We start from the raw sequence: 56,370 nt of genomic DNA, 5'->3' as shown, positions 1-56,370 counted from the left end.
ATTCGGCGCTTGAATTCAGCACAAAGCGGGGCCTGATCTCGCCGATCTGCTCTTTGCGCGCATTCAGTACCGGAGCATGAACATGTTCCGCAAGCTGTTCGAACTGCTCGGACGTTCCGATACCGAGCTGCTTCAGCACTTCCATCGCCGCAACGGAAGCCGCACGCTCGCTTCCGTCTTCGACTTTGACCACTATCCCGATCCCCAGATCGGCTACTCCGATACATTGGACGCCTTCCGCGCCGACTTTGGCGACCAGCCGGCCCGCGAACACGCGCATCAGATCGGTGTCGAAGCGGTTCTTGCCCGCCACCATCTCGGGGCGCGCCGTCATACCCGAACGAATACGGTTCAAAGCGTCCGCACGCTGCGCAGACACCGTCCCTTCCGGTTTCGCCAACCGGGCGAAACCGAGAGCCGCCCCGCGGAGCGGCAGCCGATGCACCGGCACGCCGCAGCCGTCTACGCCGATCCCGATTTCTTCGACGGGCACATCGCACACGTCGGCAATGACCGACAGAATGCGCTGCTGGTGGGGATGTCCGATCTCGCGATAGGTGTCCGTATCTTCATGCAGATGCGCCGCGGTCAGCAGCATCCCGGAATGTTTGCCGGAACAGTTGCTGAATACGGGAGTCAGCTCGCGGCCTGCACGAATCAGTTCGCGGTAACTTTCGCCGTCGCGCGGAACATGCGTGCCGCACTGCAGATCCTTTTCCGACAAATGCGCTCTCGAAAGTACATCCAGCACCGTTTCCCGATGAATCGGTTCGCCGCTGTGGGAAGCACAGCTGAGCGCGATCTCCGCATCGCCGTAACCGTAGGCATCGGCCGCACCGGATTCGATCAGCGGTACCGTCTGGAACGGCTTCATCGACGAACGGGGAAAGGTCAGGCGATCGGGATCGCCGACGCTGTACAGCAGTCGGCCGTTCCGATCCACAACCGCCGCATGAATCTTATGGCTGCTCTCGATATACTCGCCACGGGTAACTTCTACATCCTGCGACATCGGTTAATCTCTTCTTTCTGTATATAAGATAGTTATTTCGCAAGCTCGTAAATGGCACGCGCATAGATCGCGGTCGCTTTCAGCAGATCGTCGATCTCGATATACTCGTCCGCCTGATGCGCAGTCATTTCTTTGCCCGGGAAGCAGGCTCCAAAAGCGACTCCCTTCTCCATAAACCGGGCATACGTCGCTCCGCCGGTCGTCAGAAGCGTCGGTTCGTCGCCGGTCATCTCGGCGTAAGCGGTCTGCAGCGCCCGGATAATCGGTTCATCCTTGGACACGTAATGCGAACCGGATTCGCGCACCTCCGAGATCCGGAACCCGAATCCGTCGATCGTTTCTTCCAGCTGCGCTTTGATCCATCCGTAATCGGCCTGAACCGGACAGCGCGCCGTCAGCCCGATCTGCGTATCGCCTTCTTCCATCCCGAAGCGCAGTACACCCGGATTGACCGTCAGCGGACCCGTTACGTCGTCGCTGCACGCGATACCGATCCGCTCGCCGTGGAAATCTTCGTGCACGGCGTTCAGCAGGCCGATAAACGACTTGCCTTCCGGCTGCAGCGAAGCGTCCTGAAGGAACAGGGCCAGCGTCGTTCCGGCATTGACGCCCGCCGCAGGCTCCGAACCGTGCGCCGATACGCCGGTCACGGTAAACATGGCCTGTCCCGCATTGATCTCCGCTTCGCCTTTTACCCGGTGGGCCCGGCAGAAATCTTCGAAAGCTTCGACCAGCGGACGGACATCGCCGCTCAGGACAGCCTGTGCGCGTTCGGGTACCATATTGATCCGCAGGCCCGACTCGAACGTTTCGAGCTTGACGAGCGACTTGGTTTCTTTGGGCTGTTCCTTGGGCACGAGGGTCGGGTTAAACTGTCCTTTTTCCGCATAAATCATCGGGAACTCGGCATCCGGCGCGAACCCTTCGGTCGGCATCCGTTCGTTCGCCGCATAATGATGCATGCAGCTCATGCCGCTCTCTTCGTCGGTCCCGAAGATCAGGCGGACATTTTTGCTGAGCGGAAGACCCGATTCTTTGACGATTTTCAGTCCGTACAAAGCGGCGATCGTCGGGCCTTTGTCGTCGATGGCGCCGCGTGCATACAGCTTACCGCCGCGGATCGTCGGTTCGAACGGAGGGCTGGTCCATGTACCTGCGGCCGGGACTACATCCACATGACCCAATATGCCGATCGTCGTTTCCGGATCGAAGTTTCCGTACTGCGCATGCCCGGCATAGCCGTCCACGTTTTTAACATCCAAACCGAGGCTTTCCGTCAGCTTCAGCATGTAGTCCAGCGCTTCGCCGACTGCCGAGCCCATCGGGCGTTTTCTCGATGCGCTGCCGAGGTCTTTGATGCTTGGTATACGCAGAAGGCCGTCCAGGTCGCGCAGCAGGTCTTCTCTCCGGGATTCCGCTTCTTTTTGCCAATCGATCATCCGTCTGTCCTCCTCAAGGTGTCTATCCGTTTAACAAGCTTTACGATTCGCCTACTATCTTACCATTATTTTTCCCGGAATGCCGAACGCACTTCTCCGCTTCCGTGAGCAGTCCGGAGAGACGTTTGGCATTGACGGGTTTGTTCATGTACTCGTCCATTCCGGCTTCCAGACAGCGTTCCCGGTCTCCCCGAAGCGCGTTGGCCGTCACCGCGATAATGTACGGGCGTCCCTTTTCCGTCGACCGTTCCCGAATTTCCCTCGTCGCTTCGAATCCGTCCATTCCGGGCATGCGCACATCCATCAGGATCACATCGTACCCCGAACGTTCGAAAGCTTCGACCGCCTGGCGGCCGTCTTCGGCCAGATCCGCCCGGTAACCGAGTCTTCGGAGCAGCCGCTCCATCACGAGCTGGTTGATCTTGTTGTCTTCGGCAACCAGAATCCGCAGCGGAGCCAGTTCTTCGTCATCCGGCAGAACCGGAAGCGGAGCAGAATCTTCGGTCGATTCGGCGGCGCCGAAATCCGGCAGACCGACTTCGATCGTAAACCGGAATACGGAACCGACGCCAAGCTTCGAGCGGACGCCGATCTTTCCGTTCATCAGCTCGATCAGTCTCTTGGTAATCGCAAGACCCAATCCCGTCCCTTCGGACTTGCGCGTCATAAAGTTATCCAGCTGGTAAAAAGGATCAAAAAGATGTTCCGTCTGCTCTTCCGGAATTCCTATTCCCGTATCGCGAATCCGGAAAACAAGCCTCAGGCTTCCTTCCGGCGCGTCGTCTTCCTGATCCACGGAAACGAATACGCCGCCGGTCTCGGTATACTTGATGGCATTGCCGACCAGGTTGACGAGAATCTGACGCAGTTTGTTCGGATCGCCGACCACGATGTCGGGCAGCCGCGGAGCGACGGACAAACCCAGCTCCAGATTTTTCGCCCGCGAATCGGCCAGCAGAATATCGAACGAACGCGCCACATCTTCCCGGAGATTCATGGGCTCAAGCTGAAGCTCCGTCTTGCCTGCTTCGATCTTGGAGAAATCGAGAATATCGTTTACGATGTTGAGCAGCGAATCGCCGCTGCGCCGGATCACTTCCACGTATTCGCGCTGTTCGTCGCTCAGCCCTTCGGTCTCCAGCAGCAGCTCCGTAAGCGTGATGACCCCGTTCATCGGCGTGCGGATCTCATGGCTCATGACGGCGAGAAATTCGCTTTTGGCCCGGTTCATTTCTTCCGCCGCCTGTTTCTCGATCAGCAGCCGTTTCTGCTCCGTGATATCTTTGGCCAAAATATAACAGCCGACCCGTTCCCCGCCTACGATAATCGGAGCCGTCGAGGTCAGCACTTCCGACTCCCGGCCGTCCGTATGCCGGATCCGGACCGAAGCGAAGCCTCGTTCTTCGCCTGCCGGCGTTCCGCCCAGGATATCGTCAAGCGTGCCTTCGGATAGCCACTCGTCAAAACGTCTGCCGATCATTTCTTCAATCGTCAGTCCCGTCAAATGCTGGGCCGACGGATTCGTATTGATGACATGCCCTTGTCTGTCGATCGAAAATACGGCATCGTGATTGTGCTTCTTAAGCGACGTATACCGTTCGACCGATTCCTGCAGCAGACGCTCGGAACTGCGGAAACCGGTAATATCGCGATAGATCACCGCGTGACCGCCCGGGCGGCCGTCTTCGCCAAGCGTAAAAGCGGTCAGCAGCAGATCAAGCGACCCGCCGCCGCGGGTGCGGGCTGTCGCTTCGGTGCGTTTCGAAGGATCGATCGCCGCTTCCGGCCGGATGCCCGCTTCGGAAGAATGATGCTCTTCGGCTTTGCGCAGAATCCGCAGCCCGATCTTCTCCCGAAGCTCCGATTCGCCTGCTCCCGCAAATTCCGCGGCCGACCAGCCAAACACGCGCTCGAAAGCGGCGTTGACGTTGACCAGCTTGTTCTTTTCGTCAAAAAGAGCTACCGGATCGAGATTATTGGCAATAACATTCTCGAGCTGACGCGCGGTTTCTTCCAAGCGCCGGCGGGCATCCAGGTTGCGTTCGTCCATTTCGCGTTGGGCCGACAGGGAAGGGAATACCGCACCCGTGCTTTTACCCGACAGATCCGTACCGGTAAGCTCGCTATCGGTCATTACATAGTCGTGCCGGCGCAGCATTTTGATCTGAAGCGCCGCACTGATCGAACCGCTGCCGTAAGCGCAGACCGAGATCATGCGATGATCGTGCACGGTCCGGTCGGCCAGCCCTTCGAAATGTTCCAACTCGCTTTCGACGCCTTCTTCGTCTTTCCAGACGACATGGGCCCAGGTACGGATCGACGGAATCCGGTCCGTATAACTTCCCAGCAGCTCCTCGGAATGTTTCATGACTTTTTTATAATGGAAGCTGCCGTGAACGCCATAAAAATAGTCCGCGTCCACAAACACGACCCGCTTCTGTTCTTCTTCGCCAAGCGCAAGGAAGACGCGGCCGCGGATCTGCTCGATCCGTTCCGCTGTGTCGATCAAAATGGCCAGGTCTCCGCCCTGCGCTCCCGTGATCAAATAAGCGGACGCATTATCGACGTAAGCCTCCGCATCGTCGTATAGATATAAAATGTGTCCGCCCGCAGATACACTGACCATCCGATTCAATTCCATTATGCGCTCGCTCATTGTGCACCTCGTGACTTTGTATGAATTTTAACTTCTTTCATTATACGACAAAGGAGAAGGCGGAAGATGACGAATTTTACGCAGCGATACATAAAAAACCGTCCAAACTCGGAAAGGCGCAAAAAAAGGTCCGTATCCTCTGCCGAAGCATGGAATACGGACCTTTCTATTCGTGATGCGGTCGAGAGGACTCGAACCTCCACGGGGGTTAGCCCACACGGACCTGAACCGTGCGCGTCTGCCAATTCCGCCACGACCGCTCATTCAAATGCGCCTGTTACGGCGAAAAGTTAGATCATATCATGTTATTTCAAAAAAAGTCAATGTATAAAAAAACCACATTCGCTTGCAACCGTACATGTGTTCGGTTATAATAAAAACAGAACATAAGTTCCTACAAGGTGGTGAAGAGCATGACCGCTGCACAGACGACCCGAGACGAACTTTCACTGATCAAAAGTTATCTGCTGCTGACTCATATTTTGAAAGTATTCGACAATGATGCCAAGAAGCTGGAGTCCGATGCGCCGATGCAGGCTTCCCCTTTATATACCGAGATGATCCGGAGCGCTTCGAAATGTGCGGCCGTGCTGTTGTCGGGCATCCGGCGCGAATTCAAGAAGCGTCATATCCGCATCTGCGAAATCAAGCATACGGACGGCGGCGTTGACGCCGATTATCTCTGCCGCGGCCTTCACGGCGCGATGCATATCGACCGCGAGCCTTTCCGCAAGGAAGCCGATCTGCGGATGCGGGCTTATATGGGCCTCGAATCGGCCCCGATCGTAACCGATTCCGGCCGCCATTCCGCAGCTCCGACACGGGGCTATGCCCATTCTGCCGGTGCCGGAACCCATGCCGCCAAGAAACCTGCCCGCCCTTATTCGGCCGGAGCCTATGCCTAAATCCCCCCTCTCCGGTCTGTCGATCTGCTTCGCTCCCCCCAGCGTTCAGCCGACAGACAGGAATGATTCATAAACTCCCTTTTTCACCAGACAAAGCCCGCCCTGTACCGGATATTCCGGCACAAGGCGGGCTTTTGTCATTCGGTCCCTTTTTCTAGAAGATCCGACCTACCGGTCTCCGTCTGTTCGAATCGGTCTATTGATCGCTATTTTCTTCCTGCTTCGGATCTTCCGCCAGCAGGTCGATCCGCTCTTCCTTGGAAGGTTGAATCGCGTAGTTCCGATCCAGCTTCACCACGTTGCGGTTCGGTCGGCGAATCAACACGTGGGTATCGTCCCAGGCCACCACAATGCCCCGGATATCGTTTTCTTTTAATCCGTCGCGTACGACCCGAACTTTTTCTCCGGACACCCGGTAAGCATTCAACTGCTCGTCGCTGAGCATGGGGCATTCCTCCTTGGTATCGGCACTTTTTCGTTCAATCCAAAAAGCCCGTTCGCGCATCGGGCGCAAACGGGCCGTTCTACAAAACGTACCGCAATTTCAGCCCCGAACCCAAGGTCCGTCAGCGCTGGGCATGTTCTTTCGAATCCGTATTTTCAAACCAGAAGTCGAGCACTTTGGCCGACATCACGCGCTGTTCGACATATTCGACCTGCTGAGGCGTAAATTCTTCTCTCCATGGGAAAGACAGTTCTTCACACAGATCGGCAAGTGTAAGAAGTTCGGACCAGGCAACATATCGCTTGTACCAGAAAAATTGAGGATGTTCAATCATATAGGGATAAAGGTCATCAAATTCCGTATGCTTACAGTCGAGAGCTCGTTCGAAATGTACCTTGGCTTCATTGACTTTTTGGATGAAAAATTCGCTGTTTACCGTTTGATCGCTCATCTTCGTCTTCCTCCTCTCCCTACTTACAAGATATTATACGTAACATTATCGGAGGGGTAAAGCAGGAAATGTAGCTTTCGCTCCAAATTTCTTCAGTCCGCAAAAACGATCCCGTCTTCTCCAAGCGACTGGATACGCACCAGGGATTCCAAGCGAATTCCCTGATCGCGCAAACTTTGAGCCCCGGATTGGAAACACTTCTCCACTACAATACCTACACCCACCAGCGTCGCTTCCGACGAGCGGATAATTTTGACGAGTCCGCGTGCGGCATCGCCGTTGGCGATAATGTCATCGATAAGCAAAACCTTGTCTTCTGTGTTAATAAACCGTTTGGGCAGCATTAAATCGGTCACGATTCCTTTTGTAAAGGAAGGGACTCGCTCCACATAGGAATCGGGGTCCGCCAACAATGTTTTCTTGCGGCGGGCGAAGATCATCGGCACCCCGAGTTCAAGCGCCACGGCAAAAGCTACCGGAATACCGGAAGATTCGATCGTTACTACTTTGGTTACTCCTTCTGCCGCAAAGCGGGCGGCAAACGTCCGGCCCATTTCCATCGTCAGCGCGGGATCGACCTGATGATTCAGAATCGCATCCAGTTTCAGCACCTGCTGCGAGGCAATTACGCCTTCGCGCTTGATCCGTTCTTTTAACTCTTCCACAGCCTCAACCCTCCCGGTCCTGCATTTTCATATGTTTTCGTAAAAATAGCATTTTGTTTTGCTTTTTTCAAGGTGACACTGCATGTCCGGTCCGAAAATCCGTGTCTTTGCGCTTCACATCGGCTGACGGCTGCGTCCTTCGTAGCTCAAATACAGACGTTTGAGTTCGATCGCCACCCGGTTGAGCGAATAATGCGATTTGGCTTTTTCGCAGGCTGTACGGGCCAATTCATAGCGATAAGCCGGATCGCCGATGACCTGCTCGAGCGCATCGGCCAGCGCCTCCGGATCGTCCGACGGCACGAGCAAACCGTTGACGCCGTGTTCGATCTGCTCGGGCACGCCGCCGACGCTCGTTCCGACCAGCGCCAGACAGCAGAGCGCCGCTTCGGCAAATACCGAACCGAAAGCTTCCGCCCGTGACGGCAGTACAAAAATATCGAAAAAGGGCATGAACTCTTCCGGGTGCAGCGTATATCCGTAAAAAATCGTATCGTCATAAACGCCAAGGTCCTGGGCCAACTGCTCCAATTCCTGCCTGGAAGGACCGTCTCCGATCAGATGCAGCACATACGGACTGTTTCGCTCTTTGAGCAGCGCGCAGGCCCGAAGCAGCACATCCAGCCCTTTGGCCGGCACGAGGCGGCAGACAGCCATCAGCTGCGGCACTTCGTTCTCGTGCGGAACCGGCTTGAACCGGCGCTCGTCGTAACCGTTCGGCATGATCTTGATCCGCTCGGGGTGATCGATATACAGTCCCATATAACGCCGGAAAGCTTCCGATACGGTAATCAGCTGCTGCGTCTTGACCTCAAGTTCCCGGTAGATGGAGACCAAAAATTGATGTTCGATCCCGCCTTCTTCGATCTTGCCGTTCAGGATCAGCTCCCGCTCGTAGCTGGAGTGTGTCGTCTGCAGAACCGGAGTATCGGGAAATACCGTCTTCATGACAAGCGCGGCAATCGGATGATGCGCATGGATCAAATCGTAAGGCTTCTGCAGTCTGAGACGCGTCCACCACAAATAATCGCGGTACGTCTGCATATATTTCTGCACGATGGGACTGTCAGCGTACTGCTTCCAATCGAAGGTTTCGAATACGACCTCTTCCCGCCCTTTGCCCCGAATCCGCTTGGGCAGCGAAAAAATCTCCATTTCCCAGCGGGCCGAAGAAAACTTCTCCTGCAGATGCGGGATCATCGATGATACGCCCCCCGGCTGTTCGGGCGGAAAAAATAAAGCTTGAAGCAATCTCACAGCCAGTCTCCCCCTTCCGCGCGTCACGCGTTCCTTCTATTGATGATAGCCCACAAGGGAGCCAAAGGTAAAGGGTAAGCAGGCGTGAACCTGTTTCCCAAACGCTTATTCCCCGCGCAGGCTCGCAAGCTCTTCTTCGCTGAGTTCGCGGTACTCCCCCAGCTCAAGCTGCGGATCGAGTACGAGTGTACCCATCGAGATCCTTTTGAGGAAGACGACCTGTTTGCCTACGGCTTCGAACATCCGCTTCACCTGATGGAACTTGCCTTCCTTGATCGTCAGACGAATCTCGGCGTGGTCTGCGCCTTCCGATTCGTAGCGCCGCACGATTTCCAGTTCCGCCGGCATTGTCTGATAGCCGTCATCCAGCGTAACGCCAGCTCTGAACGCGTCCGCATCCGCTTCGTCGACCGCACCCAGCACGATCGCCTCATACGTCTTGGGCACGTGTTTGCGCGGGGACAGCAGCTCATGCGCCAGCTGGCCGTCATTGGTCAGCAGCAGCAGGCCTTCGGTGTCTTTGTCCAGCCGGCCGACGGGGAACAGTTCAAAAGCCAGATATTCGGGATCAAGCAGGTCGATAACGGTCCGATCCCATTTGTCTTCGGTAGCCGAGACCACATCCTGCGGTTTGTTGAGCAGCAGATAGACAAACTCCCGGTAGCGCACGGCCTGGCCGTCAAGCTCGATTGCCGCCGTTTCGGGATCGACCTGCAGTCCCGTGTCTTTGATCGGCTGGCCGTCGACTGTAATGCGTCCTTGTTTGGCCAGCTTCTTGCTTTCGCTGCGCGTAGCCAGACCCAGATGGGACAAGATTTTGTCGACACGCAGCTTTTTGCCGCTTTTTTTGTTGGTTTCTTTGTTCATCCGTTCCATCTCCATCCTGCCGGATATTCGTTTTTCAGTACGCCCGCGGCCCATTTCCCCCAACCGGCGGAACATCCGTCGATCGTTACAAGCACATAACCTTTGCTGTCCGCCTTGTCGGAGCGGTCGATCCGTTCTTCGCCAAAAGTCAGCGTCTCGCCTTTGAGGTACGAGACGGCTTCGGGAAGGGCGGAAGACAGATTTACCGAACGGACCGACTCGCCCGGTGTCAATGCGGCGGCCAAAGCGTTGGACGGCACGAACCGTCCGCCCGCATTGACCATGCCGAGCTGAAAACCGGAACGGCGCACTTTGAGCCCGCGCAGCCGCTCGGGCTCTACCGGACAGGCGTACGCATAGCCGCCGGAGATCAGCAGCGTGCCGCGCAGCGGCGCGGTCAACTGTGCCGCCAGGAAGTCGAGGCATACGCGGCGCACGCTTTCTTCGGACGCCTCCTCGCGGATATAGGCGTCCTTGCGTCGTCCGCGAGCCTGGCGCGCGGACTTGTCTTCGCGGCGCGGCGAAGCGGCGCGGCCGCTTGTGCGGCCCGGCGAAGCGGGGCCGCCGGTTCTGCGCAGGCCGGCCGGAGACTCGGCCGGCAGCGGTTCTCCGGCCCCGATCACCGGGCCGGGGGAAGCGGCGGCGCTGCCGGGCTGCGCCGCTTGTTCTCCCGTGTGCTCCAGCACGCACACGAAATGCCCTTCGCCTTCGGCGAGATGCGGCCAGATACGCGCCGCCCGCGCCGTCTGCGCGAGCGCTTCGGGCCGCGCAGAGAGCAGCGGCCCTCCGTTTTCGGCCGCCTCGTGCAGCAGCGGCGACAGCCCGCCGCCGCTCTCGATCAGGCCGGCCGTCCATTCCGGCCGCCCCGGCGCAAACAGCGGCGAGTGCGGCAGCTCGCCAACGGCAAAGTCCGGATGGCGCGCGAGAAACAGCGCGATCATGGCCTCGTTCTCTTCGGGCGAGAACGTGCACGTCGAATACACGATACGTCCGCCGGGCGCCAGCATCGAAGCGACCGTATCCAGAATATCGCGCTGCATCACGGTGCAGACTTCCACCGAATGCTTCTCCCATTGACGGACCGCGTCGGGGTCTTTGCGGAACATGCCTTCGCCCGAACACGGCGCATCGACCAGAATCTTGTCGAAATAGGCCGGGAACTTCTCCGCGATCCGCTCCGGTGTTTCGTTCAGCACAACCGCATTGCGTACCCCGCTCATTTCGATGTTTTTGGCCAGGGCTTTGGTGCGCTCCATACTGATATCGTTGGTAACCAGCACGCCTTTGCCGCGAAGCTTCGCGGCAATCTGCGTGGATTTGCCGCCCGGAGCGGCGCACAAATCCAGTACCCGGTCGCCCGGAGAGACGCGCAGGGCTTCGACCGGCTCCATGGCGCTAGGCTCCTGGATGTAATACAGTCCCGTATGATAATAAGGATGCTTGCCCGGACGTTCATTCTCGTCGATGTAGAACCCCGTCTCGCACCAGGGAATCGGTCTCAAAGCGAACGGACTGGATGCCCGAAATTCGTCCAGACCGATCTTCAGCGTATTGACGCGCAGTCCCACATAGCGGGAACGATCGTAGCTGGCGATAAATTCTTCATATTCGCCGCCGAGCCATTGCCGCATACGCGACTCGAACAGCGGCGGAAGCTGAATGCTCATACAATTGTCCTCCGTTCTTCTCTGCCCGGACTTGCGGGCGCAAAACGGCCCGCTCCGCCCCGCGGCTGTTCGCCGCGGCCCTGCGGAGCGGGCCTGTCGTTCAAGGAATCCTCAGCGGAGCCGAAACCGGCGATCCGATCGCGCAGGGCACGGCATCCGGCGCGGCGGGAACATCGCGTTCACTCCGCGCGGTGCGGCCTTTTTAGTCGGCATACGATCCGCCTTCGGCATCGTGATCGGCAGACGGCGCCGGTCCCGGTTTGGCTTTGGGACCGCGCGAATAACCGGTACGCTGCGGGATATGGGGCGCAAGGGTCTCGGCTGTAAGGCGGACACGCTCGGTCAAGGCGGGATCGGCAAGCTCGATCTGAAGCGGATAGAACCCGAACGGTTCCTCTTCGTACCGTTCCAAGCGATCCAGGTACAGCCGGGCATCCGACACCAGCTTATCCAGCCGGATCCCCAGCGTACCGGCGGGATACCCGGACAGCTTGCGTATCGCGGTCCGCAGCATTTTGCGCGCCCCTTCGATCTTGTCGTACGCCTGCGTGACGCCGCCGTTGCGGAAATGGTACAGCGCCACGGCGATCTGCAGCAGACCGGAATACAGCGGATCGCGTCCGCGTTCGAGCCACAGCTCTTCAAGCACCTCGTGACATTCGAAGTAGTCTTGATCCCGATTGAAATAGATCAGGAATTCGACGTACTTCGGCTCATAAAAAGTCATCTTCCGGATCTTCCTCATGCTTGGATGCGATAATGGTTTTGATTTCTTCGAGCATCGCTTTCATCCCGTCGTAATCGCGCCGCGCGAACAGTTCCCCGAACGAAGCCTGGTAAGCGATCGCTTCGCCGACCAGATGGTAGGAATACAGCCGGTGAATCATTTTGAGCAGCGTCGAAACGATATTCGCGTCGTCTTCGAACAGCTTCTGCGCGTCAAGAATCTCCTCGCGGATACTGGACATCTCGCTGTCGAGCACCGAAGCCGCCTGGGCGGACTTTTGCAGGCGCAGACGCATATCGCCCGGCAGCCCGCCGCGGTATTTATAATTGAGCGAATGCTCGATCGTGGCCCAAAAATTCATCGCAAGCGTGCGGATCTGGATTTCGGCCAGAACGATTTTCTGTTCGAGCGCGGTCTGCACCGGATAGCGGATAATCATATGGAAACTGCGGTAGCCGCTTTCCTTGTAATTGGTGATGTAGTCTTTTTCGTACAGGACGGTCAGATCTTTGCGGGCTCGGATGTACTCGGCTACGCGGCGGATATCCTCCACGAACTGGCACATAATACGGATTCCGGCAATATCCTCGATCCCTTCCTCCAGCCGGTCCATCGGCACATCCAGACGTTCGGCTTTTTCCAAAATGCTGGTAATCCGTTTGACTCGTCCGGTCACGAACTCGATCGGTGCGTATTCCTCGCGCTTTTTGAGTTCGGAGCGCATCGTTTTGAACTTGACTTTCAGCTCTTCGACCGTCTGTTCATATGGAAGCAAAAATGTTTCCCAGTTTCTACCGTCCATGCTATGTGCCTCCTTGTCTTCCTTCACCCTTTTAGCGGTGGTCGGCGCCTACCGCCTGGGAGATATGGGTGAACCCGTCTGTCTGCATCAGTCGCTTGAGACCCGTATGCAGCTGCCGATTGATTTCCGGTCCTTTGTAGATCAGAGCCGTGTAGATCTCGACCAGGCTGGCGCCGGCACGAATCTTGGCATAAGCGTCTTCAGGTGTAAAAATGCCTCCGCTGCCGATGATCGGCAGACTTCCCCGGGTCTGCGCATACACCTGCCGCACAATTTCGGTCGAACGGAAAGTCAGCGGCCGTCCGCTGAGTCCGCCGGCTTCGCTGCGGTTGTCATGCGCCAATCCTTCCCGGGACAACGTGGTATTGGTCGCAATCAGCCCCGAGACGCCGGCAGCCGCAATGGCTTCTACCGTCTGCCCGAGCTCTTCGTCGGTCAAGTCGGGCGCGATCTTGACAAATACCGGCTTAGGCTGGGCAGAACCCGCCTGATTGGCCAGTTCCGCCGTCACGGCGGAGAGCAGTCTGCGCAGTTCTTCGCCGTGCTGCAGACTGCGCAGATCCGGCGTATTCGGCGAACTGATATTGACGATGAAGAAGTCCGCATGCGGATACAGGACCCGGATACAGCGTTCGTAATCGAGATGGGCTTCCTCGTTGGGCGTGATCTTGTTTTTGCCGATATTTACGCCGATCGGGACCGGACGGCTCTGAAGAGCCGCCAAACGGACCGCCATCTCTTCCGCTCCCTTGTTGTTGAACCCCATACGGTTGACCAGCGCTTCGTCGGGCGGAAGACGGAACAGCCGCGGCTGTTCATTGCCGGGTTGACCGACCGGCGTGACCGTCCCGACTTCCATAAATCCGAAACCGATGGTCGAAAATCCCGGTACCGCTTCGGCATTTTTGTCCAGTCCCGCAGCCAATCCGATCGGAGACGGGAAAGACAGACCCGACAACTCCGTCGCAAGCGATTCGTCGCGCGGCACGCCGTACAGTCCTTTCAGCAAAGAAAGACCGCCGGGCGCAGCAGCTGCGCGGCGTATGCCGTCAATGACGAGATGGTGGGCCTTTTCGGGATCCATCCGGAAAAACAGCGGTTTGGCAAAACGTTCATACAGCAAGAGGCTCACTCCCATTCTTCTCTGCTAACATTATTGATTTTACCCGGAAGCCGGTTAAAAGGAAAGCATTCCGCAATGCAAAAACCCTCTTACAATTCGGCAAAAAGAGATTTACAATATGAGGATACCGATCATTCGAAAGGAGCAGATGACGATGGCTGTCAAACGCAAACCTCCCGCCCTAAAACAGAAAAAGGAAGAGATCAACCGCAAAGCCGCGCTCTGGATCGGCGGCAGCCTGGCTCTGTTCGTTCTTGTCGTCAGCGGCCTGATCGTCTGGGCCCAGCTCTGACGGTCATCGCTTCCCGTTTCGGTTCCTTCCGAAACCAAGCCCGGTTCCGACCTTTTGGCCGGCACGGGGCTTTTTTGCGGCTGATTCCGCAGTGATTACGACCGATTGCGCCGCAGGTGCACGATTCAGTTCAGCCATTTATAGACTTTTTGGTCGTTGGTCTGATCCTGCCGGTCTCCCGAGCGGAAGCGCTGTTTCGGAATCAGCAGTTCTTCCGGCAGCACATCGTCCGTCAGCGTCACTTTGGTGCCGGCCGGAACGAGATCGAACAACTCCTCGACATCGCTTTTGTTCATTCGAACACAGCCGTGCGACTCGTCGCCGCCGATGCTGCCGGGATCATTCGTGCCGTGAATGGCGTAATCGGTATCCGACAGCTGCATGCCCCGACTGCCGAATTCGCCGTTTGACCGGCCGTTCGGATTGACCACTTTGTCGCTGATGGCGTAGGTGCCCGTCGGGGTTTTGCTGCCGCCAAGACCCACTTCGTAACTGCGCAGCAGCACGTTGCCGCTGACGACGGCAAGCCGGTGCCGGCTTCGGTCGACGATAATCTCGAGCGGCTTCTCCAAATAGGGACTGCCGCCGAGCGTAGAAGCCGAGGCCGGGCTGCCGGAAGAAGACGAGAGCGGAAGTTCCGCCTGCCCGTAGGCTTCCCGTTTCATGGCGGCCGTCAACGCGGCAAACGAACGGCTCATGGCCGGCGTGGAGCCCGACAGTACATTGTCCGGGAACGGACGATTCAAATCTTTGAGATTTTTCGGAATCTTGCCTCCGCCCGAGCGGTAGCTGCCGATAGCGGAAGCCAGCGCCGCCAGACTTTCCTGTTCGGACATCCAGGCTTTGGCCGCTTTGCGCTGCGCCGGAGAAGTCGAGGCTTTGCAGTCGCAAACTTTGGGATCATAACTGCGCAGCACGCTTTCTCCCGCTTTTTCGCCCGGTTCCAATTCGGCCTCCACCGGCATCCCTTCCCGCCAGATCAGCCACTTCCCCTGACGCTCCATCCCGAGTACCGACGCGCGCACCTTGCGGCCGTCGCGCAGATAATCCGCCGCGGCCGTCCCGAGCGCCGCCGGTCTCCCTTGCTCCGCCGCCGTAAAGACGACAGAGGGAAGCGCGGCCGCAGCTCCCGCCAAAGCATCGGTCTGCGCCGCGAAACGGGGCGCGTCGATCCCCGGCGCTTCCGCATACCGAAAGCCGGCAAGCAAAAGCAGAACCGCCAGCAGCAGCCATTTCCGCCGCCTTGCGGTACGTTTCTCGCGCTTTTTTGCCGCTTCGTGCAGCTTCTGTTCGTATTCGACCAGAATATCTTCGGGCACATTCGCATGCTCGTAGGCTTCGTAGACTTCCTGTGCCTGGTTGAAACAATAATTCGCTTTGCCCGGCTGGCCGTCCGCTTCGTATTCTTTCCCGAGCAGATACCAGGCCATTTTGTTGTCCGGATGCTCGCGCACATACTTTTTCAAGTGGGGAAAACGCGTCACGGCTCCTCCGCTCCTTTGCCACAACCATACGCCCAATGCTCCGCTTCCGTAAAAAAGCGCCTCCCGCCTGTACGTTCAGGAGAGAGACGCTTCTCGGATCTGCCCTGTATTCGGCGCTTGCGAGTCGAATCAGCCTTCTTTGTTAAACGGTTCGTCCGCGATCATGATCGAATCGGTCGGACATCCGTCGCATGCGTCGATCATGTCTTCGTGCATGTCTTCCGGAATGACCTTGACTCCGTGGTTGCTGTCGCCGTCAAAAATAACTTCGGCCAGACCTTCATCGTCGTAATCGTAAATATCCGGAGCGGTCGCGCCGCATGCTCCGCATGCGATGCATGTATCTTTGTCGACCCAGGTGTATTTGCTCATCGTTGTTCCCTCCTATATGCGTTCTATCGGCTTCGCCGATTCTCTTGTCAAGAAGCTTATTCTTTTAAGAGCCTTTATCCCTCTAACTATAATATAAACGTTTTTTGATTTCAATCACTCTTACGTTTCATTTTCATTCGTTTTTCAACCCTTTTCCGGGCCCGAACCGCGCTCTCCGTGAAAAGAAATCCCGGGCGTACGTCCCGCTTTCATCCGTTTGGTCCCGTCTTCTTCAAGCATACCGGCCGTCATCAGCGCGTCTTCGCCGAATTTGTCGCGCAGTTGATCCATGATCTCGGTCAATTTTTCTTTCTTCGGCTGCTTTTCGTAATCGAACAAATCGAGCTGGATCACCGATTCGCTTTTGTCCGTCAGACTCTGTGCGGCTACGCCGAGCAGCCGAACCGGCTTTCCGTCGCCCCAATGTTTGAGATACAGCTCTTTGGCCTGACGATAAATCTCGTCCGCCGCTTCTGTCGGAGTGACAAGCGTCCGGGACCTCGTGATCGTTTTCATTTCCGGCGTACGGATCGTGATCTGCACGGTTCCCGCCAGCAGATGCTGCTTGCGCATGCGCCTTGCGACCTGATCGCTCAGGTTCAAGATGACCCGCAGCGCTTCGGCCGACTCGGTCACATCGTACGGCAGCGTTGTCGTGTGTCCGACCGATTTGCTCGGTTCGGGAACCGACTGCACTTCGGAAAAGTCCTGGCCGTTCGCCGCCCGCTTCATCCAGGCGCCAAATACCCCGAACGAGGCTTGAAGCCGTTTTTCGTCTGTCCGCGCCAGTTCTCCGATCGTCCGGATCCCGAGCCGGGCCAGCTTCTCCGCCGTTTTCTCGCCGACTCCGAACAGTTCTCCGCAAGGCCGGCTCCACAGGGTGTAAGCCAGATCGCGGATCCGCAGTACGGAGATGCCGCTCGGCTTTTTCATATCGGATGCCATCTTGGCCAGCAGCTTGTTCGGCGCCACTCCGATCGAGCAGGGCAGCGACAGCTCGCTCTGGATCCGCCGCTGAATCTCTTCCGCGATATCCAGAGGGGTACCGAACTGCTTGGAACCGGTAATATCCATATAACACTCGTCGATCGATGTCGCTTCGATCATCGGCGTATAACTGTAGAGAATTTCGCGAAAAGCTCTGGAGTAAGCGCGGTACAGCCTGAAATCCGGCTTGATCAGAATCAGCGACGGACACAGCTTCAGCGCCTGATTGACCGTCATCCCGGTGCGCACCCCCTGACTGCGGGCCGGGTAGGAGCTGGTGACGACAATGCCGCGCCGTTTCTCACTGTCGCCGGCAACCGCCGTCTTTTTGCCGCGGTACAGCTCCGGACTTTCCGCTTCATGTACCGAACAATAAAAAGCGTTCATATCGACATGCAAAATGACCCGCCCTTTGGCCGGGTAATAGCTCTGCACCTCTTCCGTCACCGTCTTCCCTCCTGTTCCCGCGCAAGCGCCAAACGTTTGTTTCCTTATTTTAACGCAAAATTGTTAACCTGCCCACTATACCGGTTTAACGCGTTCATGCTATAATCGACAATTAATACGGTCGGAAGGGAGCAGTTCCATGACACGGTCCATCACGATTTTCGATACGACACTGAGAGACGGCACACAGGGGGAAGGAATCAGCCTCTCGGCCGACGATAAGCTGAAGATCGCCGTCAGGCTGGACGAGCTGGGCGTGCATTATATCGAGGGGGGCAACCCCGGCAGCAACGGCAAAGACATCGAATTTTTCCGCCGCGTGCAGGAACTGGGGCTCAAAGCGAAGATCACCGCTTTCGGCAGTACCCGCCGCAAAGGCGGTTCTGCCGACGAGGACGAAAATTTGCAGCGAATCGCGGAATCCGGCGCCCAGGCGGCAACGCTTGTCGGGAAATCGTGGGACTTCCATGTTCATACCGCCCTGCAGACGACGCTCGAAGAAAATCTGGCGATGATCGAAGACTCGATCCGCTATCTGAAGCGCCGGGGACTCGAAGTCATTTTTGACGCGGAACATTTCTTCGACGGATTCAAGCACAATGCCGATTATGCCCGCTCGGTGCTGCGAACCGCCCATGAAGCGGGTGCGGATTGGCTGGTGCTGTGCGATACGAACGGCGGTACGATGCCAGACGAGATCCGCCGTACGATGGCCGCGCTGGTAGAAGCGATGCCGGAAGCGAAATTCGGAATCCATACGCACAACGACTGCGAATTGGCGGTAGCCAATGCGCTCAGCGCCGTATCGGCCGGTGCGCTGCAGGTTCAGGGCACCATCAACGGCTACGGCGAGCGCTGCGGCAATGCCAATCTGTGTTCCGTCATTCCGAATCTCCAGCTCAAACTGGGACTGCCTTGTCTTCCGGACGAAAAACTTGCCCAGCTCGTGCCTGCGGCGCGTTATGTAAGCGAAATTGCGAATGTCCATATGCCGGCCGGTCAACCTTACGTCGGTACCGCCGCATTTGCGCACAAAGGCGGGATTCATGTCTCCGCGATTCTACGCGATTCCCGCACCTACGAACATATCGCTCCGGAACTTGTCGGCAACAAACAACGGGTTCTGGTGTCGGAACTTGCCGGCCAAAGCAATCTGGTCTCCAAAGCACAGGAACTCGGGATCGAACTTGACCCCAAAAGCCCGCAGGCTGCGGAAACGATCGGCCGGATCAAAGATCTCGAGCACCGCGGCTACCAGTTCGAAGGCGCCGACGCTTCGCTCGAGCTGCTGCTGCGCGAAGCGGGCGGCGAGGTCCGGGAATTATTCGTGTTCGAATCGTTCAAGATGCTGGTGGAAAAATCCGCCGGGAAGCCCGTCGTTTCCGAAGCGTTCGTCAAGCTTCGGATCGGCGGAGAAAGCCTCTATACGGCGGGCGAAGGCAACGGACCGGTCAATGCGCTCGACAACGCGCTGCGCAAAGCCCTGCTCCATTATTATCCGCAGCTGACCGACATGCACTTGAGCGATTACAAGGTCCGCGTGCTCGACGACAAGGAGGCTACCGCTTCCAAAGTCCGGGTGCTGATCGAATCCCGCGACGCCGAAAATGCCTGGAGTACGGTCGGCGTATCCGGCAATGTGATCGAAGCCAGCTGGGAAGCCCTTGTCGACAGTATGCGTTATGCGCTGCTTGGACAAGAACCTGCCGCAGGCGCGGCAGCTTTGGAACCGCGTCCGGGACTGTTCAATCATTAACCGGTAAACGAACGACAAAAAAAGCGGCTTCCCGCCGCAGCGGAAAGCCCAGTATGAGAGGGGTAAACATGGGCAGCAGGCTTTGAGGGGGCGCACCGAAGTACACATCCGTTCTCGGCCTGCGGGTAACACGCAGCGGGCGGCATGCAGACCGGAAGGCAGCCCCGGTCTACCGCGTAGCGCCAGACCCGCCGCTTGCCCCTTGGGACATGCGTATCTTCCCTATCACCCTACATATAAAGCGGATCTCGTCCCCTCCTGCGGGGCGGGATCTTTTTTATTGGGGCGAATGCCTATTTAAAGACATTCGCGGCCAATCAAGCGTTGCTCAGCCGGGCATACAGATCCCCCAGCGTCGAAATTTGTTCTTCCCGTACCCGGTTCATATACCCGCCCCATAATTTCGCCGTCATCAGCGAATCTCCCAGGGCGTGATGGCGTTCCTTGATCTCGATTCCTTCTTCGTGCAGCAGTTCGTCGAGTCCGTAACCGCTTCTCGCCGGATTGAGCAGCCTGGCAATCATCATCGTATCGATCACCCGATGGGTCAGATGGGCTTTGGACGTTTTCCACAGCGCCGTATTGAGAAACGCTTTGTCGTGCGCGCTGGCATGGGCGACCAGTACCGAATGGCCGATAAAAGCCATAAAGTCATGCAGCGCTTCGATCAGCGAAGGAGCCTGTTCCACCATCTCCGGCGTGATGCCGGTCAGATCGGTAATATGCGGCGGAATCTCTATCCGCGGATTGACGAGCGTATAGAACGTTTCGCTCTCGAGCACTTGATCCCCCCACATCTTGACCGCCCCGAACGACAAAATCTCATCGCCTTTCTGGCAGTTGAACCCGGTCGTCTCCAGATCGAACACGACGGTCTCAAGCTCCGTCAGCGGAGTGATCAGCGCTTCCGGTCTGCGCTGTTCCCGGCTGAGCGAGCGGATGAACGCCATCTGATGGGCACTTTGTCCCCCGAATACCGAGGCTACCGCAGAAGGAACCCCTCCACTGCGCAGCATGTTCCAGAATCCGCTTCTCGACCCAGCCGGTTCCTTCATGCACGTCTCCTTTCCGCGAATCTGAGCTGACGCTGAAGTTCGCGATGCAGCTTGCGCACCCGAATCAGCCCACCCCGCAGTTCGTAAAACCGTTCTTTCTTCTTCAGCTCTTCCTGAGTCAAGTAGCCGCTGCTCTGCAGCAGTCCGCTCTCCTCCGTCGATTCCGTCATGCTGCGCAGCCGCAGCGCCGTGACAAACGATTCATAGACCGGCTCCAGCAGCGGCAGCGAAGCCGCCTCGAACTGGATAAGCTTCTGCAGTCTGCGCAGGGTCGACGATTCTTCCACATCGTGCTGGATCGCCAGAAACCGGGCGGCGTTGACAAGAGGAATATACATGCCGTATTTGACATCGAAATCTCCCGCATGGTCGCCGAAGCGTTCGGTCACGACCTGCCCAAGCACATTCAGCGTTTTCTTGTGCCTTACGGTGTTGCGCAAAATGGCGGCATGCAGCTCCGTATTTCCGCGAAGTCCGTCATAAAAATCGCGTTTCCAGTCTTCGGCCAGCCGTTCGTCGCCCGCGATCCAGCGAAAATCCGAAGCGATAATCAAATATCGGACCGGCTCCCAGCTGAGATCGCTTCTCCAGGCCCGGAGCTGCGCCGACCATTCCGAAGCGGTACGGCGCCATCTCGGCTCCGAACACATGACCTTCCCTTCGCATTTCTCATACCCGGCCGACTCCAGAATATCGGTCAACCGACGTCCGAATTCCGCAAAATACGTTTCTTTGTCTTCATGCTCGATATCCGACAGTACCAACCCATTGTCCTGATCGCTCCAAAGCGTCTGTTCCTGTCTGCCCGCGCTGCCAAAAACAACGAAAGCATAAGAGACGGGAGGCTGGCCGAAGCCCGCCTCCCCCATCTCCCGCTCGCATAATTGGACCGCATGCCGCATCAAAGCGTCGTGCATTTCATTGACCGAAGCGTTCCAGTCCAAAGGATCGGTGCCGGCCTGCGCTTCGATCAGCCTGCGCTGCAGGACAATCCGTTTCGCACGAAGCGCTTCGGGGGAACGGATCTGCGATAAATCTTCACGCTGTACGGATATCTGGTCCGTGTACGAGTCTCTCGGTTTCACCGGATTCCCCCTTTCATCGCCCGGCCGCTGCCGCGGTGCCGGTACGCTTTCATTTAGCGCCTGATTATTTTACCGACTTCAAGCGTTAGCCGGTGTACGCTTGCTGCCCGATTCCGGGTTTGTCGGACCGTTGAAAGTCGTTTCGCCCGCCATCTTCATTTGCTCCGGATATCCGTAGTTACCGTGTTCGCTGATATCCAGACCCATCATTTCTTCTTCTTCCGTCACGCGGATGCCCATCGTGATTTTCATGACATAGAAGATGATGAAGGTCACGGCACCTACGAAAGCCAGCGTGCCGACAACGCCCAGTGCTTGAACGCCCAGTTGGTGCAGACCGCCGCCGTAGAACAGACCGGCTTGACCCAAGCCTTTGTCCGTAGCCAATTCCGGAGTAGCGAAGAATCCTGTGCTCAAAGCGCCCCAGATCCCGGCAATCCCGTGTACCGAGAAAGCGAAGACCGGATCATCGACTCCCGCTTTTTCAAACCACTGCGCCGTGAAGAACGTCAGTACGCCGGCGACCAGACCGATTACGACCGCTGCCCAAGGCTCGACGAAAGCACACGAACCGGTGATCGCGACCAGAGCCGCCAATACGCCGTTAAGCATACTCGGGATGTCAGCTTTGCCGAACACCATCCAGGAAATCAGCAGAGCCGCTACGCCGCCCGCTGCCGCCGCGATATTCGTTGTCAGCGCCACGTAGGCGAAGAAGCCGTCCATAACCGACAGCGCACTGCCCGGATTGAAGCCGAACCAGCCCACCCACAAGATAATAACGCCCAGTACCGACAGAACCTGGTTGTGACCGAGGATGCTGTTCGGTTTGCCGTCTTTTCCGTATTTACCCAAACGGGGTTTGAGCATAATCGTCGCAACCAACGCCGCCGTAGCGCCCGTCAGATGGACAACCGTCGAGCCTGCGAAATCCTGCATGCCCATCGAACCGAGCCAGCCGCCGCCCCATACCCAGTGTGCGATAACCGGATAGATAATGATGGTGAACAAAGCGCCGAATACAATATATACGCTCAGTTTGGCGCGTTCCGCCAGACCGCCGCCGGCGATCGCAAGCGAGACGCCCGCAAAGGCGAGGTGGAAAAGGAACATCAGCGAAACCGGAAGACCGAAGCCGTTCACGGAATCGAAGGAAGAGGCTTGTCCTTCTCCGCCGAAGAAGAATCCTTCGAAGCCGAAGAAGCCGTTACCGTTGCCGAAACCGAAAGCAAAACCGAAAGCCCAGAAGGCAATGCTCGCGACGCCGAAGGAAAGAATCGTTTTGCCCGCTACGTGACCGGCATTCTTCATCCGGACCGACCCTGCTTCAAGCAGAGCGAAACCCGCCTGCATGAAGATAACCAGTACCGCCGCGATAAAGACGAAAGCCATGTTCACGCCGTTCGTTAACGCCTCGCCGTCTACCGCTTCCGCCGCATAGGCGCTAACCGGAAAAGCCGCTGCTGCCGTCAGTGCTCCAAACGCTGCCCACCACTTCTTTCTCAAATTCCCCACGCCCTCTTCATGTAATTTTATCTAACATTATGTGAAACTCTTGATGTCATTATAGACCGCGGCAAGAAAGCTGACAAGTGATTTCGCCAAAAAAATTTGAATTTATTTCAGACTTTTTTTCCCGATAAAGCTGTATGTGCGTTAACGCGGCAAAGTACGCGTTTTCATAAAAAGTATGACGTTTGACTGTACGCTTTAGATTGGATATAATTGAATTTGTCAATACTATCTTTTTATATTTACTTACTTTAATGAGGGACTTGGGAAAGGGTGAGACCGTGATGGGGATATGAAACTGTTCCGAATCGGCGAACTGGCCAAGGCCGCGGGTACCAGCGAGCGAACGATCGATTATTATACCAAGCTGGGCCTGATCTGCCCGCAGGACCGGTCGATGACCAACTATCGGCTGTACGGTCCCGAGACGCTTTTGCGGCTGAAACGTATTCACGAATTGAAAAATGAAAAGTTTACTCTGGACGAAATCCGCGAGCGGCTCGACAAATGGAGCGAAGCGACCGGGGACGATCGGGTATCGGAAAAGCTGACCCTGCTTGAAGGCCATCTGGCCCAGGTGGAAAAAGAATTGAAAGAACTGCAGCCGCTGCTTCAGGATCTCGATCCTGCGCAGGCCCGCAAAACCTTTTCCCAAATTGTCCCGCAGGGAGTCGCCTGTATGGAAGCAATCAAACTTCTGCTTGGACAAAACCCGATGATGTAATGTTCTTACACTTATATGGAGGGAAACGAATATGAGCTTCAATTTTTTGATGTATATGTTGATCATTCCCGCGTTCATCTTGACGATCTGGGCTCAGTTCCGGGTCAAAAGCACGTATAGAAAATGGCGCGAGGTCCCGGTACACAGCGGAATGACCGGTTATGAAGCCGCGCGCCACATGCTCGATACGAATGGCCTGCAGGAAGTCCAGATCGTGCCCGTGCCGGGCATGCTGTCCGACCATTACAATCCGGTCAACCGTACAGTCGCGCTGTCCGAAGACGTCTACTACGGCAGCAGCATCTCGTCCGTATCGGTCGCCTGCCACGAGATCGGCCACGCCATCCAGCACAAAGAAGCGTATCCGATGCTGTCACTGCGCCACCGGATCTTCCCGGTCGTCAACTTCGCGTCGGGCGTCGCTCCTTTCCTCATTCTGGGCGGCTTCCTGTTCGACTTCACGAACCTGATCGGATTCGGCATTTTGTTCTTCGCCGTTACGGTCGTGTTCCAACTGATCACGCTGCCGGTCGAATTCAACGCAAGCAGCCGGGCACGCGAAGTCATGGTATCGGAAGGCTACATTACGAACGAGGAAGAACGCGGAGTCGGAAAAGTCCTGAACGCCGCCGCACTCACTTACGTAGCCGCCGCACTGGTCTCGCTGCTGGAACTGCTGCGTCTGGTCGGATTGTTCAATAACCGCAGCTGATCAACAAACCTTATTTCCCCGACAGGCGATTGTGTTCATTTCTCGCGTCCAACCGGCAGCGGCAGTAACGCCGTGCCGGTTTTTTTTGCTGAAAAACGGCCTAAAAGCACTCTTTTTCGCGTAAAGCTTGGATCCTCCAGATAATTGCTGGCTAATTCTCTTCATTTTATGGTACTATACATCTACTTTAGCATTGCAGCCGACTGCCGCTTTCGCATACAAAAGGAGAAGGTTCGTGAGCCTATCAGTGTGGTATGATCTCTTCCTATTCGCTCTATTGTCCGCCTTGCTCGTCTACATTTTTTTTGCGGTACGTATCACCAATCTGCATAAATTCTACTTCGTTTTCCACTTTTTCATGATGCTGTGGCCGCTCTGCCAATTCGCCACCCATATCGTGCAATCCCCCCAAGGACAGCTCCTCTACGTTTCACTCTCTTTCGTCGCCACTCTTATGCTGGTCAGCGGCTGGCTGCTGTTTACCTTGTTTCTTACCGGCAACGATAAGCGGCTGAGTCCCAAATCCATCTCGTTTATCTTTTTGCCCGCGGTCGCCGCTTCAATTCTAACTGTCTCCAATCCGTTCCATTTGTTCACCCACCCGGCATCCGACAACTACGTAGAACGTTTCTACGGTCCTTTGTTCTGGCTGGTCATGGCTCTGGTCGCCGTTTATTTTGCCGCTTCGCTGTTTGTGCTGCTGCGCGCCCTGCGGTCGGCTTCTTCTTCCGCAAGTCTCAAAAAGCAAATCCGGATCGTGCTTTGGGGCATTTGCGCCCTCGCTTTTTTTGCGCTGCTCGATATTCTGCTCAATGTGGTGCTGCGTGAGGTTCTGCCTATTATTCCGGGTCTGACTTCGCTTGGCATTTTTATCGCGGATTTGTTTTTTGTGTTCGTCATCACCCGGTACAAAGTATTCGATCTGGTCTCGATTGCGCATGAAGACATCATCAATACGATTCCGCACGGCATTCTTGTTCTGGATGAACAGCAGGAGGTTGTCGAAGCCAACCGGGCTCTTCGTCTGTTTCTCGAGATCGAAGCGGGAGAGGTATTCGATGTCGAAGCGTTCCTGTCTTCCGTTCGGGTAATCGGCAACGCCGAGCACTTCCTCGAACACTATAAGAGAAAAGACAACGACGTGTTCCAGATCGAATGGTCGGCTCTGCGGGGAAACCATCTGCACTGCATCCTCCAGGCTTCACCGATTCTCGATACCTCGCGTCTGCCGATCGGCCATATTCTCACCTTTCAAGACGTCTCCCATGAACGGCGTCTGGTGCGGGAGCTGAATCTGCAGAACGACATCCTGCAGGAACGCAACCGCTCCCTGGACCGCACACGGCTCGAATTGTCGCAGGCCAACCGCCGCCTTGAAGAAATGGCGCTGACCGACAGCCTGACCCAGTGCTATAACCGCCATTACCTGACGCAGCGGCTGGAGCAGGAGATGATCGCCAACGTGCAGCAGCGTATTCCTTTTTCGTTCGTGCTGTTCGATATCGACTTTTTCAAATCGATCAACGACCGTTACGGCCATGTCGCCGGCGACGAGATGCTGTATCGTACCGCCCAGATCGTCAAGAAGCATATTCGCAGTACGGACATTCTGGCCCGGTACGGCGGCGAAGAGTTTATTTTGTACCTGCCCTGCACGGGCAGGGATACAGCCCGGCAGATCGCCGAACAGGTACGCGCCGCCGTGGAATCGAACTTTGTTTCTCTGGAACATGTTCCTGAACCGGTGAGCGTCACCGTCAGTCTGGGCGTTCTCTCGATCGAAGATTTCGAGCAGGAACGCCTTCCGGACAATTCGGAAGATTACCTGACACAGCTGTTTACCGAAGTCGACAAACCGCTCTACGAAGCCAAGAAAAACGGCCGGAACCGGATCGAGTTTGCCACGATTCGCCAAATTTCAGGATAAGGGAGCGATCTGTTCGATTTCTTTCGATCCCCCTGATCCTTTTGTAAGGTTTTCCGGCTTTGACCAAAAGCACAGCAGCCCTCAACCCCGGCTGCTGTGCTTTTTTGTGTATGCGCCGCAGGAACATCCTTGACAGTATCCGGCAAAGGCTATATGGTTAATTACATAACTAACTAACCAGAGGACGGCCGCCAACTTTCGGTCCGCCTTGAAAAGGAGTCCGTCCATGTTCTCACGTCTTAAATCCGGGTGTTCGATTCGGAGATTGGTTTCTGCCCTGCCGCTGCTGCTTCTGCTGCCTTTTCTGCTGCCCTATTCATCCTCAGCGGAAGAGGTCAGCCTCCCGGCAGCCGAAACGACGCCTTCGGGGATCCGCCTCGATGAATTGGAAGCGTACATCGATCATTTTGTCGAACCTTATATCAACAAGACGACAGCCGCCGCATCGATCGCCGTCGTCAAGAACGGACAGATCGTTCTGTCCAAAGGCTATGGCCTCGCCGATATCGAACAGAAGGTTCCCGCCGAGCCCGATACCGTCTTCGAATGGGGATCCATCAGCAAACTGTTTGTATGGACATCGGCGATGCAGCTCGCGGAAGAAGGCAAGCTGGACCTCGAAGCCGATATCCGCCGTTACCTGCCGGACGGATTCTTGAAGCGGCTGACCTATCCGGAAGCGATTACCTTTATGGATTTGATGAATCACACCGCAGGCTTCGAAGAGTATATGTTCGATATGGCCTATACTTCGCCCGACCAGGTCCGAACGCTCGAACAAGGTCTTCGCCTGGCCGAACCGAATCAAATCTACCGCCCCGGCGAAAATGTCGCGTATTCGAATTACGGCAATTCGCTGGCTGCCTATATCGTGGAGCGGATATCCGGCCAACCCTACAACGAATATGTGAACGAACATATTCTCAAGCGGCTGGATATGAATCAGACCGAGATCACATCCGTTCTGGACAGCCGCCTCGATCTGCAGGCGCGCAAAGCGATCGGGTACTTGCCTGGCGATCCCGGGAACTTTGTCAAAGGTTCCTGGAATTACATGTCCATGTATCCCAACGGAGGAGCAAACGGAACGGCGGAAGATCTGGCCCGGTTTGCCGCAGCCTTTATGCCGGAAAACGGTCAGGCGACCCCGCTGTTCGGCCAACCGGAGACTCTGTCGACCTTCCTGAGTCCTTCCCGTTCTTCGGATCGGTATATGCCCGGTATTGCCCACGGCCTCTGGGAATATCCGGGCGCTTCCCGAACGCTGGGGCATGGAGGAAATACGATGGCTTTCTCCAGTACACTGCAGTTTGTTCCCGATCAGCACTTTGCCGTTGTTATCCTGACGAATCAGTCCGGTGAAGCCAACTTGGTGCACGGGCTTGCCCAAGCCCTGCTCGGCAGTCCCGAGATTCCGGCTTCCGACTCGATTCTGCCCGACTCTTCCCGGATCTCCGGAAGTTTCATCGCGGCACGCCGAGCCGAACAGGGATTCATGGGGGTCTATCCCTATCTGTCCATGCTGCATCTCTCCTCTGAAGCGCTCAACCGTCTGAGCGTCAAGTTGGCGGGCTTCGAAGGCGAATACCGGCAGATCCGGCCGTACCTGTACGAACGAATCAGCGGGGATGCGGAGCTCGGTGCCTGGCCGTTCCTGCATATCGATATGGAAAATGACCGTATCCAGCGAATTTCGGTCTATACAACCGATTACCTGCCGCTGTCCGGGCTTTATTCCGTGCCGCTGTTGACAGCCCAAGCGGCCGCGGCCGGGATCGCCCTGCTGTTCTTCCTGATCGTACCGCCCGGTTCGCTTCTGGCCGCCCGGTTCAGCCGCCGTTCCCGCACCGGCACGCCCGGTCTTCGCAGGAAGACGCTGGCGCTTCAATGGAGCGGACTGCTGCTCGCCGTCAACAATCTGGTGCTGGCTTTCCGGATGCTGTCCCAGAACGAACGCCCGTACAGCGATGTTCAGCCGCAGCTCATTCTGAACAGCGTGCTGACCGCGGCGGGATTAATCGCTCTGCTGTTGATCGTTTTTGAACTCAAACGCCGCCCTGCCCTTCCCTTACGCTCCAAAATCAATCTGCTGCTCTCCATTTCGCTGTGGCTGATCCTGGCTTTGCTTCTGATTGTATGGCAGTTCTATCGCTGATCTTTTCTTCTGCACCCAAAAAGCCGCTCTCCCAACCGGGAAAGCGGCTTTTTGATATAGAGCGTTGACTGTAGGGTATCCTTCACTTCTGCAAAGAATCTGTATATGGCCGATTACTCTCCGATTTTTTTGCCGAGCGGAAGTCTTACCAGCAGTCCATACAAGAAGAATCCGGCAATCGCACCGCCGAAATGCGCCCAAATGTTCACGTTCGGTGTAGCAAAGCTGAGCAGCAGCCCCATGAACAGCAGGATGTATACGGTCTGACGGGAATTTTTGTCCATCTTCTGACGCTGGAACAGCGCCATGTACAAGAAGGCTCCGTACCCGCCGTAGATCGCGCCGGAAGCGCCGACGGAAATAAAGTATTCGCCGGCCCGGTTATATGCTCCCATACTGATCAGGTTGGCGATGATCCCGCTGGCCAGATACAAAAAGGCGTAGCGAACATGGCCAAGCAGACGCTCAAGCGGCGGCAGGAAGACAAGAATAGCAAAACAGTTAAACAACAAATGCTCGAAGCCGCCATGCAGAAAGACCGAAGACAGATACCGCCAGGGTGCATCGACCTCGGCTATTCCCGGAACGCCGACTACGTTCGAGAGTGCGCCGTATTGAAGCAGAATGGATCCGGAAGCGTCTCGGCTGTAAGCTCCGTTCACCGCAAGAACAATAAACATCACGACGTTGATCAAGACCATCAGCGCCGTAATCGGATAGAACTTCAGGTACTGGTTCCATTTTTCGTAACGTACAAAAATCATGATTTTCCTCTTTTCCGCTATGCTCTTTTTTGCAAACGATCTCTACCCAATATTATAATGAAACGGGACGGGAAAATCCAAATTCCCGCTGCTGTACGAGAATTCGAGGAGGTTATGTATCATGGCACAACAAAGAACCGGCGCAGCCACGTTCAAAGGAAACCCGATTACCCTGATCGGTCCCGAGCTGAAAGTCGGCGACACGGCTCCGGACTTCAAACTCAACCGCAACCTGCTGGAAGAAGCTTCTCTCCAAGATTTTTCCGGCAAAGTCAAACTGATCAGCGTCGTTCCTTCGCTCGATACGGGAACCTGCGATGCGCAAACGCGTCGTTTCAATACGGAAGCGGCCGACCTGGGCGAACATGTCGTCATCTTGACCGTCAGCGTCGATCTGCCTTTCGCTCAAGCCCGCTGGTGCGGTGCCGCAGGCGTCGATCAGGTCGTGACCCTGTCCGACTACAAGACCCGTTCGTTCGGCGAAGCCTACGGCGTTCTGATCGAAGAACTTCAGCTGGATATGCGCGCGATCTTCGTGCTCGACGAGAACGACCGTATCGCTTACGTGGAATATCTCGGCGAAATGAGCAGTCCTCCGAATTACGAGCAGGCGATTGCGGCGGTCAAAGCGCTGCTGTAACGGCAGTCTTTTAACACATACACGAAAAAACGCACCCGCACGCGGAATTCCGCGTAGCGGGTGCGCTTACATAAAGCCGAAAATCGGCTTTAGCTTGTTGTTTTGTAAGCGGCCAATTTTTTGTCGAGAATGGTGAACAAGCTTATAATGGTCCGATAGTTGGCGCCAAGATCGCCCAGCGATCCGCGGGATGCCGAATAAATATCGACTGCGCTCTTGACCGGACTCACCGCAAGAACGGAAACGGTAATATCCATCGTCCGCCCGAACTTCGTACGCTTCTCCAGGGTAATCTCCCCTACGCCCGCCACTTCGTGCAGTACCTTGTAGCCAGGAATTTTCTTGAGCGTCGAACTGACCTCTTCCCACGCTTTATCTCTGGAAAGGCTGTAATATCTCGTTTTCATGTTAGGATCGGTCGCGCGGTCGCTCGTACCTTCCTGACTGCGAATAATCCCGACCAATGTACGTTTAAACGACAAGATCTTTCCTCCTTTAACGTTGCCCATCTTTCTACTTCTAGTGTAGCATTGTTCCATTCAGAACAAAAGAAAAACAGAACAAAAACGTCCCCATACCCGGAAGTTTTCCAGTATGGGGACGTTATATCCCTGTCGGGTTCCAAGAAGCCCGAGCCTGCTATCCGGCCGACTTCCATTATCATACAAAAAGGGATCCCGCTCTGCCGTCCGATCACATTGCCTCGAACCTGCTATCGCAGGTGGGTGACCGCAAAACGGGCTTTGAAGTCCCCATGTCATATAGACAGGGCGTTTCATTGCGGCGTTCGATGTAGGTCTCCCGAGACTTATTCATTGGTTCAAAACAACGAAAAACCGAAACGGGCATCGCAGGATGTAGAGTTATTATAGCGCTTACGACCACACTTGTAAACTCTACCGCTTCTTTTTATTCAAAAAAGATCCCTTTTCCTTTTTCTCTTCGCCAAGCTCGATCAGTTCCGTTTCTCCGTTCGCATTCTGGGCTTCTTCGCGCTTCTTGGCCTGCTCCTGCATTTTCAGGAAGGTTGCATAGAAGTTGAAGAAAGCGAACCATGCCATTACGCTTCCTGCCGCGATTACGTACAGTACCGGCATCTGCCAGCAGATATACACGATCGCGATCGCTCCGATCAACGTCGAGAAGACGCGGAACGGGCGCAGCAGCGTCAGCAGAATCGCATTTTTGAGAATGCCGCCGATCTTCATATGATAATGGGTTACCATCGAGAAGAAGTTGAACAGCGAAACGAACAGCAGAATCATCAGAATCAGCATCAGAATACCGAACAGCTGCAGATTGCGGAACTGCACCATATAGACGGTGATATCCACGTACATCACGACGAACAAGATCGTATAGAAAATACCGCCGACCATACTTTGTTTGTAATTCTCTTTGTACCCCCGGAAGAAGGTACGGGTGATTTTGACGTCCGGTTCTCCCATCACCCATTTGCGAGCGACCGTAAACATGGCTGAAGTGGCCGGGAACAATGTAACCGGTGCCAGAATCCCCAATACCCAGTTCAAGGTCAGCGCTTCATTAACATACTGTGGATCGATCGCCAAACGCATATACAAGATAAACAAAAACGGCGCCGAACACAGCACCCAGAGCAAGTTCGTTCCCGAGATGCGCATAATCCACTCGGTCAGGCGGTAAATCCCCCCCGTAAGCCCCCTAAATTCCAACAGGTATTCCTCCTCGAAAAATCGCATAATCCCATTCGGCCGTACCTCAGCACGCCGTATGTCGACTGATAGTTCAATTATACCGATTCCGCCTTGCAAAAACCACCCTTTGCGAAAAGGCATTCGAAACGTTTATCCGACATTTCGCCAACGTCCGCGCAAAAAAAGAAGGCGGCGCATGGATGCGCCGCCTTCTTGAATACTCGTTTAAAGCTGACTTTCCTTACTCGAAGCTGTCGCGTTTCGGGCTTGGACGGTCGCTTTGGCCTTGGTACGAAGGTTTGCTTGTGCTGCGTCCTTGATAGCCGCCGCCTTCTTTCGAACCTTTGTAACCGCCGCCGCCGCTGCTGCTGCGTCCTTGGTATCCGCCTGTACGGCCGCCGCTGCTGCTTCCGCCTTTGTAGCCGCCGCTGCCTTTATAACCGCCGCCGCCGCTGCGAGCGCCGCCGTAGCTGCCCGAAGGCTTGCGACGTTTTGCGCGAACCGGATCTTCCGGAGTCAGTTCGATCTTCGAATCTTTCTTCTCCCCGGTCATCAGCTTCATCGCTGCCGACAGCAGGTTAACGGAATCGTACTGCTCCAGCATTTGGATCGCGATCGCTTTGTATTCGTTCAGTTCGCCGTCCTGTACCACTTCGAGCAGACGCTCGGCCAGGATGCGTTGTTTGCCTTCGATCGCTTCGCTCATGGTAGGGAGCGGTTTGCGTGCGATTTTGTGGCGCGTTACGCGCTCGATGAAGTTCAGGTGATCCAGCTCGCGAGGCGTTACGAACGACCACGCTTTGCCTTCTCTACCTGCACGGCCCGTACGGCCGATCCGGTGAACGTAGCTTTCCGGATCCTGCGGAAGGTCGAAGTTGATTACGTGCGTGACGCCCGATACGTCGAGACCGCGTGCGGCCACGTCCGTTGCTACCAGCACTTCGATGCTGCCGTCGCGGAATTTGCGCATAACCGCATCACGCTGGTTCTGCGACAAGTCGCCATGGAGACCATCAGCCGAATAGCCGCGTTTTTGCAGCGCTTCTGCCAGTTCGTCAACCCGACGCTTGGTGCGTCCGAACAGAATAGCCAGTTCAGGCGATTCCATATCGATCAGGCGAGTCAGTGCTTCGAACTTTTGACGTTCCGGCACTTCGATGTACGCCTGCTCGATCAGCGGTACGCTGATTTGCTTAGGAATAACCGATACATGCTGAGGGTTTCTCAGGAATTGTTCAGCCAGACGCTTGATGTTAGCCGGCATTGTAGCCGAGAACAGCAGCGTTTGACGCTCTTCCGGAACCAGCTTCAGGATCGACTGGATGTCTTCCATGAAGCCCATGTCGAGCATTTCGTCCGCTTCATCCAATACGACCGTGTGAACGTCGTCAAGCTTGATCGTTTTGCGGTTGATGTGGTCAAGCAGACGTCCCGGCGTACCGATAATGATCTGCGGTTTTCTTTTGAGTGCACGGATCTGACGAACGATATCTTGTCCGCCGTAGATCGCCAGGGAACGAAGTCCCTTGAAACGTGCAAGCTTCTCGATTTCGTCGGCAACCTGAATCGCCAGTTCGCGAGTCGGGGCCATGATGAGAGCCGAGATTTTCTCTTCTTCGCGGGCGATCTTGCTGATCATCGGAATACCGAATGCCGCTGTTTTACCTGTACCGGTCTGTGCTTGACCGATCATGTCGCTTCCGCTCAGAGCGATCGGAATCGCCTGCGACTGAATCGGTGTCGCTTCTTCAAAGCCCATTTCCGTAATTGCCTGTAATACCTTTGGTTCCAAATCGAAGTCTGCAAAATTTGCCAATAGATTCATGCTCCTTTTATTAGGGGCGAGCTGCCACTTTATCTGTGGACAAGCCGCTTCTGGATTCTGTATTCTTAAGTAGCCGCAACCGATCGATAACCGAAGGGTTCCTCATATGCTGTTGACGCCAAGTTCTCTGTACCACAACACTTGGCCAAGGGAGGAGCTTCTTCAAAGCCGAAGCCAAAAAGCCGAAGCTTTATTATATACCGTTTAACCTTTTACTCGCGCTTTTTCCGCTCAGCCGATGACGGTTATTACGGAGACGAGAAAGATCTACTCAAGAACATCTAAATCATTATACCATAAGCGACTATCAAAAAGCCAGTAAACCTTTCAAAGGTTTGTCACATTTTTTCACGGTTTTCATTTATAATAGGTTTTTTCATTTTGTTTTTCAGGAGTGGTGGTTTTGTTTATTCGTATTGGCCATTTATTTACGATCGTGATCGGTGCCCTGCTGATCGCGGCCGGCTTCAACCTGTTCCTGATTCCCCATCAGCTGCTCAGCGGCGGCGTCTCCGGTTTGTCGATGCTTACCGGCTACTTTACACCGCTGAGTGTCGGCATTTTGTACTTCTTGTACAATATCCCGATGCTGATCGCCGGCTGGTTCCTGCTGGGGCGGCGGTTTATTCTGCTCAGTATCGTATCCGTTGCCGCCGTCACGGCCATGATCGCTTTGATTCCCGAGAAAATGGTGGCCAACGACCCCATCCTTTCTTCCGTATTCGGCGGCGTGCTCGTCGGGATCGGAGCGGGCATCTCGTTTCGCGTAGGCGGTTCCAGCGGCGGATTCGATATTCTCGGCTCTATCGTGACGCGCTACCGCGATTTCCCGGTCGGCAATATCCTGGTCGCGCTGAACGCGCTCGTCATTTTGGCGATGGGCTATCTGCAAAACGATTGGAATCTGGCGCTTCTGTCGATGGTCTCCATCTATATTACCGGCAAAGTAGTCGACATGATCCATATCAGCCATATCAAAGTCACGCTGTTCATTATTACGGACGATACCGACGCGCTGCTCGAACGGCTGCTCCAAATCGAGCGGGGCGTAACGAGAATTCAGGCCGAAGGCGCTTTTTCCCACACGAAAAAAGATATGCTGATGACCGTCACGACCATGTACGAATTGGCCGAACTCAAACGCGTCATTAAGGAAGCGGATCCGCGGGCTTTCGTCAATATTGTGGAAACCGTCGGCGTCATGGGCTCGTTCCGGAAGCGCTCGTTGTGAAACTTGTTTGGTTCTCGTGGAATTCCTATTCGCACAACCGAACGCTGCGGCTGCGGTAAAGTCCGCTTCCGGCCGCTTCGTTTTCCCGGCAGAACCCCATGCTCACCCAAAAAGCGTCCCTCGCGGGCGCTTTCTTTTTTTGTAGGTAAAAGGACGGTTTCGCGAATAGGAATTCGATGTGATATAATAAATCCGTACCGCAGCCGGGATTCCCCGGACTCCCGGTGTTGCAAGATTCACGCTTCAGCTTCATAGACAGCGCATGGTTGCTTTTCTCAGGTATTCGAGTCAGACAATGACGTACGATTCCGGAAAAGAAAGGGTGACGACTATGGAAATGGAAGCCGTAAAACTTGAACAAATCGTGATGAGATGGTACCCCGACATGCTTTCGTTCTTGAAGCAGCAGGAGCTTGATTCCGTGATCGTCCTTCGTGACGGCATGGGCATTCTTGAAGCCGAAGACGCGCTCGACATTATCCACCACAGTATTTTGGAACATCAGTCTCCGGATATTTTACAGTAATTTGCCTGGTCTTTTTCAAAAGAGTTCTCCATAGGCCGCTCTCTTCCCAACGGAAGGGGCGGCCCTACCTATGACCGCCGGATTGGGGCCAACCGGATTCGGGCTTCTTCTCTGCGGTTAAAAGGACAAGGTGTGCCAAAACGGAATAATCAGGCATTCATGACAATTTTGTTATGCGAAGCCGCTTCAAAAACGCTATACTGATAACGGCCTGGACAGCCGGGAATCACGCACAGACGAAGGAGAGAATAAAATGGACATCTTATGGAGCCTGCTTGCTCTTACGGTAGGCAGTCACAATCCGGAAAGCGTACCACCGGCACAGGTGAACGCCAATCCGATCACGGTAGCGGTCGAATCGGCCTGGAACCTCAGCGCACTCACCGCGCAAAAAGACAGCGTGGTCATCGATGCGGACAACCCGCCGATCAAGATCGATCCGCAGCCGGACGCACCCAAAGTCAAAGGCATCTACGTGACGGCGTACAGCGCAGGCGGCGCCCGAATGAAAGAACTGCTGGAACTGCTCGACAACACCGGGCTAAATTCGATGGTCATCGATATTAAAGACGACCTGGGGTACATAACGTACGAAACGGAAAACAAAGAACTGCTCAAGATGGGTACTGCCCAGAAGTTCATTCCGGATATCAAAGATTTGATGGCCAAACTCAAAAAGCATAACGTTTATCCGATCGCCCGAATCGTTGTCTTCAAGGACACGGTATTGGCCGAGAACCATCCGGAATTGTCGTTCACAAACGGCGACGGCAGTGTATGGAAAAACGGCGGCGGCGACGCTTTCGTGAATCCGTACAGCAAAGAAGTCTGGGATTATAACGTAGCGATCGCCAAAGAAGCGGCCGCTATGGGCTTCAAAGAAATCCAGTTCGACTATGTACGTTTCGCGGAAGGATTCGAGAAACGCGCCGATACGCTGAAATACGAGAAAAGCGAATCTACCCGTACCGAAGCCGTCTCGGAATTTGTTCAATACGCGCGCAAGGAACTGGCTCCACTTGGCGTCCGCGTCTCGGTCGACATTTTCGGTTACGCCGCTTCCGTACCGGCAGCCGACGGCATCGGACAAGACTTCACCAAAATTTCGGAGAATGTCGACGTTATCGCGCCGATGGTCTATCCGAGCCATTATTCGACCGGCTGGTTCGGCGCCACCGATCCGGATAAAGAACCTTACGTCACGATCAAAGGATCCATGGTCGATACGTTCAAGAAACTCGACGAGATCAAAGAGAAATCGCAGCGTCCGATCGTGCGTCCCTGGATTCAAGACTTTACGGCAAGCTGGCTGGGAAGCGGGCATTATACCAAATACGGCAAAGCCGAAATGGATGCCCAGATCAAAGCCATGGCCGATATGGGCGTGGACGAGTATCTGCTCTGGAACGCGTCCAACCGGTATACCAAAGACGGCAACTACGGCCCGAAAGACTGATTCGGTCCACTCGGCCGTCTCGAGGATTGACAGCGCCGCGTTCTCGCGGCTGCTGATTACGGCGACAACCCGGCCTTCCCTGGCCGGGTTTTTGCCTGCGCTTTTTGCGCGGCACGCCTATCGAAAGGATCTCCCGAACCCATGCAGGCCACGACTACGCTCAAACAAAAATTCTCGCAGTTTTTCGTCGTTTTTCTGCCGATTTTCGTCACCCAGATCGCGCTGTCGGCCATGGCTTTTTTTGATACGAGTATGACCGGACATGTCAGTCCGGCCGCACAGGCCGGCGTCTCGATCGGAGTCAGCTTATGGATTCCGATCCAGACCGGACTGAACGGCGTCCTAAACGGCATTATGCCGATCGTTTCCCAACTGATGGGCGGCGGTCGGGAACAAGATATCCGCTTCAATCTGTTTCAGGGCCTGCTCCTGTCCCTGCTGTTCTCCGCCGCGGTTCTGCTGGTCGGCGGTCTGCTGCTGGATCCGGCGCTCGGCTTCATGAACGCCGAAGCCGAAGTCGCGGATACCGCCCGCAAATTCCTGATCTGCCTGGCCTTCGGCGTCGTGCCGCTGTTCGGTTACACCGTGCTGCGCGGCTGTATCGATGCGATGGGCCAGACGCGTGTGTCGATGGCGATCACGCTCTGTTCGCTGCCGGTCCAGCTTATCCTCAACTACCTGCTGATCTTCGGCAATTTCGGTTTTCCGAAGCTCGGCGGCGTCGGTGCCGGCGTGGCGACCGCCGTCACCTATTGGGTTATTTTCCTGATTGCGCTGGTCGTCTTGTATCGGACGCAGCCGTTCGCCGATTTTGGGTTTTTCCGACGCTGGCATGCGGTTTCCTGGCCCAAACAGCGCGAACTGCTCAAACTCGGCATTCCGATCGGTTTCGCAACTTTTTTCGAGACCTCGATCTTCGCCGCCGTTACGCTGCTCATGAACCGGTTCGGGACGAATGCGGTGGCGGCCCATTCGGCCGCGATCAACTTCGCTTCCACCCTCTATATGATTCCGCTTGCGATCTGTATGGCGCTGACGATTCTGGTCGGTTACGAAGCCGGAGCCGGCCGAACCAAAGACGCCCGGCAGTACGCTTCGATCGGGATTGGTTCGGCTGTATTCATGGCGGCCGTTACGGCGGTCGTGCTGCTTCTGTTCGCCGACAAAGTCGCCTTGATCTATTCGACCGATCCGGCCGTCACGGCGCTGATCGTCCAGTTTCTTGGCTACGCGATCTTTTTCCAGCTGTCCGACGCATTGGCTACACCGATCCAGGGAGCGCTGCGCGGCTACAAGGACGTGACTCCCGCGTTCTTTATTACGCTGGTGGCTTATTGGGTGATAGGCCTGCCGCTCGGATACGCCCTGGCCGTCTATACGCCGCTTGGACCCTTCGGTTACTGGCTCGGCCTGATCGCCGGATTGGCGGTCGGAGCGGTGCTGCTGATGCTCCGACTGTTCAAAGTCCAGCGGTCCTACCGCATTCTGCCGCAATAAGCCCGGCTTCTTATTCCGCCAAAAGACGCGTGTTCTTCGCCGCTACCGGTGAAGAACACGCGTCTTTGCCGATTCGGCCGCCCAAACTCCGGCAGACCGACTGCGTTTCTAACGGAAGCGGTCCGCATACTCCTGCAGGAAAGCATCCAGCGTACGCGGCGCTCTGCCAAGCAGCTGCTTGATGCTGTCCGTAGGGCGTTCCGGCACCTTCATGGACAAAGTCTGAATCTCCACGACATGGTTCGCAAGCCAAAGCGGCATACGGGCACGCTCGGTTAAATGATGCAGCAGCTCGGCCGGTTCCATGTGGATATACAGGATCGGGCGATTCAGAATCTCGGACAAGCGGCTTGCGATTTCGGGGTAGCTGTACGTTTCCGAACCGGTCAGCGTATAGATACCGCCCCGCCGCCCGGGCCGGGTCAGCACTTCCGCGGCCGCATCCGCAATATCTCGGCAGTCGACAAAATTGCACGGCGTATCGCCCATGATGCCGAAGAAACCATTTTGAGCCGCAATCGTGGGCGCCAGACCGAACAAGTTCTGCATAAACGCATAAGGACGAAGCACCGTATAATCGAGTCCCGAGTTCTTCAATACCTTTTCGATCTCCCTATGCCAACCCGCTACGGCCACCGGCGCACTCGGTTCAAATAACGGGCTGGATATTTTCACAAGATGTCTGACTCCGGATTGGGCGGCACTTTGGATAATGGCGCTCTCCTCTTTCACCTGATCGGGACTGTTGGATAAGGCGAAGAATACCTGATCGGCTCCCGCAAAAGCGCGGCGCAGCGAATCGGGATCGGAAGCATCCGCCGCCGCGATCTCAACTGCCGAACGTCTTTGTGCCTCAAGCCGGTGCCGCAGCTTGCCCGGGTCTCTGCTAAGTGCGCGAACAGGGACATCCACATCCCTCAGCCGTTCCAGCAGAGCCTGCCCGATCGTGCCTGTCGCTCCTATGATTGCAATCATGTTCGTCCACTCCTTTTAGGTGAAGTTTGATTCGCAAGTGCTGCCCGCCATCGCCAGGTCACGATAGCCCCGGCCAGAAATCCGGACAGCGGAAAATCGGTCGGGATTCGATTTGTCCAGTCCGGACGGCGATTGGGAAACACGGTTTCGATAAAATCGGCTGCCAACCCCGCACTGCCCAACCCCAGACCGCAGCCGAGTGCGGCAAATCCCCCGACAACGGCCCATAGGGGAGCCTCGGCGACCCAGCGCATACGGCCTACGCCGCTCATCAGCAGCAGGCCGATAAGCAGCGCGGCCACAGCCGACATTCCGCCGATCGTAGTGAACGCTCCGAACCGAAGTTCCGGATTGGCAGTCACCACGCCTCCGATCCCCGCCATGACGGCAGGAGCGGCATAGCCCATCGCCACTTCGCGCCCTAACACAAAATTCTTTTTGCCAATACGACTTTTCTTCGCTGCATGCCTAATAGGACTTCCTCCTTGCTCTTCTTCGTCAACTCTGGTTCAGCCATATGATTAGGATCCTAACTATAGGAGAATAAGAAAGGCCCGGCTGGGCCGGTCCTGCTTATTCGTGACCGATCTTCTTGGGCAGCTGTAAATCTAGGACTGCTTATCGCGTTCATTCGCAAGTCCCGAGATCCCTTGGGTAATACGGCCGAGCAGTTCAAGGAATACGCTTCGTTCCTCGATCGCGAGCAGACCGACCATGGATTCCAGCCAGGCAAAATGTTCGGCGGCCATCTCCCGAAGTTTCGATGCACCAGATTCCGTCAAGACGACGGTCCGCTGACGGCCGTCTTCGGCACTTGCCCGTCGGGCGACCAGGCCGTCCCGCGCAAGCGTATCGATGAGTCCGGTCACCGTGGCGCGTGTTACGCCCAGATGCTCGGCCAGCTGCGAAGGCAGTTCTTCTCCCCCGTGATCCTCGAGATCCGCCAACAGGCGGTAGCGTCCCGTCGACAAACCGAATTTTGAAAAGTGGATCTCGGAAGCTTGGGCAAGCTTGGCTCCCGCGGCCATCAAGCGGGCGGCAACCAGTATCGCCTGGGCATCCACATCCAGATCGTAACGTTCAATCTGACGTTGGGATTGGGCCAAGGTAGGAGCGGCATTGGGGTCATGGATCGTCTTGGAGTTATTGTTCATGGACTTAGTATGGATCCTAACTACTTTGTTGTCAACTTCTTTTTGAACGGCAATCTGCAGTCGACACCGGCAGCCGTTTGCGGTCGGGCGCTTTTAGGCATACCAAAAAACCTTCGCGGCGGAAACGGCCTAACATCTGCCGTTTCGGTGCGAAGGTTCGATTGGGGTCCGGCCCGCCGTTCATGGCGCGGCAGGACAAGTGGCTTACTGCGACAAACGCAGCGCCAGTTCGTACATTTCGTGATCGAAATCGTTTTTCGTGTTGACGACCTTGTCGATATCGGTCAGCGTCAATTCGCCTTTGATGATCCCGCAGGCTTTGTCGCTTTCGCCGCGGATCAGCGAACGTACGGCGAAATCGCCAAGACGGCTGGCCAGGTTACGGTCGAACGGAGTCGGCGTGCCGCCGCGCTGGATATGGCCCAGAACGGTGACGCGCGCATCGATCTGCTTCGAATGCTGCGACAGTTCTCTGGCGATATCTTCGCCTTTGCCTGCCCCTTCGGCCACCACGATGATACTGTGGCGTTTGCCCATGGCAAAGTTGTGCGTCATACGCTGTGCCACTTCGCCCAGATCATAAGGCACTTCCGGAACGAGGATCGTCTCCGCGCCCGAAGCGAGGCCCGAATGCAGCGCGATATCGCCGCAGTGGCGGCCCATGACTTCCACGACGGAAGCGCGTTCGTGCGAAGACATGGTATCGCGCAGTTTGTTGATCGCATCGACGACAACGCCGACAGCCGTATCGAATCCGATCGTATAATCGGTAAACGAAATATCGTTATCGATCGTGCCCGGCAGGCCCATCGTGTTGATTCCGAGCTTGCTCAGCTTGTTCGCGCCGTGGTACGAACCGTCGCCGCCGATGACCACCAGGCCGTCGATCCCGTAACCGCGAAGAATTTCCGCCCCTTTGCGCTGGCCTTCTTCGGTGTAGAACTCTTTGGAACGCGCCGATTGCAGCACGGTGCCGCCCCGCTGAATGATGTCGCCTACGCTGCGCAGATCCATTGAGAAAATATCGTTATTGAGCAGACCCTGATAGCCGCGCTGAATACCGAAGATTTCGATTCCGTGATAAAGTGCGCTGCGCACAACGGCGCGAAGCGCGGCGTTCATTCCCTGGGAGTCTCCTCCACTGGTCAATACGGCGATTTTTTTTACTGCTGACATGTTGCTTCCTCCTTGTTAGTCCTGCTTATGTTTGCGGATCCAGATACTGTTGACGAAAAAGAACATACGCATCAGCGGACTTTTCTTCATCAACCGTTTAGACACGGTTCGCACGTCCTTCTGCTGGCTGACTTTGGGATCGGACAAATACAGCGCAAGCAGCCCTTCGATGATCATACGGTGGAAAGCGGCATGCGGAAGCCCCGCCACGTCCCGCCTCGCGCCGTTTACGATCTCTTCGACACGCGCGAGCATAGCCTCCCCGCTCTCATAGTAATTGCAAAAATTCAGGTCGCCTCCGACGCGGTCTTCTTCCTGATCGATCAGATAATCGAGCATGATATGAAGACCGCATACGTATGGAAAATAAGCTTCGTACACGGACCTTGCGTCTTCCGCACCAAAATCGTCGCGGCTCGCTCCGGCAAACAGCATAAACATGCCGAGCGTCGAACCGGTCGCGGCGGCAAACTCGTTCCAGTACAGGTCCGGCGCAAGATCGGCGTGTTCCGCTCTCCAGGCCGTCAGCGAAGGTTCGCGCAGTTCGTGCGAAATATGCTTGTAAACCTGCAGGTCGCCGTACAGTCCGACAAGGCGGCGTACATAAGGCTGGGCGTGAACGTAACCCGGCAGCTGTCTGATCTTGTCCTGACAGGTGGCAACCAAGGCGTTCAGATATCCTCCGTCTTCCTGCTCATCGCGGAACCGGTAATAGTGATCCGTCGGAGCATCCGGGTCGATCGCATCCAGCATGGACTTATGTAAAAGACGAAAATCCTGAGGATCCAGCGAAGTGCTTCGGTCGCACAGATTGTCGAGATAGTCGCTGATGGTCTGAAGAGCCACAATCAGCGGAATAATCACGTCTTTTTTGTCCAAATGGATGGCCGCGTAGACCGAGCCTCCCTGACAATGGAACTCTTTGTCGGCGATGCTCGCCAGTGCCTGGGTACGCAGTTCCGGGTCGGGAATGGTCTCGGCACGGCTCTTCCAGCCCCCGAGTGCGTCCTTGACGTCCGGCAGCACCACTTTGTACACCAATCGCATAAGGCGGATCGGATTTTCGGGAACGTTGTGCGCGGTTCTGAGTCGATTCAAAGCTTACCTCCAATACCAGTCTTAGATCTACCCAAATTCACTTCCATTATAATATGAGGGGTCTACTTTATACAAATAACCTTCGTCATATTCCGGCGTTTTTTCAACGTTTTTCTGCAAAAAGTGCGGCGCTTCACGCCTTCTTTCCTTTTTGGACAGGGCCGCGTTCGAAAAACGTTCAATTTCGGGAAACTTTTCCTCCGCCGGCTTCAAACAATTTCAGTCATGCTATACTGGAAAATGACCATTTTTTTGAACGTGTCCGTGCCTGTACCTTCTTTTCGGGAAAGGAGTCCGTCATGTCCGATGTTCCGCTGTCTTGGAAACGCCTGCTGCTCTTCTTCGTGCCGCTCGGCTTATCCGCTTCCCTTGTCACTTTGTCCCACGTCATTATCAACCGGACGCTGGCCTATGCCGAATCGCCGGAAACCGTGATCGCCAGCTATGCGCTGGCCGGAAGTCTGCTTGCGATCACCGAACGCCCGTCCACCCTGCTGAGGCAGACCTGCTCGGCTTTGGTACGCGACAAAATCTCGTTCAAGGCGCTCACCTTCGTGACCTACGTCTTCTTGGTGTGCGTCATGGCGATCGGTCTTGTCATCGCCTACACGCCGGTCGGCAACGGCATCTTCGGCATTCTGTTCGGCGTGGACCGCGAACTTCTGCCGAGCGTCCTCGCCGTTTACGGCGTCTTGATGTTCGTCAGCGTTTTCTCGGTCATCCGCAATATTTACCAGGGCATCATCATCACGAACAACCGGACCAAATGGCTGACGATCGGCATGGTGATCCGTCTGTCGGGGATGTATCTGATGTCGCTTTATTTCGTACATATCGCCGGGGTTCACAGCGGCGTCGTCGGCGCAGTCATCTTCGTCTTCGGCATGGTGATCGAAGCTTCGGTCAGTTTCCTCGAAGGCCGCAATATCGCAAGGCGCATGCCGCTCAAAAAGGAAGGCCATCCCGTGGAAACGCGCGGCGACGTGTTCCGCTTCTACAAGCCGCTGCTGTATTCGTCCTTCGTCGCCATGTTTATCGGTCCCGCGCTCAATATCATGCTGGGCAAAACGGACGGGGTTGCGCTCGCTATTTCTTCCTTTGCGGTCGCGGGCAGCCTCATGCAGCTGATGCTTAGCTTCTTTATGTATATCCACCAGATCGTGCTCAATTATTACCGGATCGATCCGGTCATGGTGCGCAAGTTCTCGCTGGCGATCGGCTTTGTTCCGGTCACGTTGGTTGCGCTGATCGCCTATACGCCGCTCGGCTACTGGGTATTCGGCCATATTATGAACGTCGACGGCATCCTGCTCGAAGAAAGTCTGCGCACCCTTCGGGCCTTTATCCTGTATCCGCTCGTTATGCCTTGGCTGGACTACGGCAACGGCCTGATCCTGCTCGAAGGGCAGACCAAAGTCATGCTGCGCTCCCAGCTGGCCAATGCGATCTGCACGATCGCCCTTCTATTCCTGCTTGTGGCGATCGTGCCGCACTGGAACGGCATGATCGGCGCTTTGGCGCAGTCGGTCGGCCTGCTGGCCGAAGCCGTCATTATCTTCCTCGTCGTACGCCGGATGGGACGGGAACCGAAGCTGAACCAGCCCAAGACGTAACGGATTATGCCGGCAGCCCCTACTCGCCCGGGAACGCGCCAACGCTCCAAGCAGCGGCGTATTTCCGGGCTGGTTCTGCCGCTTCCTTCCTGTATGGGCATGCAAAAAGGCACAGTTCCGGGTAGGAGCTGTGCCTCGGTTTGCTATGTCATCAAATCAGGTAAGAAAAATTCTTACAGTTTGATTACGTTAGCTGCTTGCGGTCCACGGTTGCCGTCGGTGATTTCGAATTCGACTTCTTGACCTTCGTCAAGCGTCTTGAATCCGTCGCCTTGGATTGCCGAGAAGTGTACGAATACGTCTTCGCCGCCTTCTACGGACAGGAAACCATAACCTTTTTCTGCGTTAAACCATTTAACTGTACCTTTCAAGTGAACAACCTCCTAAAAATATCACCATCTGTGGTGAGTATCGTTATTATACTGCAACAAAAAACCTTTGGCAATTGAAAACTGGACCCTGTTTCAGCGTTGCTTTTGCCTGGATGGGTAGGGTATGATTTTAGATAAGAAACGATTTGAAACGAGGAATAGCTGATATGATCAAAAAGTACACCATCTACAAAACCGACAACTGGAACATGATGACGGTCGAAGTTCACGGCCGCCAGCGGGTCCTGCGCGAAATCTCCGATCAATGGGGCGAAGAAACGCATAATTTCATGAGCCGGCCGGCCATGATCGAGTGGGCGGAACGCCGTTTTGACGCGGAGAAATTCGAAGGCACCGAAGAAGAGCGGCAGGCTATTCTCAAAGCCCTCAAGGATGTGTAGGTTCTTATGAACAATACGACCAACATCGCCGCCCTGCTGATCCTGACGCTCCTGCTCGGCGGTGTCGTCGTTTTTTACAAAGACTCCATCCCGCCGAAGCTCAGACGCGGTCTTGCGACCGCCGCTGCCTTGATGCTGCTGATTTCTTTTATCCTGACAGCCTATACGCTGTTTAGCATGGGCTCCTAACCGGGCCTTTTTGCTGCGATCCAACATTCCGAGGAGGTCATGAGAATCATGAGTACAACGCCCAAAACCCTGCCGAAACGAAGCGAAGTGTCCGCCGAGCATCAATGGAAGCTGGAAGATTTGTTCGCGGACCAATCCTCCTGGGACAAGACTTACGACGAGACCAAGAAGCAGCTCAAGAAATTCGAAGAATTTCGCGGCAAGTTAAATAGCGAACAGCAGATCGGAGACTGCTTCAAGTTCGAAGACGAAGTCTCGCTCAAGCTGGAGCAGCTCTATGTCTACACGCATCTGTACCATGACCAGGACACCGCCAACCCGACTTACCAGGCGCTGACGCAAAAAGGCCGCAAGCTGCTGGTCGATGCCGGCGAAGCGATGTCCTTTATCACGCCGGAGATCCTGTCCCTGGACGACGCGCAGCTCGACCAACTGATCGATGCTCCTTCGCTCAAGCCGTACCGCTTCACCCTGCAGGAAATGAAACGGGAGAAAGCGCATGTGCTGTCGCAGGCCGAAGAAGCGCTGCTGGCCCAGGTCGGCAATCTGTCGCAGGCTCCGCAGAACATTTTCGGCATGCTTAACAATGCGGATCTCAAGTTCCCGAACATCGAGGACGAGCACGGCAATGAAGTCGAACTGACCCACGGCAGCTATATTCAATTCCTCGAAAGCGCCAACGTCGACGTGCGCCGCCGGGCTTTCCAGGCCGTGTACGGCACGTACGCCAAGCTCAAGAACACGATCGGCGCGTCGCTGACGGCCAACGTGAACAAGAACATTTTCTACGCCCGCGCGCGCAAATATCCGTCCGTGCTGGAAATGAAGCTGTACGGCGACAACGTCCCGGTATCCGTCTACGACAACCTGGTCGGCTCGATCCATGAAAGCCTGCCGATTCTGCACCGCTACATGCGCCTGCGCAAAAAGCTCATGGGCGTGGACGAGCTGCATATGTACGATCTGTTCGCTCCGCTCGTCGACGAGTTCAAAATGGACATCACGTACGACGAAGCCAAACAAACCGTGATCGACGGCCTGCAGCCGCTCGGCGCCGATTATCTCCAGGTGCTCGAAAGCAGCTTCAAGGAAGGCTGGATCGACATTTACGAGAACGAAGGCAAACGGACGGGCGCTTATTCCTCCGGCGCTTACGGCGTGCATCCTTACGTGCTGCTCAACCACAAGGACAACCTGAACAGCATGTTCACGCTGGCCCATGAAATGGGACACGCGCTGCACTCGTACTACTCGGACAATACGCAGACCTACCGCGACGCGCAGTACACGATCTTCCTGGCCGAAGTAGCCTCGACGACCAACGAAGCGCTGCTGATGGATTATCTGCTCAAAAAAGCGACTGATCCCAAAGAAAAAATGTATCTGCTGACGTATTATGCCGATCAGTTCCGCACCACCGTGTTCCGCCAGACGATGTTCGCCGAGTTCGAGAAGATCATTCACGCGCGTACGGAAGCCGGAGAATCGCTCACGCCTCAGGATCTGTCGAGCATCTACTACGACCTGAACGTGCAGTACCACGGCCCGGACATGGTCGTCGATCAGGATATCGAGATGGAATGGGCGCGGATCCCGCATTTCTACAACAGCTTCTACGTGTACAAGTACGCAACCGGCTTCTCCGCCGCGACCAGTTTCTCCAAGCAGATTCTGGAAGAAGGCGCACCGGCGGTCGAACGCTACCTCAGCTTCCTCAAGAGCGGCGGCAGCGATTATTCGATCAACATCCTGCAAAAAGCGGGCGTCGACATGTCTTCTCCCGAGCCGGTACGCGAAGCGATGAGCGTGTTCGAAGCGCTGATCGAACAGATGGAACAGCTGTCTCAATAAGGACACACCTTCCTGCGTCAAAGTTCATCCTTTCGGCTAATGATCCTAATAAGCAACAAAGCGAAAGGAGACATATTTATTCATGAAAGCTCAATGGTCTTTGATCTTGATGCTGATCTTCGCCGTGATCGTGGCCGTATTTGCAGTCATTAACGTCAACCCGGTCGAAGTCAACTTCTTGTTCGGCTACGCGGATGTTCCGCTGGTCCTGCTCATTCTCGGCAGCGCGCTCTTCGGCGGTCTGGCTGTAGGCATGTTCGGCGTATACCGCCTGTTCCAGACCCGTCGCGAGTTGAAAAAGCTTCGTGTAGAGAACGAACAGCTGCGCACGCAGCCTTCTACGCCTTCCGTTGCTTCTTCCGTGACGCCGCCGGCTTACAACGAGCCGACCGTCTCGGCGGACCCGACCCCGCTCGAGCCGATCTCGGACGATCTCGACCGTGAACCGGAACCCCGCGGATTCCGTTCGGACAAGCTGAACAAGCTGTAAGTCTTCCGATTCCGGACAAGTCTCGAACCGCTTCAAGAAGAAAACCGCCGCCCGCTACTGGGAGCGGTTTTCTTCTTGATTGTTTGTTGTTCTTGACCGTAAGGCGGCGGCCCGGTATTTCCAGGTGCCGCCGCACCTATTTTATTCTCATTTTATTTATATGGAGGTCTGTCTATCATGACGGTACATATCGACGAACAATACGTGGTCACCCTGCTCAAGAAACTGCTCGACACCCCAAGCCCGACCGGTTACACCCATCACATCATCGACCTGATCCGCGAAGAAGCGGAAAGTCTCGGGTTCCCGGTCACGTTTAACGAAAAAGGCGGCGCGATCATCAGCATGGAAGGCGAAAACGATACGTACACCGTCGGCCTGAGCGGTCACGTGGATACGCTCGGCGCCATGGTCCGCTCGATCACGCCGCACGGCACGCTGAAACTCACGTCGCTCGGCGGATTCGCGATGTCCAGTATCGAGAACGAATACTGCATCATCCATACGCGCAGCGGAAAAACGTATACCGGCACCATCCTCACCCAGCACCCTTCGGTGCATGTATACGCCGACGCCCGCGACTTCAAGCGTTCGGAAGAACATATGGAAGTGCGGATCGACGAATTGGTCTCTTCCCGCGAAGAAGTTGAAGCACTGGGTATTCGTACCGGCGACTATATTTCGTTCGAAGCGCGCGCCGTCGTCACCGAGAGCGGCTATATCAAATCCCGCCACCTCGACGACAAAGCGAGCGTAGCCGCACTGTTCGGTCTGCTGGAGTCCGCCAAGCGCGAAGGCTGGAAACCGAAGCAGAACGTCAAGATCCTAATCTCCAACTACGAGGAAGTGGGTCACGGCACCGCATATATCCCGTCCGATATTGCCGAGCTGATCGCTGTCGATATGGGCTGCATGGGCGACGATCTGACATGCAAAGAAACGGATGTCTCGATCTGCGCCAAAGACTCGTCCGGTCCGTACGATTACCATATGACCGGCAAACTGATCGAACTGTGCGAAGCGCAGCAGATCGAACATGCGGTAGACATCTATCCGTTCTACGGCTCCGACGCTTCGGCCGCGCTGCGCGGCGGCAGCAATATCCGCGCCGCCCTGATCGGACCGGGTGTACACGCTTCGCATTCGATGGAACGTACGCATACGCGCGCGGTGATCGGCACGGCGCGCCTGCTGTGCGCGTATGTCCGGGCGTAACGACGCAGGCGGACCCCAAGAAGCCGGGCCAGACGGAACTCATGCGCAGCCGGATCGCCAGGCTGCCGATTTCTCGGACCGCCGCAGGCTGCGCAGACGTCTGATCGGAACGCTGCTTGTGCTGCTGGCTTTGTCTGCGGCAGCTGCCGTCTGGCTGCTCCTCTTCCCTTCGAAGCCTGCGCAGCCGTTCGACGGTCTGCCAAAACGTTACACGTACGCGGAAGCCAAGGCCCCCGGACTGCCCAAGCTGCATATGCTGGCTGTATCCCCGGATGATATCGTGCTGCGCGCGGACAAACTTCCGCTCAAGCAGATTCCGGCTTACGGGATCAACGGCGGGTTCTTTTACGAAGAATCGCTGCTCTCGCTGGCCGTTACCGACGACAAGCCGGCCAACGGCAAGCGGGACGCTTACGGCTCGGGCTGGTTCAACGCCAAGTATGCGCGCGGAACCCTGGTCTGGGACGGCGCGAAGCGCAAGTTCTCGGTGCAGGTGGTCTCGTCAGCCGACGAGCTTAAGGTCAGCGACCGCAGCGACTATTTCGCCCAGGGCGGAGTTAGCTTGAACCTGGCGAACGAAGACATCTGGGAAGACCGGAGTGCACGTGAGCATCTGCCTTTTGCCGGGGATAAACGCATGCGCTCCGCTCTCGTCTACAATAATGCCGGGCAGCTGTGGCTGGTCGTCACCCCCGCCAGCAGCACCGCTGCCGATTTCCGCGCGGCGCTGCTGGCGGGCGTTCCCGGCGAAGGACGCGAAGGCATCTTCCTCGACGGCGACGGTTCTTCGCAGATGAACGCGGACGAAGTCCTGCTGCCGGGCGACGGACGGATGGTCGTGCAGATGATCGCGGTGTCGGCGGCAGAGTAGTCTTCGCGGCACGCGGTAAAGTCCTTATCCAAAAAACCTTCACTTCCGCTGTGGGCGGGAGTGAAGGTTTTTTGTCGTGGATCGATTTGCCAAGGCATTCAATTCCCTCTTAGATCGAATACCGCCTCATACCCTCCATCGTACAGGTTTACGAAGTAATACCCGGAGAAATCTTTGGTCGATCGCAGCCTATGGAATCTAAGGTCCCGATGTTCCACGTAATATGAGTCCATTTTATCGCTCTTGGCTTTCAAGACTTCGACCTCTACCGTATGATCCTTATCTTTGGCGCCGGAGTAAGAAACCGCCTCGTAATAGTCAATCAATTCACTGAGGCTGAGATCGCTTCGAACCAGCATCCCCGCAAAAAAGTCGATGCCGTTTCCGTTACCGTTCAGTTTGCCTACGGCCGTTTCCATTTCGACAAGAACGGTATCTTCCGGCAGCGGGACTTTTTTCAACTGTCGGCTGAACGTATACGCATGAATCTCGTTCCATATCGGGAACAGGACGTACAGCGAGCAAAAAGCAAGAAAGAGGACCAGTACGGATACCAACGCGAATTTCACGATTTTTTGCACGATTCTCGTCACTTTAGCCAATGCTCGCATCACGCGGTTATGACTCATGACAATTTCCCTGCCAGTCTGTCTGTCTCGCAAAAACAAACCGGTCCCACGCATTCCACACATGAACCGCATCGGCCCGATAGCCGCGCAGCCACAATACGCCGTCGATATTTCGCAGGTAAAAACCTTTGGGAAAATCGTCGCACTCACTCAGCGGTTCCGATGCTACCGTGATCGAAGCGTGCGGCGCCTCATGCTGCACGGAACGCTCCGCACTTCCTTCCGGCTGATCGGTGTACTGCAGCCGCAGATGCGGAGCCAGTTCCAGCGGACACGCCGCAAGACCGAGTGCGCTCGCCCGCTTGAAAATCTCGCCTGCCGCTGCTCCGTCCATGAATCCCAGCTCACCGACTGTGAGTTCGACCGTCTCGACGGTATGAGGCTGATCGGAAGTCGTGAAACGTTCGTCTGCGAACAGTTCTTCGGCGTAAGCATTCAGAGAAATACCGGCATTTTGCAAACTCTGTCTAAGCTGCGAACGGGTTAATCCGCCAATGTGTACCGTTCTTGCAGCGGCGGGAACATGCGGATATCCATTCTCGGATTCGGCGGTCATGATCATTCCTCCTTGCTGTTCGGATAATCGAGCAGGATCTTCTCGCTCAATGCCGGATCGGATCAACCCCGAATCGTTATCGGCTGATCGCCGCATCTCGAGCGCCTTTCTCCCACGTAGAAGGATTGGTCGCGTCGGGGATATGCTTCTCCATAATCTCCTGGTAGTGGGCGATTTTCTGTTCCATATGCGCGAGGCGCTGTTTGGCTTCTTCCACCTGCACGAGCGCTTCTTCCCGGTACTGCTGCATCATGACATATCGCTCCGGCACCGTCGAATCGCCTTCCTGGCAGAGATCCACATAATGCTTGATGGTCTCGATCGGCAGCCCCGAGCGTTTGAGACATCTCACGCCGTGCAGCCAGTTGATCGCTTCTTCGTCAAACAGCCGAATATTATGTTCATTGCGCTGCACGCTTGGTACTAATCCTTTATCCGTATAAAAGCGCACGGCGTGCTCGGTCAGTCCTGTCCGCATCGCCGCTTCTTTGACCGTATACATATGAAGTTCCTCCCCGATAAAAAAATTCAAAAAACCGCTTGCCTTCGTGTTACACGAAGGATCTAGGCTTATTGTAAAGCAACACGGCCGCAGAAGAAATACGACTGTCTCTGCTCTCACCTGTGCACAGACCGCGGCCGTTAGCTTTATACGATTTCAATCCCGGGAGGAATAGATCATGCAAACTGTAACGTTAAACAATGGCGTCCAAATGCCGATTCTCGGCTTTGGCGTCTATCAGATCCCGGATGCCGAAGAATGCGAGAATGCCGTCTACGAAGCACTGATGGCCGGATACCGTCTGATCGACACTGCTGCCGGTTATTTGAACGAGCAGGCGGTCGGACGTGCGATCAAACGCAGCGGCGTCCCGCGCGAAGAACTGTTTATCACGACCAAGCTGTGGATTCAGGATGCCGGTTACGAGAGCGCCAAATTGGCTTTTGCGAAGTCGATGGACAAACTTCAGCTCGACTATCTCGATCTGTATCTGATTCACCAGCCGTTCGGCGATTACTACGGTGCTTGGCGCGCGATGGAAGAGCTGTACCACGCAGGCCACATCAAAGCGATCGGCGTCAGCAACTTTCATCCCGACCGCCTGATGGATCTCATCGTCTACAACGAGGTCGTGCCGGCTGTCAATCAGATCGAAACGCATCCTTTCTATCACCAGGCCAACAGCGCAAACTTTATGAAAAGTCAGGGCGTCCAGCACCAATCGTGGGGTCCGCTTGCCGAAGGCCGCAACAACCTGTTCGGTAATGAGACACTGACCGCGATCGGGCAAAAATACAGCAAATCCGTCGCTCAAGTGGTCCTGCGCTGGCTGACCCAGCAGAACATCGTGGTCATTCCGAAATCCGTACGGCGGGAGCGAATCGTTGAGAACCTCGACATTTTCGATTTTGAACTGAACGCGGAAGATTTGGAACAAATCGCGGCACTGGATACGGGAGAGAGTCTGTTCCTATCGCATCGCGATCCGGAAGCCGTCAAGATGCTGGGAACGCTGCGGGTTGAGCTGTAAAGGAAGCGGTGAAACTTCCTATGTCGGATAAGAAGACAGCTTGAGATTGGTTTGTAAAAAAAGCTCCGGTGCCGCTAAGGCTCGGAGCTTTTGTGGAATTCGGCGAAAGTCGGAATGGCATTACTTCGCCTTGGATTCAGACCTTTTTCCAAACAAATAAACAACCCAGTATCCCAGCGCCACGATACCTGCTGCCCCCAAGCAAACCAGTATGGCAGCTGTCGTGATCGTTCGTGCAACGAGATAGTAGGCCAGCAGCCCGGTCAGAAAAGATAGAACCAGATTAAGGATCATGTTTTTGCGTTTCATGAGGGCCTCTTTTCTAGGGATGGATTTGGATTACGGTTGGGAGAAGTACCGATTACTCCTCCAAATGCGTGCGTAATTGGGCAAGCAGCTGCTTGAGCGCCAGAGCTTCCAGAGGCATCGCCGCCGGCGTCAATCCCGCATAATGCGGTCCGTAGAAAACGTCGACGACCCGGATCCCGCCTTCGATATTCGCGTTCATCTCTTCCAACTCGTCGGACGGAATCCACAGCTCCGCATGCTGCCTCGCGCCTACGACCTTCTCGTCATACCGATCGATAAACGGGCTCTTCACCTGGAATTCCGTCACGAACCCGACAAATCCGGAGAAGCGGTCCTGCGTGTTCCATTCCTTGGCGATCCGGTCCGCATACGGCTTGTTCAGCACCGGGTAGAAGATCGGTTGATCCGGCAGGCGCGGGGGGAACCCCTTAAGATCCTGATCCAGAATCAACTGCATTTCGGCTAGGCCGACCGGCCTATACAGAGTTTTCATCGTGAGCACCTTCTTCCTTCTCCGTGTGGGTATAGAGGATTATCCGCCGATAGTTGAGCAAGCTTACTCTTCGATGATTTTGGCGCTTAACCAGAAAGTACCGGAGACAATTCCGCCTACCGGGATCTCTTCGTCCAAGGTCTCCCGATCCGCCACCACATCGATCTCGCCGCCCAACGTTCTCACCAGCGCCCAATGAAACGATGTTCCGGTATATTCGTTCGTGATCCAGGCACTCTGCAGCACTTGACCCGTAAACATCGCCATCGAACCCGGTTCGCCTTCTTCGACGAATAACCCGGTAGGAATAAACGCTTCCGCCGCAAACTTCACTTCCTCGTGCTGCTGGAACTCATGGAATTGTTCCTCATTGTCAAACACGCTGAGTTCATGCGCAAAAGCAGTCAACTGAATGGTCACGCTCCGGGGCAGCTGTACGTCTCCGTACACGGCTCGGTTTGGCATCTCGAATACAAACGGATACGAGTCCGACTCCTCTGTTTCCCCGTCGAATTCCGCCCAGACATGAAAAGTCCCATCCAGCTCGCTGCCTTCGCTGCGGATGATCTCGTCCGTCAATTTGACCTGGAAGCGGGAGGAACCAAAGTAATGCGGATTGAGCCCGATCACCTGATTCTCCGTATTCATCTGCAGCCATATTTCGATACCCGAGCCGGCCTGCGCCAGCAGGTAGATCCCGCGTGCCGTTTCGATGCTCTCCCCCGTCTCGTACGCATACTCGGCCACCTCTTCGAAATCTTCTGCGGAATGAACGTTAAAGCCGATTGCTGTCATATGGTTGGACATGGATAGACCTCCTTTTTACAGCCTATTGTCTACTTTCCACTCTCCGTTAACCTTCAGCAGCGAGTAAGACACATAATCCCAGGACTCGTCCCCCCACGTTCTTTTTACATCAATCCGCACTTCATTTTCGTTGATTTTGGACAGCTTCTCTACTTTAACGTTCTGCATGCTCAGCGAGTCTCGGTTCCATTCCTAATAAATATGCACCATTTCGTTGATCGAACGCTCATTGGAGGAATCGCCGGTACACCATACATACGATCTTCGAATGAATTCGTCCGTCGCGTACTTCCGCCATACCCGGATATCTTCGAAAGCCTCGAAATAATCGGCGATGACTTCCTGCAGCTTCGCATCCTCGGATTGCGGAGCATTTGGAACGGCTGCCGTCTCTTTGGAGGCGCATCCAACGAGCAGGGAGAATAGCAGAAGAAGACAGAAGTGATTTTTCATAAGAAGCCTCCTTTTCCGGCTTTTCTGTTAAGCGTTGAAACGCCCACTTCAACCAGCAGTCAAAAGCAGCAGAATCGCTCTCTTTTTATCGATCAAGCTGCCTATGTTCTTCTTTTACCCTGAATGCGTCTTCATATAAGTGTCTTCTAGGCATCTTCCAAACACTCTTTACTTGTATTCTTCCCCTTCATCCCCGACCACGATCGCCTTGAGCTTACTCGCGATCTTTTTCATTTTTTCAATTTGATCCTCATTCGAATGTCCGGCCGAGATTTCTCCTTCCATGAAAGTAAACGTGACCTGCATTTCTTCGTCTTCCACGGTTGTCTTCCATACGGCCATGCCTTCTCCGGATATCCCCATGGTCATTCCATTGGGAAGCGTGATTTCAATATGGTCGGTAGGCTCCAGCTCATTGTCCTGCTTGATATAATTCATCCATTCTTCCAGCGTGATCGGATGATCTTCATCTTTTCTTTGAATATGTAGGTTATAAGCCATTTTATCGTCTCTCCTTGAATAGAGGTAACTGCTGCAGATTCATTACGGCGACCTCTACAGAGGTCTCGATCTATCCTTTGATCTGTATCAAACTAAAAACATTCAGCGGTTCATGGATCACTTGTTCTTCATACGTCATATCTCCCACTACAGCAGGAACAAATTCTATTGCCTCTCGAGACTTCACTTCATCCAGATCCATGACTTCAGCCGTATTAGGATCGAGGGCTTGTCTCATGGCGTCCGTGAACTTATAGTGAGCCAACAGCTTGCCGTTCATTAGTCTGAAATCATTGTGGTACAGGGAAGACACTTCGGGATCCCATCGTAATATTCACTCCAGAGTAAGGCGAATTTCTGCAGCATGAAGATTGGATCGTTTTCTATAAGTATTGAAGCTATCTTCAGCCCTTTTGATCTCGCCCATTTCCGTTAGTACAACGCCCTGATTATAGTAATAATCCAAATCATTCGGATTCAATGCAATGGCCTGATCAAACTGCTCTAAGGCTTCCGGCAAAGCTTTTTGTTCGTAAAAAAGATTGCCCAAATTATAGTGAGCTTCGTCATCCGCAGGAGCGATTTCGATACACTTTTTATAGCTTTCGATCGCGGCATGGTCTTGTTTAAGTTCTTCCAGCACAATCGCTTTATTAAAATGTGCAGCGGCATGGTCAGGTTTGGCTTCGATCGCTTTATCATAAGAGGCCAGAGCTTCATTGAACTGCTTGAGCTCTTTTAACGCATTCGCTTTGTTAAAGTAGGCTGAACTAAAATCCGGATCAATCTTGATCGCCGCATCGTATAAGTCAATGGCTTCAAGTGATCTCCCTAAAGCGGACAAAGAATTCGCTTTATTGTATAGGTATTTGGGATTGTTTGGCTCTAGTCGATTGCCCGATCAAAAAATCTAACCGCTTCTTCATGAAGTTCTTGTTCTGCCCGTGTATTCGCGATGTTGTAATACAAAGTCGGATGGTTCGGAACCAGATGCAGGGCTTGGAGGAAACAGGTGATAGCCTCATCGAATTTCAACTCTTCGCAAAGTTTTAATCCTTCTTTGTGTAATCGGGCTGCTTGCTTCTTTTGAAGGTCCATTCTTTCCCCTCCATCTTATAGCAGTCGAGAGGTTATGAAAGAGATGTAGATGGATCAAAGCTAGTATGAAAGATTGGGTTATATGCTTGACTCGGCGCATGCTCGTTGTCCGGCGAATGCCGCTCAAAGGGTATGCCCGCAGCGTGAATATGATGTTGGTATTCTCAGTTCATCCCCGACTCGTTCGAGGATGAACTTTTTCTTTATACTGGAGGAAACACGGGGTGAAATAACGCATGTTTTGTTGGGACACCGATCCCGTCTTGTAAAGTGTTATAGGCCCTCGCCTTTTGTTCATACCCCGATTTAGCTGGTTGGGCCTAGAGCCCGCATCACCGTGCCAACCTGTGGAGAATGAAAGTGCTGGCTCCCGTGAAATTAAAGGAGGTCCTCATGAATCAACCTGTTCTCAGCATTGACGTCGCTAAAGGTAAAAGCGTGGCGGCTGC

The 56,370-nt window shown here is 55.2% G+C and carries 59 protein-coding genes, 1 tRNA gene, 1 other RNA gene and 1 pseudogene (1 of these 62 only partly in view); 20 read left to right on the top strand and 42 right to left on the bottom strand.

Going from position 1 to position 56,370, the window contains the following annotated elements:
* From HRQ60_RS03705 to HRQ60_RS03690, 4 genes are all read right to left on the bottom strand, one after another.
* Positions 1-1,012, bottom strand: partial view of an asparaginase gene (locus tag HRQ60_RS03705; protein WP_172194295.1) — the 5' portion only. The gene continues 2 nt to the left of window position 1, outside the view; the window shows 1,012 of its 1,014 coding nt (coding positions 1-1,012); it begins with the start codon at positions 1,010-1,012; only part of the stop codon is in view: it crosses the left edge, with 1 base visible at position 1.
* A 32-nt stretch (positions 1,013-1,044) separates the two neighbouring features.
* Complete coding sequence (gene pepV, locus HRQ60_RS03700) at positions 1,045-2,451, bottom strand: dipeptidase PepV (protein WP_172194294.1); 1,407 nt, start codon at positions 2,449-2,451, stop codon at positions 1,045-1,047.
* A 40-nt stretch (positions 2,452-2,491) separates the two neighbouring features.
* Positions 2,492-5,107 carry an ATP-binding protein gene (locus HRQ60_RS03695; RefSeq protein ID WP_172194293.1) on the bottom strand — a complete coding sequence of 872 codons (2,616 nt, stop codon included), beginning with the start codon at positions 5,105-5,107 and terminating at the stop codon, positions 2,492-2,494.
* A 176-nt stretch (positions 5,108-5,283) separates the two neighbouring features.
* Positions 5,284-5,367 (bottom strand) — tRNA-Leu (locus HRQ60_RS03690).
* A 153-nt stretch (positions 5,368-5,520) separates the two neighbouring features.
* On the opposite strand from HRQ60_RS03690, the gene HRQ60_RS03685 reads away from it, so the two are divergent.
* Complete coding sequence (locus HRQ60_RS03685) at positions 5,521-6,012, top strand: YhjD family protein (RefSeq protein WP_172194292.1); 492 nt, start codon at positions 5,521-5,523, stop codon at positions 6,010-6,012.
* Positions 6,013-6,208: 196 nt separating this feature from the next.
* Here HRQ60_RS03685 and HRQ60_RS03680 read toward each other — a convergent pair whose 3' ends face one another.
* From HRQ60_RS03680 to HRQ60_RS03640, 9 genes are all read right to left on the bottom strand, one after another.
* On the bottom strand, positions 6,209-6,457 hold the full coding sequence (locus HRQ60_RS03680) for a hypothetical protein (RefSeq protein WP_172194291.1): 249 nt from the start codon (positions 6,455-6,457) through the stop codon (positions 6,209-6,211).
* A 121-nt stretch (positions 6,458-6,578) separates the two neighbouring features.
* Positions 6,579-6,908 carry a hypothetical protein gene (locus tag HRQ60_RS03675; protein WP_172194290.1) on the bottom strand — a complete coding sequence of 110 codons (330 nt, stop codon included), beginning with the start codon at positions 6,906-6,908 and terminating at the stop codon, positions 6,579-6,581.
* A 92-nt stretch (positions 6,909-7,000) separates the two neighbouring features.
* Positions 7,001-7,573: a xanthine phosphoribosyltransferase gene (locus HRQ60_RS03670; protein WP_172194289.1), complete on the bottom strand. Its 573-nt coding sequence runs from the start codon at positions 7,571-7,573 to the stop codon at positions 7,001-7,003.
* A gap of 114 nt (positions 7,574-7,687) precedes the next feature.
* A complete protein-coding gene (locus HRQ60_RS03665) occupies positions 7,688-8,830 on the bottom strand; it encodes a glycosyltransferase (RefSeq protein ID WP_172194288.1) in 1,143 nt (380 codons plus the stop codon).
* Positions 8,831-8,935: 105 nt separating this feature from the next.
* Complete coding sequence (locus HRQ60_RS03660) at positions 8,936-9,697, bottom strand: pseudouridine synthase (protein ID WP_172194287.1); 762 nt, start codon at positions 9,695-9,697, stop codon at positions 8,936-8,938.
* Positions 9,694-11,364 (bottom strand): RsmB/NOP family class I SAM-dependent RNA methyltransferase, encoded by a 1,671-nt coding sequence (locus HRQ60_RS03655; protein ID WP_172194286.1) that lies wholly within the window; start codon positions 11,362-11,364, stop codon positions 9,694-9,696. Before HRQ60_RS03655 ends, HRQ60_RS03660 begins: the two co-directional genes overlap by 4 nt.
* A gap of 202 nt (positions 11,365-11,566) precedes the next feature.
* Complete coding sequence (locus HRQ60_RS03650; RefSeq protein ID WP_172194285.1) at positions 11,567-12,091, bottom strand: DUF309 domain-containing protein; 525 nt, start codon at positions 12,089-12,091, stop codon at positions 11,567-11,569.
* A complete protein-coding gene (gene yjbM, locus HRQ60_RS03645) occupies positions 12,078-12,893 on the bottom strand; it encodes a GTP diphosphokinase (RefSeq protein ID WP_172194284.1) in 816 nt (271 codons plus the stop codon). Before yjbM ends, HRQ60_RS03650 begins: the two co-directional genes overlap by 14 nt.
* Before the next feature lie 31 nt (positions 12,894-12,924).
* Positions 12,925-14,016, bottom strand: coding sequence for a quinone-dependent dihydroorotate dehydrogenase (locus tag HRQ60_RS03640; RefSeq protein ID WP_172194283.1), 1,092 nt, complete (start codon positions 14,014-14,016; stop codon positions 12,925-12,927).
* Positions 14,017-14,170: 154 nt separating this feature from the next.
* On the opposite strand from HRQ60_RS03640, the gene HRQ60_RS03635 reads away from it, so the two are divergent.
* Positions 14,171-14,308, top strand: a complete 138-nt coding sequence (locus HRQ60_RS03635) for a hypothetical protein (protein ID WP_172194282.1) — start codon at positions 14,171-14,173, stop codon at positions 14,306-14,308.
* A 125-nt stretch (positions 14,309-14,433) separates the two neighbouring features.
* Here HRQ60_RS03635 and HRQ60_RS03630 read toward each other — a convergent pair whose 3' ends face one another.
* The 3 genes from HRQ60_RS03630 to HRQ60_RS03620 all read right to left on the bottom strand — a co-directional run bounded on the left by HRQ60_RS03630 (position 14,434) and on the right by HRQ60_RS03620 (position 17,598).
* Complete coding sequence (locus tag HRQ60_RS03630; RefSeq protein ID WP_172194281.1) at positions 14,434-15,792, bottom strand: L,D-transpeptidase family protein; 1,359 nt, start codon at positions 15,790-15,792, stop codon at positions 14,434-14,436.
* A 129-nt stretch (positions 15,793-15,921) separates the two neighbouring features.
* Complete coding sequence (locus tag HRQ60_RS03625) at positions 15,922-16,164, bottom strand: ferredoxin (protein ID WP_172194280.1); 243 nt, start codon at positions 16,162-16,164, stop codon at positions 15,922-15,924.
* Between the two features lie 144 nt (positions 16,165-16,308).
* Positions 16,309-17,598: a DNA polymerase IV gene (locus HRQ60_RS03620; protein WP_172194279.1), complete on the bottom strand. Its 1,290-nt coding sequence runs from the start codon at positions 17,596-17,598 to the stop codon at positions 16,309-16,311.
* A 139-nt stretch (positions 17,599-17,737) separates the two neighbouring features.
* On the opposite strand from HRQ60_RS03620, the gene cimA reads away from it, so the two are divergent.
* Positions 17,738-19,354 (top strand): citramalate synthase, encoded by a 1,617-nt coding sequence (gene cimA / locus HRQ60_RS03615; protein ID WP_172194278.1) that lies wholly within the window; start codon positions 17,738-17,740, stop codon positions 19,352-19,354.
* 317 nt (positions 19,355-19,671) lie between these two features.
* On the opposite strand, the gene HRQ60_RS03610 is transcribed toward cimA, so the two are convergent.
* The 3 genes from HRQ60_RS03610 to HRQ60_RS03600 form a co-directional block, all read right to left on the bottom strand.
* Complete coding sequence (locus HRQ60_RS03610; protein ID WP_172194277.1) at positions 19,672-20,409, bottom strand: exonuclease domain-containing protein; 738 nt, start codon at positions 20,407-20,409, stop codon at positions 19,672-19,674.
* A complete protein-coding gene (locus HRQ60_RS03605; protein WP_172194276.1) occupies positions 20,406-21,494 on the bottom strand; it encodes a DUF294 nucleotidyltransferase-like domain-containing protein in 1,089 nt (362 codons plus the stop codon). The genes HRQ60_RS03610 and HRQ60_RS03605 overlap by 4 nt, the downstream gene beginning before the upstream one ends.
* A gap of 78 nt (positions 21,495-21,572) precedes the next feature.
* Positions 21,573-23,000 carry an ammonium transporter gene (locus HRQ60_RS03600; protein ID WP_172194275.1) on the bottom strand — a complete coding sequence of 476 codons (1,428 nt, stop codon included), beginning with the start codon at positions 22,998-23,000 and terminating at the stop codon, positions 21,573-21,575.
* Between the two features lie 298 nt (positions 23,001-23,298).
* Here HRQ60_RS03600 and HRQ60_RS03595 point away from each other — a divergent pair, with 298 nt between their 5' ends.
* From HRQ60_RS03595 to HRQ60_RS03580, 4 genes are all read left to right on the top strand, one after another.
* On the top strand, positions 23,299-23,730 hold the full coding sequence (locus tag HRQ60_RS03595; RefSeq protein ID WP_172194274.1) for a MerR family transcriptional regulator: 432 nt from the start codon (positions 23,299-23,301) through the stop codon (positions 23,728-23,730).
* A 31-nt stretch (positions 23,731-23,761) separates the two neighbouring features.
* On the top strand, positions 23,762-24,442 hold the full coding sequence (locus HRQ60_RS03590; protein ID WP_172194273.1) for a zinc metallopeptidase: 681 nt from the start codon (positions 23,762-23,764) through the stop codon (positions 24,440-24,442).
* Positions 24,443-24,677: 235 nt separating this feature from the next.
* A complete protein-coding gene (locus HRQ60_RS03585; protein ID WP_172194272.1) occupies positions 24,678-26,369 on the top strand; it encodes a diguanylate cyclase in 1,692 nt (563 codons plus the stop codon).
* A 226-nt stretch (positions 26,370-26,595) separates the two neighbouring features.
* Positions 26,596-28,524 carry a serine hydrolase domain-containing protein gene (locus HRQ60_RS03580; protein ID WP_172194271.1) on the top strand — a complete coding sequence of 643 codons (1,929 nt, stop codon included), beginning with the start codon at positions 26,596-26,598 and terminating at the stop codon, positions 28,522-28,524.
* 113 nt (positions 28,525-28,637) lie between these two features.
* On the opposite strand, the gene HRQ60_RS03575 is transcribed toward HRQ60_RS03580, so the two are convergent.
* Positions 28,638-29,288 carry a rhomboid family intramembrane serine protease gene (locus HRQ60_RS03575; RefSeq protein WP_172194270.1) on the bottom strand — a complete coding sequence of 217 codons (651 nt, stop codon included), beginning with the start codon at positions 29,286-29,288 and terminating at the stop codon, positions 28,638-28,640.
* 121 nt (positions 29,289-29,409) lie between these two features.
* On the opposite strand from HRQ60_RS03575, the gene tpx reads away from it, so the two are divergent.
* Positions 29,410-29,928: a thiol peroxidase gene (gene tpx / locus HRQ60_RS03570; protein ID WP_172194269.1), complete on the top strand. Its 519-nt coding sequence runs from the start codon at positions 29,410-29,412 to the stop codon at positions 29,926-29,928.
* 89 nt (positions 29,929-30,017) lie between these two features.
* Here the strand turns inward: tpx and HRQ60_RS03565 are convergent, their stop codons facing one another.
* From HRQ60_RS03565 to cshA, 4 genes are all read right to left on the bottom strand, one after another.
* Complete coding sequence (locus HRQ60_RS03565) at positions 30,018-30,410, bottom strand: DUF1499 domain-containing protein (protein ID WP_172194268.1); 393 nt, start codon at positions 30,408-30,410, stop codon at positions 30,018-30,020.
* 188 nt (positions 30,411-30,598) lie between these two features.
* Positions 30,599-30,788: non-coding RNA, 6S RNA (ssrS, locus tag HRQ60_RS03560), on the bottom strand.
* 36 nt (positions 30,789-30,824) lie between these two features.
* Positions 30,825-31,622 carry a YesL family protein gene (locus tag HRQ60_RS03555; protein WP_172194267.1) on the bottom strand — a complete coding sequence of 266 codons (798 nt, stop codon included), beginning with the start codon at positions 31,620-31,622 and terminating at the stop codon, positions 30,825-30,827.
* Positions 31,623-31,845: 223 nt separating this feature from the next.
* Positions 31,846-33,420, bottom strand: a complete 1,575-nt coding sequence (gene cshA / locus HRQ60_RS03550; RefSeq protein WP_172194266.1) for a degradosome RNA helicase CshA — start codon at positions 33,418-33,420, stop codon at positions 31,846-31,848.
* A gap of 412 nt (positions 33,421-33,832) precedes the next feature.
* Between cshA and HRQ60_RS03545 the strand changes: the two genes are divergently transcribed.
* The 4 genes from HRQ60_RS03545 to HRQ60_RS03530 all read left to right on the top strand — a co-directional run bounded on the left by HRQ60_RS03545 (position 33,833) and on the right by HRQ60_RS03530 (position 38,139).
* A complete protein-coding gene (locus tag HRQ60_RS03545; RefSeq protein WP_172194265.1) occupies positions 33,833-34,660 on the top strand; it encodes a YitT family protein in 828 nt (275 codons plus the stop codon).
* A gap of 331 nt (positions 34,661-34,991) precedes the next feature.
* Positions 34,992-35,186, top strand: a complete 195-nt coding sequence (locus tag HRQ60_RS03540) for a hypothetical protein (RefSeq protein ID WP_172194517.1) — start codon at positions 34,992-34,994, stop codon at positions 35,184-35,186.
* 253 nt (positions 35,187-35,439) lie between these two features.
* The gene (locus HRQ60_RS03535; protein WP_172194264.1) at positions 35,440-36,642 is read left to right on the top strand and encodes a putative glycoside hydrolase; all 1,203 of its coding nucleotides are present in this window, start codon (positions 35,440-35,442) and stop codon (positions 36,640-36,642) included.
* A gap of 141 nt (positions 36,643-36,783) precedes the next feature.
* Positions 36,784-38,139 carry an MATE family efflux transporter gene (locus HRQ60_RS03530; protein ID WP_172194263.1) on the top strand — a complete coding sequence of 452 codons (1,356 nt, stop codon included), beginning with the start codon at positions 36,784-36,786 and terminating at the stop codon, positions 38,137-38,139.
* A 108-nt stretch (positions 38,140-38,247) separates the two neighbouring features.
* Here HRQ60_RS03530 and HRQ60_RS03525 read toward each other — a convergent pair whose 3' ends face one another.
* From HRQ60_RS03525 to HRQ60_RS03505, 5 genes are all read right to left on the bottom strand, one after another.
* A complete protein-coding gene (locus tag HRQ60_RS03525; protein ID WP_172194262.1) occupies positions 38,248-39,114 on the bottom strand; it encodes an SDR family oxidoreductase in 867 nt (288 codons plus the stop codon).
* Positions 39,111-39,542, bottom strand: coding sequence for a hypothetical protein (locus HRQ60_RS03520; protein WP_172194261.1), 432 nt, complete (start codon positions 39,540-39,542; stop codon positions 39,111-39,113). Before HRQ60_RS03520 ends, HRQ60_RS03525 begins: the two co-directional genes overlap by 4 nt.
* 180 nt (positions 39,543-39,722) lie before the next feature.
* On the bottom strand, positions 39,723-40,268 hold the full coding sequence (locus HRQ60_RS03515) for a MarR family winged helix-turn-helix transcriptional regulator (RefSeq protein WP_172194260.1): 546 nt from the start codon (positions 40,266-40,268) through the stop codon (positions 39,723-39,725).
* Positions 40,269-40,472: 204 nt separating this feature from the next.
* Positions 40,473-41,444, bottom strand: a complete 972-nt coding sequence (pfkA, locus tag HRQ60_RS03510; RefSeq protein ID WP_172194259.1) for a 6-phosphofructokinase — start codon at positions 41,442-41,444, stop codon at positions 40,473-40,475.
* Between the two features lie 15 nt (positions 41,445-41,459).
* Entirely contained in the window at positions 41,460-42,542 is a 1,083-nt protein-coding gene (locus HRQ60_RS03505; RefSeq protein ID WP_425501619.1) for a tetraprenyl-beta-curcumene synthase family protein, read from the bottom strand.
* Positions 42,543-42,841: 299 nt separating this feature from the next.
* Between HRQ60_RS03505 and HRQ60_RS03500 the strand changes: the two genes are divergently transcribed.
* Positions 42,842-44,155 carry a multi antimicrobial extrusion protein MatE gene (locus tag HRQ60_RS03500; protein ID WP_172194258.1) on the top strand — a complete coding sequence of 438 codons (1,314 nt, stop codon included), beginning with the start codon at positions 42,842-42,844 and terminating at the stop codon, positions 44,153-44,155.
* Between the two features lie 173 nt (positions 44,156-44,328).
* Here the strand turns inward: HRQ60_RS03500 and HRQ60_RS03495 are convergent, their stop codons facing one another.
* Positions 44,329-44,526 carry a cold shock domain-containing protein gene (locus HRQ60_RS03495; protein ID WP_018975236.1) on the bottom strand — a complete coding sequence of 66 codons (198 nt, stop codon included), beginning with the start codon at positions 44,524-44,526 and terminating at the stop codon, positions 44,329-44,331.
* A gap of 167 nt (positions 44,527-44,693) precedes the next feature.
* Here HRQ60_RS03495 and HRQ60_RS03490 point away from each other — a divergent pair, with 167 nt between their 5' ends.
* From HRQ60_RS03490 to HRQ60_RS03465, 6 genes are all read left to right on the top strand, one after another.
* A complete protein-coding gene (locus HRQ60_RS03490) occupies positions 44,694-44,927 on the top strand; it encodes a hypothetical protein (protein ID WP_172194257.1) in 234 nt (77 codons plus the stop codon).
* 6 nt (positions 44,928-44,933) lie between these two features.
* Positions 44,934-45,116 carry a hypothetical protein gene (locus HRQ60_RS03485; protein WP_172194256.1) on the top strand — a complete coding sequence of 61 codons (183 nt, stop codon included), beginning with the start codon at positions 44,934-44,936 and terminating at the stop codon, positions 45,114-45,116.
* A 48-nt stretch (positions 45,117-45,164) separates the two neighbouring features.
* Positions 45,165-46,967, top strand: a complete 1,803-nt coding sequence (gene pepF / locus HRQ60_RS03480; protein ID WP_172194255.1) for an oligoendopeptidase F — start codon at positions 45,165-45,167, stop codon at positions 46,965-46,967.
* 82 nt (positions 46,968-47,049) lie between these two features.
* On the top strand, positions 47,050-47,457 hold the full coding sequence (locus HRQ60_RS03475; RefSeq protein ID WP_172194254.1) for a LapA family protein: 408 nt from the start codon (positions 47,050-47,052) through the stop codon (positions 47,455-47,457).
* A 177-nt stretch (positions 47,458-47,634) separates the two neighbouring features.
* On the top strand, positions 47,635-48,672 hold the full coding sequence (locus HRQ60_RS03470) for a M42 family metallopeptidase (RefSeq protein ID WP_172194253.1): 1,038 nt from the start codon (positions 47,635-47,637) through the stop codon (positions 48,670-48,672).
* Complete coding sequence (locus HRQ60_RS03465; RefSeq protein WP_246281099.1) at positions 48,659-49,543, top strand: hypothetical protein; 885 nt, start codon at positions 48,659-48,661, stop codon at positions 49,541-49,543. Before HRQ60_RS03470 ends, HRQ60_RS03465 begins: the two co-directional genes overlap by 14 nt.
* A gap of 98 nt (positions 49,544-49,641) precedes the next feature.
* Here the strand turns inward: HRQ60_RS03465 and HRQ60_RS03460 are convergent, their stop codons facing one another.
* The 3 genes from HRQ60_RS03460 to HRQ60_RS03450 all read right to left on the bottom strand — a co-directional run bounded on the left by HRQ60_RS03460 (position 49,642) and on the right by HRQ60_RS03450 (position 51,230).
* Positions 49,642-50,172 carry a hypothetical protein gene (locus HRQ60_RS03460; protein ID WP_172194252.1) on the bottom strand — a complete coding sequence of 177 codons (531 nt, stop codon included), beginning with the start codon at positions 50,170-50,172 and terminating at the stop codon, positions 49,642-49,644.
* A complete protein-coding gene (locus HRQ60_RS03455) occupies positions 50,162-50,728 on the bottom strand; it encodes a helicase (RefSeq protein WP_172194251.1) in 567 nt (188 codons plus the stop codon). The genes HRQ60_RS03460 and HRQ60_RS03455 overlap by 11 nt, the downstream gene beginning before the upstream one ends.
* A gap of 76 nt (positions 50,729-50,804) precedes the next feature.
* Positions 50,805-51,230 carry a MerR family transcriptional regulator gene (locus HRQ60_RS03450; protein WP_172194250.1) on the bottom strand — a complete coding sequence of 142 codons (426 nt, stop codon included), beginning with the start codon at positions 51,228-51,230 and terminating at the stop codon, positions 50,805-50,807.
* Between the two features lie 178 nt (positions 51,231-51,408).
* Here HRQ60_RS03450 and HRQ60_RS03445 point away from each other — a divergent pair, with 178 nt between their 5' ends.
* The gene (locus HRQ60_RS03445; protein ID WP_172194249.1) at positions 51,409-52,260 is read left to right on the top strand and encodes an aldo/keto reductase; all 852 of its coding nucleotides are present in this window, start codon (positions 51,409-51,411) and stop codon (positions 52,258-52,260) included.
* 120 nt (positions 52,261-52,380) lie between these two features.
* On the opposite strand, the gene HRQ60_RS03440 is transcribed toward HRQ60_RS03445, so the two are convergent.
* The 9 genes and pseudogenes from HRQ60_RS03440 to HRQ60_RS03400 all read right to left on the bottom strand — a co-directional run bounded on the left by HRQ60_RS03440 (position 52,381) and on the right by HRQ60_RS03400 (position 55,921).
* On the bottom strand, positions 52,381-52,569 hold the full coding sequence (locus HRQ60_RS03440) for a hypothetical protein (RefSeq protein WP_172194248.1): 189 nt from the start codon (positions 52,567-52,569) through the stop codon (positions 52,381-52,383).
* 52 nt (positions 52,570-52,621) lie between these two features.
* Positions 52,622-53,062 (bottom strand): ADP-ribosylation/crystallin J1, encoded by a 441-nt coding sequence (locus HRQ60_RS03435; RefSeq protein ID WP_172194247.1) that lies wholly within the window; start codon positions 53,060-53,062, stop codon positions 52,622-52,624.
* 63 nt (positions 53,063-53,125) lie between these two features.
* Entirely contained in the window at positions 53,126-53,869 is a 744-nt protein-coding gene (locus HRQ60_RS03430) for a hypothetical protein (protein ID WP_172194246.1), read from the bottom strand.
* A gap of 15 nt (positions 53,870-53,884) precedes the next feature.
* Positions 53,885-54,037 carry a hypothetical protein gene (locus HRQ60_RS03425; protein WP_172194245.1) on the bottom strand — a complete coding sequence of 51 codons (153 nt, stop codon included), beginning with the start codon at positions 54,035-54,037 and terminating at the stop codon, positions 53,885-53,887.
* Between the two features lie 24 nt (positions 54,038-54,061).
* A complete protein-coding gene (locus HRQ60_RS03420) occupies positions 54,062-54,322 on the bottom strand; it encodes a hypothetical protein (protein WP_172194244.1) in 261 nt (86 codons plus the stop codon).
* A 168-nt stretch (positions 54,323-54,490) separates the two neighbouring features.
* Positions 54,491-54,823: a hypothetical protein gene (locus HRQ60_RS03415; RefSeq protein WP_172194243.1), complete on the bottom strand. Its 333-nt coding sequence runs from the start codon at positions 54,821-54,823 to the stop codon at positions 54,491-54,493.
* 70 nt (positions 54,824-54,893) lie between these two features.
* Entirely contained in the window at positions 54,894-55,103 is a 210-nt protein-coding gene (locus HRQ60_RS03410; RefSeq protein WP_172194242.1) for a hypothetical protein, read from the bottom strand.
* 54 nt (positions 55,104-55,157) lie between these two features.
* Positions 55,158-55,685 (bottom strand): annotated as a pseudogene (locus tag HRQ60_RS03405) (tetratricopeptide repeat protein); the annotation flags it as partial.
* Positions 55,686-55,708: 23 nt separating this feature from the next.
* Positions 55,709-55,921, bottom strand: coding sequence for a tetratricopeptide repeat protein (locus tag HRQ60_RS03400; RefSeq protein ID WP_172194240.1), 213 nt, complete (start codon positions 55,919-55,921; stop codon positions 55,709-55,711).
* Positions 55,922-56,370: the final 449 nt, after the last annotated feature.

The organism is Saccharibacillus qingshengii (genome assembly GCF_013185195.1).
In the GTDB taxonomy this organism is placed as follows: Bacteria; Bacillota; Bacilli; order Paenibacillales; family Paenibacillaceae; genus Saccharibacillus; species Saccharibacillus qingshengii.
This window is presented reverse-complemented; position numbering and strand designations above follow the sequence as displayed.

Coding starts and splice junctions, on each gene's coding strand:
- HRQ60_RS03420 (WP_172194244.1), bottom strand. CDS start 54,322: ATGAAAAATCACTTCTGTCTTCTTCTGCTATTCTCCCTGCTCGTTGGA.
- HRQ60_RS03435 (WP_172194247.1), bottom strand. CDS start 53,062: ATGAAAACTCTGTATAGGCCGGTCGGCCTAGCCGAAATGCAGTTGATT.
- HRQ60_RS03625 (WP_172194280.1), bottom strand. CDS start 16,164: ATGAGCAAATACACCTGGGTCGACAAAGATACATGCATCGCATGCGGA.
- HRQ60_RS03685 (WP_172194292.1), top strand. CDS start 5,521: ATGACCGCTGCACAGACGACCCGAGACGAACTTTCACTGATCAAAAGT.
- HRQ60_RS03680 (WP_172194291.1), bottom strand. CDS start 6,457: ATGCTCAGCGACGAGCAGTTGAATGCTTACCGGGTGTCCGGAGAAAAA.
- HRQ60_RS03525 (WP_172194262.1), bottom strand. CDS start 39,114: ATGATTGCAATCATAGGAGCGACAGGCACGATCGGGCAGGCTCTGCTG.
- HRQ60_RS03535 (WP_172194264.1), top strand. CDS start 35,440: ATGGACATCTTATGGAGCCTGCTTGCTCTTACGGTAGGCAGTCACAAT.
- HRQ60_RS03450 (WP_172194250.1), bottom strand. CDS start 51,230: ATGTATACGGTCAAAGAAGCGGCGATGCGGACAGGACTGACCGAGCAC.
- HRQ60_RS03655 (WP_172194286.1), bottom strand. CDS start 11,364: ATGAGCATTCAGCTTCCGCCGCTGTTCGAGTCGCGTATGCGGCAATGG.
- HRQ60_RS03475 (WP_172194254.1), top strand. CDS start 47,050: ATGAAAGCTCAATGGTCTTTGATCTTGATGCTGATCTTCGCCGTGATC.
- HRQ60_RS03675 (WP_172194290.1), bottom strand. CDS start 6,908: ATGAGCGATCAAACGGTAAACAGCGAATTTTTCATCCAAAAAGTCAAT.
- HRQ60_RS03575 (WP_172194270.1), bottom strand. CDS start 29,288: ATGATTTTTGTACGTTACGAAAAATGGAACCAGTACCTGAAGTTCTAT.
- HRQ60_RS03695 (WP_172194293.1), bottom strand. CDS start 5,107: ATGAGCGAGCGCATAATGGAATTGAATCGGATGGTCAGTGTATCTGCG.
- HRQ60_RS03415 (WP_172194243.1), bottom strand. CDS start 54,823: ATGGCTTATAACCTACATATTCAAAGAAAAGATGAAGATCATCCGATC.
- HRQ60_RS03455 (WP_172194251.1), bottom strand. CDS start 50,728: ATGACCGCCGAATCCGAGAATGGATATCCGCATGTTCCCGCCGCTGCA.
- HRQ60_RS03590 (WP_172194273.1), top strand. CDS start 23,762: ATGAGCTTCAATTTTTTGATGTATATGTTGATCATTCCCGCGTTCATC.
- tpx (WP_172194269.1), top strand. CDS start 29,410: ATGGCACAACAAAGAACCGGCGCAGCCACGTTCAAAGGAAACCCGATT.
- HRQ60_RS03400 (WP_172194240.1), bottom strand. CDS start 55,921: ATGGACCTTCAAAAGAAGCAAGCAGCCCGATTACACAAAGAAGGATTA.
- HRQ60_RS03660 (WP_172194287.1), bottom strand. CDS start 9,697: ATGAACAAAGAAACCAACAAAAAAAGCGGCAAAAAGCTGCGTGTCGAC.
- HRQ60_RS03610 (WP_172194277.1), bottom strand. CDS start 20,409: ATGAAGGAACCGGCTGGGTCGAGAAGCGGATTCTGGAACATGCTGCGC.
- HRQ60_RS03470 (WP_172194253.1), top strand. CDS start 47,635: ATGACGGTACATATCGACGAACAATACGTGGTCACCCTGCTCAAGAAA.
- HRQ60_RS03465 (WP_246281099.1), top strand. CDS start 48,659: ATGTCCGGGCGTAACGACGCAGGCGGACCCCAAGAAGCCGGGCCAGAC.
- HRQ60_RS03515 (WP_172194260.1), bottom strand. CDS start 40,268: ATGAACAATAACTCCAAGACGATCCATGACCCCAATGCCGCTCCTACC.
- HRQ60_RS03410 (WP_172194242.1), bottom strand. CDS start 55,103: ATGAACGGCAAGCTGTTGGCTCACTATAAGTTCACGGACGCCATGAGA.
- cimA (WP_172194278.1), top strand. CDS start 17,738: ATGACACGGTCCATCACGATTTTCGATACGACACTGAGAGACGGCACA.
- HRQ60_RS03540 (WP_172194517.1), top strand. CDS start 34,992: ATGGAAATGGAAGCCGTAAAACTTGAACAAATCGTGATGAGATGGTAC.
- pepF (WP_172194255.1), top strand. CDS start 45,165: ATGAGTACAACGCCCAAAACCCTGCCGAAACGAAGCGAAGTGTCCGCC.
- pepV (WP_172194294.1), bottom strand. CDS start 2,451: ATGATCGATTGGCAAAAAGAAGCGGAATCCCGGAGAGAAGACCTGCTG.
- HRQ60_RS03530 (WP_172194263.1), top strand. CDS start 36,784: ATGCAGGCCACGACTACGCTCAAACAAAAATTCTCGCAGTTTTTCGTC.
- HRQ60_RS03445 (WP_172194249.1), top strand. CDS start 51,409: ATGCAAACTGTAACGTTAAACAATGGCGTCCAAATGCCGATTCTCGGC.
- HRQ60_RS03635 (WP_172194282.1), top strand. CDS start 14,171: ATGGCTGTCAAACGCAAACCTCCCGCCCTAAAACAGAAAAAGGAAGAG.
- HRQ60_RS03500 (WP_172194258.1), top strand. CDS start 42,842: ATGTCCGATGTTCCGCTGTCTTGGAAACGCCTGCTGCTCTTCTTCGTG.
- pfkA (WP_172194259.1), bottom strand. CDS start 41,444: ATGTCAGCAGTAAAAAAAATCGCCGTATTGACCAGTGGAGGAGACTCC.
- yjbM (WP_172194284.1), bottom strand. CDS start 12,893: ATGGACGGTAGAAACTGGGAAACATTTTTGCTTCCATATGAACAGACG.
- HRQ60_RS03650 (WP_172194285.1), bottom strand. CDS start 12,091: ATGACTTTTTATGAGCCGAAGTACGTCGAATTCCTGATCTATTTCAAT.
- HRQ60_RS03460 (WP_172194252.1), bottom strand. CDS start 50,172: ATGAGTCATAACCGCGTGATGCGAGCATTGGCTAAAGTGACGAGAATC.
- HRQ60_RS03490 (WP_172194257.1), top strand. CDS start 44,694: ATGATCAAAAAGTACACCATCTACAAAACCGACAACTGGAACATGATG.
- HRQ60_RS03580 (WP_172194271.1), top strand. CDS start 26,596: ATGTTCTCACGTCTTAAATCCGGGTGTTCGATTCGGAGATTGGTTTCT.
- HRQ60_RS03430 (WP_172194246.1), bottom strand. CDS start 53,869: ATGTCCAACCATATGACAGCAATCGGCTTTAACGTTCATTCCGCAGAA.
- HRQ60_RS03485 (WP_172194256.1), top strand. CDS start 44,934: ATGAACAATACGACCAACATCGCCGCCCTGCTGATCCTGACGCTCCTG.
- HRQ60_RS03440 (WP_172194248.1), bottom strand. CDS start 52,569: ATGAAACGCAAAAACATGATCCTTAATCTGGTTCTATCTTTTCTGACC.
- HRQ60_RS03425 (WP_172194245.1), bottom strand. CDS start 54,037: ATGCAGAACGTTAAAGTAGAGAAGCTGTCCAAAATCAACGAAAATGAA.
- HRQ60_RS03595 (WP_172194274.1), top strand. CDS start 23,299: ATGAAACTGTTCCGAATCGGCGAACTGGCCAAGGCCGCGGGTACCAGC.